This is a genomic window from Sorangium sp. So ce204 (assembly GCF_051526795.1).
GTDB classification, from domain to species: Bacteria; Myxococcota_A; Polyangia; order Polyangiales; family Polyangiaceae; genus Sorangium; species Sorangium cellulosum_B.
Genome location: NZ_CP150317.1, coordinates 7681702 through 7738976, shown reverse-complemented (window position 1 = coordinate 7738976; position 57275 = coordinate 7681702). Strand labels below are relative to the sequence as shown.

Annotated in this window: 47 protein-coding genes (2 of these 47 only partly in view); 19 read left to right on the top strand and 28 right to left on the bottom strand. The window is 71.4% G+C overall.

From position 1 onward, the window contains the following. Positions 1–1595, top strand: the final stretch of a protein-coding gene (locus WMF22_RS28775) for a hypothetical protein (RefSeq protein ID WP_438031852.1). The gene continues 2266 nt to the left of window position 1, outside the view; only the last 1595 of its 3861 coding nucleotides appear in the window; its start codon lies beyond the left edge, outside the window; it ends in the stop codon at positions 1593–1595. Further along, positions 1595–3097 (top strand): OmpP1/FadL family transporter, encoded by a 1503-nt coding sequence (locus WMF22_RS28770; protein WP_438031851.1) that lies wholly within the window; start codon positions 1595–1597, stop codon positions 3095–3097. The genes WMF22_RS28775 and WMF22_RS28770 overlap by 1 nt, the downstream gene beginning before the upstream one ends. Here WMF22_RS28770 and WMF22_RS28765 read toward each other — a convergent pair. From WMF22_RS28765 to WMF22_RS28755, 3 genes are all read right to left on the bottom strand, one after another. After that, entirely contained in the window at positions 3063–3563 is a 501-nt protein-coding gene (locus tag WMF22_RS28765; protein ID WP_437293209.1) for a host attachment protein, read from the bottom strand. The two genes, WMF22_RS28770 and WMF22_RS28765, sit on opposite strands and share 35 nt — an antisense overlap. A 270-nt stretch (positions 3564–3833) precedes the next feature. Next, positions 3834–4796: a prolyl aminopeptidase gene (gene pip, locus WMF22_RS28760; RefSeq protein ID WP_437293208.1), complete on the bottom strand. Its 963-nt coding sequence runs from the start codon at positions 4794–4796 to the stop codon at positions 3834–3836. A 158-nt stretch (positions 4797–4954) separates the two neighbouring features. Then, positions 4955–6799 (bottom strand): AMP-dependent synthetase/ligase, encoded by a 1845-nt coding sequence (locus WMF22_RS28755; protein ID WP_438031850.1) that lies wholly within the window; start codon positions 6797–6799, stop codon positions 4955–4957. A gap of 300 nt (positions 6800–7099) precedes the next feature. Between WMF22_RS28755 and miaB the strand changes: the two genes are divergently transcribed. From miaB to WMF22_RS28735, 4 genes are all read left to right on the top strand, one after another. After that, positions 7100–8596, top strand: a complete 1497-nt coding sequence (gene miaB / locus WMF22_RS28750) for a tRNA (N6-isopentenyl adenosine(37)-C2)-methylthiotransferase MiaB (protein WP_438031849.1) — start codon at positions 7100–7102, stop codon at positions 8594–8596. A 1-nt stretch (position 8597) separates the two neighbouring features. Continuing rightward, entirely contained in the window at positions 8598–9182 is a 585-nt protein-coding gene (locus tag WMF22_RS28745; RefSeq protein ID WP_437293205.1) for a gamma carbonic anhydrase family protein, read from the top strand. Then, positions 9179–9379 (top strand): sulfur carrier protein ThiS, encoded by a 201-nt coding sequence (thiS, locus tag WMF22_RS28740; RefSeq protein ID WP_438031848.1) that lies wholly within the window; start codon positions 9179–9181, stop codon positions 9377–9379. The genes WMF22_RS28745 and thiS overlap by 4 nt, the downstream gene beginning before the upstream one ends. A gap of 100 nt (positions 9380–9479) precedes the next feature. After that, positions 9480–10919 (top strand): VanW family protein, encoded by a 1440-nt coding sequence (locus WMF22_RS28735; RefSeq protein ID WP_437293203.1) that lies wholly within the window; start codon positions 9480–9482, stop codon positions 10917–10919. 97 nt (positions 10920–11016) lie between these two features. On the opposite strand, the gene phhA is transcribed toward WMF22_RS28735, so the two are convergent. The 3 genes from phhA to WMF22_RS28720 form a co-directional block, all read right to left on the bottom strand. Then, entirely contained in the window at positions 11017–11883 is an 867-nt protein-coding gene (phhA, locus tag WMF22_RS28730; protein WP_438031847.1) for a phenylalanine 4-monooxygenase, read from the bottom strand. Positions 11884–12377: 494 nt separating this feature from the next. Next, positions 12378–13340, bottom strand: coding sequence for an MBL fold metallo-hydrolase (locus WMF22_RS28725; RefSeq protein ID WP_437293201.1), 963 nt, complete (start codon positions 13338–13340; stop codon positions 12378–12380). 163 nt (positions 13341–13503) lie between these two features. Then, on the bottom strand, positions 13504–14475 hold the full coding sequence (locus WMF22_RS28720) for an aldo/keto reductase (RefSeq protein ID WP_437293200.1): 972 nt from the start codon (positions 14473–14475) through the stop codon (positions 13504–13506). A gap of 267 nt (positions 14476–14742) precedes the next feature. On the opposite strand from WMF22_RS28720, the gene WMF22_RS28715 reads away from it, so the two are divergent. Then, on the top strand, positions 14743–15312 hold the full coding sequence (locus tag WMF22_RS28715) for a hypothetical protein (RefSeq protein ID WP_437293199.1): 570 nt from the start codon (positions 14743–14745) through the stop codon (positions 15310–15312). A 64-nt stretch (positions 15313–15376) separates the two neighbouring features. Here the strand turns inward: WMF22_RS28715 and WMF22_RS28710 are convergent, their stop codons facing one another. Then, positions 15377–16357, bottom strand: a complete 981-nt coding sequence (locus WMF22_RS28710; RefSeq protein WP_437293198.1) for a LysR family transcriptional regulator — start codon at positions 16355–16357, stop codon at positions 15377–15379. 252 nt (positions 16358–16609) lie between these two features. Here WMF22_RS28710 and WMF22_RS28705 point away from each other — a divergent pair, with 252 nt between their 5' ends. Then, a complete protein-coding gene (locus WMF22_RS28705) occupies positions 16610–17158 on the top strand; it encodes an ester cyclase (RefSeq protein WP_437293197.1) in 549 nt (182 codons plus the stop codon). A gap of 24 nt (positions 17159–17182) precedes the next feature. Here the strand turns inward: WMF22_RS28705 and WMF22_RS28700 are convergent, their stop codons facing one another. Further along, the gene (locus WMF22_RS28700) at positions 17183–18217 is read right to left on the bottom strand and encodes a methyltransferase (RefSeq protein ID WP_438031846.1); all 1035 of its coding nucleotides are present in this window, start codon (positions 18215–18217) and stop codon (positions 17183–17185) included. Positions 18218–18461: 244 nt separating this feature from the next. After that, positions 18462–19757 carry a hypothetical protein gene (locus WMF22_RS28695; RefSeq protein WP_438031845.1) on the bottom strand — a complete coding sequence of 432 codons (1296 nt, stop codon included), beginning with the start codon at positions 19755–19757 and terminating at the stop codon, positions 18462–18464. Positions 19758–20040: 283 nt separating this feature from the next. Between WMF22_RS28695 and WMF22_RS28690 the strand changes: the two genes are divergently transcribed. Next, on the top strand, positions 20041–20679 hold the full coding sequence (locus WMF22_RS28690) for a hypothetical protein (RefSeq protein WP_437293194.1): 639 nt from the start codon (positions 20041–20043) through the stop codon (positions 20677–20679). Positions 20680–20731: 52 nt separating this feature from the next. Here the strand turns inward: WMF22_RS28690 and WMF22_RS28685 are convergent, their stop codons facing one another. Further along, positions 20732–22033 carry an expansin EXLX1 family cellulose-binding protein gene (locus tag WMF22_RS28685; RefSeq protein ID WP_438031844.1) on the bottom strand — a complete coding sequence of 434 codons (1302 nt, stop codon included), beginning with the start codon at positions 22031–22033 and terminating at the stop codon, positions 20732–20734. Positions 22034–22418: 385 nt separating this feature from the next. After that, positions 22419–23162: a formylglycine-generating enzyme family protein gene (locus WMF22_RS28680; RefSeq protein WP_437293192.1), complete on the bottom strand. Its 744-nt coding sequence runs from the start codon at positions 23160–23162 to the stop codon at positions 22419–22421. Positions 23163–23342: 180 nt separating this feature from the next. On the opposite strand from WMF22_RS28680, the gene WMF22_RS28675 reads away from it, so the two are divergent. The 3 genes from WMF22_RS28675 (at position 23343) to WMF22_RS28665 (ending at position 26833) form a co-directional block, all read left to right on the top strand. Then, on the top strand, positions 23343–24116 hold the full coding sequence (locus WMF22_RS28675; RefSeq protein ID WP_438031843.1) for a hypothetical protein: 774 nt from the start codon (positions 23343–23345) through the stop codon (positions 24114–24116). A 161-nt stretch (positions 24117–24277) separates the two neighbouring features. Continuing rightward, entirely contained in the window at positions 24278–25174 is an 897-nt protein-coding gene (locus WMF22_RS28670; protein ID WP_438031842.1) for a hypothetical protein, read from the top strand. Between the two features lie 12 nt (positions 25175–25186). Beyond that, positions 25187–26833 (top strand): NFACT RNA binding domain-containing protein, encoded by a 1647-nt coding sequence (locus WMF22_RS28665; RefSeq protein ID WP_438031841.1) that lies wholly within the window; start codon positions 25187–25189, stop codon positions 26831–26833. Positions 26834–26918: 85 nt separating this feature from the next. Here WMF22_RS28665 and WMF22_RS28660 read toward each other — a convergent pair whose 3' ends face one another. From WMF22_RS28660 to WMF22_RS28630, 7 genes are all read right to left on the bottom strand, one after another. Beyond that, a complete protein-coding gene (locus WMF22_RS28660) occupies positions 26919–27377 on the bottom strand; it encodes a tellurite resistance TerB family protein (protein ID WP_437293188.1) in 459 nt (152 codons plus the stop codon). 25 nt (positions 27378–27402) lie between these two features. After that, a complete protein-coding gene (locus WMF22_RS28655) occupies positions 27403–28182 on the bottom strand; it encodes a sensor histidine kinase (RefSeq protein WP_437293187.1) in 780 nt (259 codons plus the stop codon). A 263-nt stretch (positions 28183–28445) separates the two neighbouring features. Continuing rightward, a complete protein-coding gene (locus WMF22_RS28650) occupies positions 28446–28577 on the bottom strand; it encodes a hypothetical protein (RefSeq protein ID WP_438031840.1) in 132 nt (43 codons plus the stop codon). An 81-nt stretch (positions 28578–28658) separates the two neighbouring features. After that, complete coding sequence (locus WMF22_RS28645; protein ID WP_438031839.1) at positions 28659–29927, bottom strand: lamin tail domain-containing protein; 1269 nt, start codon at positions 29925–29927, stop codon at positions 28659–28661. Between the two features lie 454 nt (positions 29928–30381). Beyond that, the gene (locus WMF22_RS28640; protein ID WP_438031838.1) at positions 30382–31068 is read right to left on the bottom strand and encodes a translation initiation factor IF-2; all 687 of its coding nucleotides are present in this window, start codon (positions 31066–31068) and stop codon (positions 30382–30384) included. Positions 31069–31778: 710 nt separating this feature from the next. Then, on the bottom strand, positions 31779–32273 hold the full coding sequence (locus WMF22_RS28635; protein ID WP_438031837.1) for a DUF1801 domain-containing protein: 495 nt from the start codon (positions 32271–32273) through the stop codon (positions 31779–31781). A 237-nt stretch (positions 32274–32510) separates the two neighbouring features. Beyond that, complete coding sequence (locus tag WMF22_RS28630) at positions 32511–33266, bottom strand: SDR family oxidoreductase (protein ID WP_438031836.1); 756 nt, start codon at positions 33264–33266, stop codon at positions 32511–32513. A gap of 234 nt (positions 33267–33500) precedes the next feature. Here WMF22_RS28630 and WMF22_RS28625 point away from each other — a divergent pair, with 234 nt between their 5' ends. Both WMF22_RS28625 and WMF22_RS28620 read left to right on the top strand, forming a co-directional pair. Continuing rightward, positions 33501–34346, top strand: a complete 846-nt coding sequence (locus WMF22_RS28625) for a helix-turn-helix domain-containing protein (RefSeq protein ID WP_438031835.1) — start codon at positions 33501–33503, stop codon at positions 34344–34346. Positions 34347–34507: 161 nt separating this feature from the next. Then, on the top strand, positions 34508–34882 hold the full coding sequence (locus WMF22_RS28620) for a hypothetical protein (RefSeq protein WP_012237881.1): 375 nt from the start codon (positions 34508–34510) through the stop codon (positions 34880–34882). Positions 34883–35125: 243 nt separating this feature from the next. Here the strand turns inward: WMF22_RS28620 and WMF22_RS28615 are convergent, their stop codons facing one another. Next, positions 35126–36163, bottom strand: a complete 1038-nt coding sequence (locus WMF22_RS28615) for a PA0069 family radical SAM protein (protein WP_437293181.1) — start codon at positions 36161–36163, stop codon at positions 35126–35128. Between the two features lie 222 nt (positions 36164–36385). Between WMF22_RS28615 and WMF22_RS28610 the strand changes: the two genes are divergently transcribed. After that, the gene (locus WMF22_RS28610) at positions 36386–36808 is read left to right on the top strand and encodes a cupin domain-containing protein (RefSeq protein WP_437293180.1); all 423 of its coding nucleotides are present in this window, start codon (positions 36386–36388) and stop codon (positions 36806–36808) included. A 117-nt stretch (positions 36809–36925) separates the two neighbouring features. On the opposite strand, the gene WMF22_RS28605 is transcribed toward WMF22_RS28610, so the two are convergent. Beyond that, entirely contained in the window at positions 36926–37372 is a 447-nt protein-coding gene (locus tag WMF22_RS28605) for a CoA-binding protein (RefSeq protein WP_437293179.1), read from the bottom strand. A gap of 83 nt (positions 37373–37455) precedes the next feature. Here WMF22_RS28605 and WMF22_RS28600 point away from each other — a divergent pair, with 83 nt between their 5' ends. Together WMF22_RS28600 and WMF22_RS28595 are read left to right on the top strand one after the other, a co-directional pair. Continuing rightward, positions 37456–38646, top strand: coding sequence for a mechanosensitive ion channel family protein (locus tag WMF22_RS28600; RefSeq protein ID WP_437293178.1), 1191 nt, complete (start codon positions 37456–37458; stop codon positions 38644–38646). 123 nt (positions 38647–38769) lie between these two features. Continuing rightward, on the top strand, positions 38770–39732 hold the full coding sequence (locus WMF22_RS28595; RefSeq protein ID WP_438031834.1) for an L-lactate dehydrogenase: 963 nt from the start codon (positions 38770–38772) through the stop codon (positions 39730–39732). A 74-nt stretch (positions 39733–39806) separates the two neighbouring features. Here WMF22_RS28595 and WMF22_RS28590 read toward each other — a convergent pair whose 3' ends face one another. From WMF22_RS28590 to WMF22_RS28580, 3 genes are all read right to left on the bottom strand, one after another. Beyond that, positions 39807–41333 (bottom strand): hypothetical protein, encoded by a 1527-nt coding sequence (locus WMF22_RS28590; protein ID WP_438031833.1) that lies wholly within the window; start codon positions 41331–41333, stop codon positions 39807–39809. 455 nt (positions 41334–41788) lie between these two features. Beyond that, on the bottom strand, positions 41789–42991 hold the full coding sequence (locus tag WMF22_RS28585) for an FIST signal transduction protein (protein ID WP_437850219.1): 1203 nt from the start codon (positions 42989–42991) through the stop codon (positions 41789–41791). Between the two features lie 308 nt (positions 42992–43299). Continuing rightward, positions 43300–48915: a DNA repair ATPase gene (locus tag WMF22_RS28580; protein WP_438031832.1), complete on the bottom strand. Its 5616-nt coding sequence runs from the start codon at positions 48913–48915 to the stop codon at positions 43300–43302. Between the two features lie 458 nt (positions 48916–49373). Between WMF22_RS28580 and WMF22_RS28575 the strand changes: the two genes are divergently transcribed. Both WMF22_RS28575 and WMF22_RS28570 read left to right on the top strand, forming a co-directional pair. Further along, positions 49374–52319, top strand: a complete 2946-nt coding sequence (locus WMF22_RS28575) for a DUF4215 domain-containing protein (protein ID WP_438031831.1) — start codon at positions 49374–49376, stop codon at positions 52317–52319. Between the two features lie 112 nt (positions 52320–52431). Then, entirely contained in the window at positions 52432–53823 is a 1392-nt protein-coding gene (locus WMF22_RS28570) for a hypothetical protein (protein WP_438031830.1), read from the top strand. Here the strand turns inward: WMF22_RS28570 and WMF22_RS28565 are convergent. The 5 genes from WMF22_RS28565 to WMF22_RS28545 form a co-directional block, all read right to left on the bottom strand. Further along, positions 53720–54322, bottom strand: a complete 603-nt coding sequence (locus tag WMF22_RS28565) for a hypothetical protein (protein WP_438031829.1) — start codon at positions 54320–54322, stop codon at positions 53720–53722. The genes WMF22_RS28570 and WMF22_RS28565 overlap by 104 nt on opposite strands. Before the next feature lie 112 nt (positions 54323–54434). Further along, entirely contained in the window at positions 54435–54644 is a 210-nt protein-coding gene (locus WMF22_RS28560) for a hypothetical protein (RefSeq protein ID WP_438031828.1), read from the bottom strand. Between the two features lie 4 nt (positions 54645–54648). Then, complete coding sequence (locus WMF22_RS28555; RefSeq protein ID WP_438031827.1) at positions 54649–54906, bottom strand: hypothetical protein; 258 nt, start codon at positions 54904–54906, stop codon at positions 54649–54651. Positions 54907–54917: 11 nt separating this feature from the next. Further along, entirely contained in the window at positions 54918–56453 is a 1536-nt protein-coding gene (locus WMF22_RS28550) for an RHS repeat domain-containing protein (RefSeq protein ID WP_438031826.1), read from the bottom strand. Next, positions 56450–57275: the 3' end of a hypothetical protein gene (locus WMF22_RS28545; RefSeq protein ID WP_438031825.1), read on the bottom strand. 3857 nt of this gene lie beyond the right edge of the window; only the last 826 of its 4683 coding nucleotides appear in the window; the start codon falls outside the window, past its right edge — the gene reads right to left on this strand; it ends in the stop codon at positions 56450–56452. Before WMF22_RS28545 ends, WMF22_RS28550 begins: the two co-directional genes overlap by 4 nt.

The following is a 57275-nucleotide window of genomic DNA, read 5'->3' as shown; positions in this document are numbered from 1 at the left end:
TGGACTCCAGCGGCATCGGCGGCCTGACGAGCCGCCCCACGCCGGCCGCGCTCAGCCGGCTCATCTACTTCGGGGCGGACTCGGACAGGTTCCCGGGGCTGCCGGACCTGGATCCCTTCCGGGCCGGCGCGAACCTGGCGACGAACCTGTTCATCTCGGGGACGCTCGAGCCGGCCGGCACGATCCATTGCCCCAGGAACGCGCTCGGCGTGAACGAGTGCAGCTCCCCGGAGAACCTGATCCGGGTGCGCCACCCGGGGACGACCTACCTCCTGGAGCAGCTCGGGCTCGCCGCGTACCTGGGCCCCATCGTGAAGGCGTTCGCCGACGTCGACCCCGGCACCACCGGCGAGGCGATCCTGACCGATCTCTTCAGCACGGCGTACCGTCACTGGCCGGGCAAGGAGCACGGGCCGGAGTGCATCAAGGCCGGCTCGCCCGAGACCAACACCGCGTACTGCTCGGAGGCAGGGGTCAACAGCTACGAGCCGCTCCTGGCCGACGCGCTCCGGGCCGAGGACGTCCTGGCGTCGTCGGTGGCGTTCGCCCGGATGGCGCGCGACACGTCCGTGACCGCGCGGCGCGGCCCCGCGGCCGATCGGCCGCTGACGAAGGCCCAGGTCATCGAGAAGCTCGCGCGCATCCTCTTCAGCACCCGCTACGCGGCCGGCGTGGGCATGGTCGACCGCTGGGGGAAGAAAAAGGCCACGTGGGTGAACGGTCGGGTCCAGGACCAGCTCACCGTGTTCACCCTCCTCGCCGGCGCTCTGAGCGGCATCGACGCGCGCTTCGCGCAGCGCAACGCGCCCGACGCCGCCGAGCGAGAGGGCCAGTGGAAGCGCGGCGTGGACGAGCTCGTCGATGCGCTGCTCGCGGTCGAGGGGTCGGGGCCCGAGGCCCGGTTCAAGAACCGCGCGCTCCCGAGGATGGGCGCCCTCGTCCTGCGCGTCCTCCGCGAGCAGCTGAACGCCCGCTGCCCCGATCGCGAGGCGACGGGGCGGTGCGCCTGGGCGCAGAAGGAGCTCGGCGCCACGGTGAGCGACCTCCTGAGCCACCCGCTGTTCGCCGCCGCCGTCGACGTGATGGAGGCCGTCCGCGCCCACGAGCCGGCGCGGCGGGAGATCGAGCGGTTCCTCACCTACCTGCTCGACGCGGACGCAGCCGGCGCCCCGTTCCAGGCGCTGCCGACGACGCTCGCCGACGGCCTCCAGCTCCTCGCCGACGACGACGCCTTGCGCCGGATCCTGAAGGCCGCGTCGACCGCGCTGACCCCGGCGGGGGGCGCCGGCGGGCCGGGCGCGGCCGACGCGGGGCTCAAGGCCCTGAAGGCGCTCAACGACGATCGCTACGACAGGTACCGCGCGATGGAGCGCGTGCTCCCGGCGCTCGTGACGCCGATGGCGGACGGCCGAGCGCCGCTCGACGTGTTCCTCGACGCGTTCGCGGACGTGAACCGCATCGAGGCCGGGAGCGGCGCGCCGCTGACGGCGGAGGACTACCGGCAGCTCCTTGTCTCGGCCAGGGACTTCCTGACGGACGAGACCCGCGGGCTCGAGCAGATCTACGCCATCGTCAAGAACCGGCCGCACGAGTGATGCACGTGCAAACGCCCACGATCCGCGCCGTGCTCTCCGTGGCGTCCGCCGCGGGGGCGCTCCTCCTGCCCGCGGGCGACGCCGGCGCCGCCGGGCTGTACTTCACCGACCGCGGCGTCCGCCCGTCGTCCCGCGGCGGGGCGTACATCGCCGGCGGCGACGATCTCGGGGCGATCGCCTACAACCCCGCGGGCGTCTACGAGGCCGGCACCCAGGTCCTGTTCGACGTCGGGCTCTTCGAGTGGCGCAGCCGGCACACGCGCCAGGCGATCGTACGGCAGGTCGACCCGAACACCGGCGAGCCGACGGGCGCGAGCTTCGTGCAGACGATGGATCCGGTGACCGGCAGCGCGCCGGTGCTGCCGATCCCCACGCTGGCGGCGTCGTTCAAGGTCGATCCGCGGTGGGTCGTCTGGGGCGGGGTGTGGGCGCCGTACGCGGCCCTCTCCAGCTACCCGGAGCAGGTGGACGGCATGCCGGCGCCCCAGCGCTACGCGCTGCTCACGCTCGAGGGCTCCGCGCTCGCCCTCGTGGGGGTCGGGGCGGCGTACGCGCCGTCGCCCGAATGGCGCTTCGGCGCAGGGCTCGGCGCGCTGGTCGGCGCGTTCAACAGCCGGATGGTTGTCTCCGGGTGCCTCCCGGAGCGGATGTTCTGCGCGCCCGAAGATCCGGAGTGGGACATCCATTCCGAGCTCAGCGTCGCGCCCATCGTGGCGCCCACGGGCCAGCTCGGGGCGCTCTTCGTCCCGACGCCGCGCTGGCGCGTCGGCCTGGCCTTTCAGCTGCCCATCTGGGTGCGCGCGCCCGCCAAATTCAGGGCGCGGCTCCCGGCGGCGCCCGTCTTCGAGCGCGCCGTCCAGGAGGGCGAGGACGCCGACGTCGCGTTCGACCTGCCGTGGGTCCTCCGCGCCGGCGTGGAGGCGCGGGTCGTGGACGACCTGCGCGTGGAGCTCGGGCTCGGCGTCGAGGGCTGGGGCATGCACGACGACATCCTCGTCGAGCCCGACGGCGTGGTGCTCCGGAACGTCGCCGGCTTCCCGGAAGAGTTCCGCGTGCCAGCCGTCTCGTTCCCGCGGCGCTTCGAGAGCTCGCTCTCGGCGAGGCTCGGGGGCGAGTATTCGTTCGATCTCGCGGGCGCGCGGTGGGATCTGCGCGCCGGCGTGAGCCTCGAGCAGAGCGCCGTCCCGCCCGAGTACCTGTCGGTCCTCACGATCGACGCGACGAAGCTGACGACGGCGGCCGGCCTCGGCGTCCACCTCGGCCGGTGGCGCCTCGACGCGAGCTACGCGCACGCCTTCGCCGCGGACGTGAGGGTCGATCCGAGGGAAGCGCGGCTCCCGCAGGTGAGCCCGGTGCGGGCCAATCCGCCGGAGAGCCCGAACACCATCAATGGCGGCGCCTACAGCGCCCGGGCGAACGTCGTCGGGCTCGGCGTCGCCTACACGTTCGAGGCAGCCGGGAGCGACCCTATCCGGCCCGCAGCTCGCGCAGCCGCTCCGTGAGCCGGGGGCCGTCCAGCCAGCTCAGGTCCTTGTCCACGCTCGTCTCGATGTGGTTACTGACCTGCTTGCTCACCGTGCCGCGGAGCAGGCCGAGGAAGTGCGGCGGCGCGACGAGCACCAGCGTCTCGTAGGCGTGCTCGTTCAGCCCCTTCTCCAGCACCTCCGCGAGCTCCTGGGCGAACTTCTGCTTCTCGACCTCCTTGGGATCGGTGTCGGGGGCGGCGCCGGGACGGCCGAGGTACTGACCCCCCGGGCCGCCGCCAGGGCTGCCGTTACCGCCGGAGGTGCCGTTCGGCTTGCGGCCGTGCGCGTCGGCCATCAGATCCCGCACGCGCGCCCGGCTCTCGTCATGGTTGTAGGACTCGAGCAGGGTAAAGCCCTTGCCAGCAGGCTCTTCACGATAGAGCTGGGCACGGCTTGCGTCGGAGACCAGGATCCATGTCTTCCGTGCTGCCTTCTTTGCCATAAGCCTCCACGGGGGAATCAACCCTTCCCTCGGTTTACGTTAAAGACCGACCCCACGCGGCGCAAGCGGCCGGAGGGCCGAGTCCGGCGTAATTCACCCGGATCGCACCCCGAGCGGCGGGCTCCAGCAGACTCGACAACCTGCGCGCGGCCTGAATTCGTGGAGAGCGAGAGGGGGCGATCGGCGCTCGGGAGGTGGTTGACCGCGAAATACGGTGTTTGGTGTACCGGGCGTATCCACCGAGCTCGGCCGCGCCGCCGCGGCCGCGCGTCAACGGAACCGGTCGGTCGCCTCGACCAGCTCGTGCAGGATGCCCGGCTCCATCGCCGAGTGCCCCGCGTCGGCCACGATGCGCAGATCGGACTCGGGGAACGCGCGGTGGAGCGCCCACGCGCTCTCCGGCGGACAGACGACATCGTAGCGGCCCTGCACGATGACGGTCGGGATATGGCGGATCCGCTGCACGTCGTCGAGCAGCTGCGTCTCCGTCGTGAAGAACCCCTTGTTCATGAAATAGTGGCACTCGATCCGGGCGAACGCGAGGGCGAACTCATCACCTGACGTCTTCGCGACGAGCTCATGGTTCGTGAACAGGCAGCTCGTCCGCCCCTCCCAGACGCTCCACGCGCGCGCCGCCCGCTGCTGCAACCCGGGGTCCGGGCTCGTGAGGCGCCGGTGGTACGCCGTGAGCAGGTCGCCCCGCTCGGGCTCGGGGATGAACGCGAGGTACTCCTCCCACGCGTCGGGGAAGATGGCGCTCGCGCCCCGCTGATAGAACCAGTCGAGCTCCTGCTTCCGCAGGAGGAAGATGCCGCGCAGCACGAGCTCCGTCACCCGCTCCGGGTGCCGCTCGGCGTAGGCCAGCGACAGCGTGCTCCCCCACGAGCCGCCGAACACCTGCCAGCGCTCGATCCCGAGGTGCTCGCGGAGCTTCTCCATGTCCTCGACGAGGTGCCAGGTGGTGTTCTCCGAAAGGCACGCGTGCGGCGTGCTCCTGCCGCAGCCCCGCTGGTCGAAGAGCACGATCCGGTAGGCGGCCGGGTCGAAGAAGCGCCGCTGCTTCGGCTCCGTGCCGCCCCCGGGGCCGCCGTGCACGAAGACCACCGGCTTGCCGCGCGGATTGCCCGACTCCTCGAAATAGATCTCGTGAAGATCGGAGACGCGCAGCCTCCCGGCGCGGTACGGCTCGATCTCGGGATACAGCGTTCGCCTCTGGGTGCCTGTTGTCGTCATGCCGCTCCCGTTCGTCGGTCGACGCCGCGCGCCGGCGCGCCGGCGCGCCCAGCGTACGCGAAGGCGCGCCGGGAGGGGAGAGGGAGGACGTGGACGGGGGGACGGCTGGTGGCGGCGGGGGAGCGGCGAGGGATCGCCGGCAGGGAGGCGCGGGAGGCTCAGCCGGGCTGCGCGGCGTCGCGCGCCGTGGTCTTCTCCGCGCCGCCCGCGCCGCCGTAGAGCGCCTCGAGCGCGGGCCCGTATTTCTGGAGCGCCACGCGCCGCTTCAGCTTCAGGGTCGGCGTGAGCATCCCGTTCTCCGCCGTGAAATCCTCGGCCGCGAGGGTGATCTGCTTGATCTTCTCGAAGGACTTGAAATCGGACGCGTAACTGTCGACCTCCGCCTTCACGTGCGCGACCACCCGCGGGTGCTTCAGCATCGCCTCCGTCGACTCGAACGAGAGCCCCTCGGCCCGCGCCCATTCCGTGAGCGCCGTCATCTCGGGCGCGATCACCGCCACGTTGAAGGGGCGGTTGTCGCCGTAGATCATCGCGCCGTTGATCAGCGGAGACAGCTTGATCTTCTCCTCGAGCGGGGCCGGCGCGACGTACTTGCCGTTCTCCAGCTTGTACTGCTCCTTGATGCGGCCCGTGACGAAGAGGTAGCCGTCGTCGTCGAGGTAGCCCAGATCGCCTGTGCGGAAGCCGCCATCCTCCGTGAAGACGGCCTTGTTCTCCTCGTCGCGCTTGTAATAGCCCACCATGACGTTCGGGCCGTAGACGACGATCTCTCCCTGCTTCGGGTCGTGGGTCTCCGACCTGTCGATGACGATCTTCACGCCCGGGATCGGCTTGCCCACGCTGCCGAGGCGGCGGGCCCCCGGGTAGTTCACGGTGGCGACGGGCGATGTCTCCGTGAGGCCGTAGCCCTCGTAGACGGTGATGCCGAGCGCGTCGACGAACTCGGCCACCTGATAGGCGAGCGCCGCCCCGCCGCTGACGGCGTACTTCAGCTTGCCGCCGACACTGGCGCGTATCGTCGAGAAGATGACGCGGTCCGCCGCGGCGAGCGTGAGCCGCTCGACGAGGCCGAGGGGCTCGCCCTTCTGCTTCTTCGTCGCGGCGCGCATCCCGGCGCGGAACAGGGCCTGGATGACGGCGGGCTTCCCCGCCATCTTCTTCTGCACGCCCTCGTAGATGCGGTTGAAGATCCGCGGGACGCTCATCAGCACGGTGGGGCGCACCTCGCCGAGGTTCGCGAGGATCTTGTCGACCGACTCGCTCAGCGCCATCGACGCGCCCACCGTGATCATCACGTGGAGCTCGCCGGTGTGGCCGAACGAGTGGGCCCACGGGAGGAACGACAGGCTCCGATCGCCGCCGCCGAAGGGGATGAGATCCAGCACCGCGCAGACGTTGGAGGCGATGTTGCCGTGCGACAGGATCACCCCCTTGGGGTTGCCGGTCGTGCCCGACGTGTAGATGAGGCACGCCGTGTCCTTCGATGTCGGCTGGATGGACGGGGCCGGGCTCGCCTCGCCCGCGGCGAGGAGCTCCTTGTACGAGCTGGTCTTCGCCCCGGGGACGCCGTCCCTCGCCCCGTCGGGGTCGAACAGACAGACAACGTGCTTCAGCGAGGGCGCCTTCTCGGCGAGATCCTTGCATTTGCCGTAGATCTGCGGCGTGGCGACGATCGCGGCCACGGCCTCGCAATCGTTGATGATGAACGCCCACTCGCTCGGGAGCTGCGCCTCGTACATCGGCACGACGGCGACTCCCATGCTGAAGCAGGCGTACGCCGAGACCGCCCACTCGACGCGGTTGTTGGAGATGAGGGCCACCCGATCCCCCCGCTGGACGCCGAGCGACGCCAGGCCACCGCGGAACCGGGCGACGAGCTGCCCGAACTCGGCATACGTGATCCAGTCCCAGCGGCCATCGGTTTTTGTCCCGAACAGCGGCCGGTGGCCATGAAGCTTCAGCGCGCGATCGAGCAGGTCTACCAGGTTCTCCAGTTTCGCCATCGGTCTCCTCCCGAGCCGATTGTTAACATGGTACTGCGCCGCGTCAGTGTCCTTTTGGTGGTGCGTGGCGCCGGCTGTTGTCGCGCCGACGCTGGGGCTGCTGTCGGGCCGAGCCTGGGGCTGCCCAGCGCGCGGCGCTCGGCGCGGGGTCGGGGTGCCCTCGCGGGGGTTGACGATGGGGGGAGCGGGAGCGCTCGCGCGGCGTGCCGGCGTCGATGGCGTCGATGGCGTCGACGGCGGGGCCCCTGGCGCGCGAGGTGGCGGCCTCGGGCCCCTTCTGTTAGAGCGTTCATCGCTTCGATGCCCCGGTATTCCATCACGACGTTCGGCTGCCAGATGAACGTGCACGACTCCGAGCGGATGCACGACGTGCTCCGCTGCGCCGGCTACACGGAGGCCGGCAGCGCCGACGAGGCGGACGTGCTCGTGGTCAACACGTGCAGCGTGCGCGAGAAGGCCGAGCAGAAGCTGCGGAGCGAGGTGGGCCGGCTCGCGCGCTGGAAGCGGGAGCGCGCGGACCGGGTGCTCGTCGTGGCGGGCTGCGTGGCGCAGCAGGAGGGGGAGCGCCTCCTCAAGCAGATGCGCGCGATCGACGTCGTGGTGGGGCCCGACAACATCCCGGAGCTGCCCGGCCTGCTCGGCGACCTCGCGATCGGCGGGCTGCCGATCGCGCGCACGGTGTTCGACCTCGACGCGCCCCGGTTCCTCGTCGCGTCGCCGCCGCCGCCCTCGTCCTCCTCCTCGCCGCGCGCCGCTCCGACGGCGTTCGTGACCGTCATGAAGGGCTGCGACGAGCGCTGCTCGTTCTGCATCGTCCCCCACACCCGCGGGCCGGAGCGGTACCGGCCGAGCGACGAGATCGTCGCCGAGATCGCGGCGCTCGTGGCGGCGGGGACGCGCGAGGTCACGCTGCTCGGCCAGACGGTGAACAGCTACCGCGACCCGCTCGGCGCGCTGCCGCGGGCCCCGGGCGCGAGCGCGGACGACCCGGACGAGAGCGAGTTCGCGGCGCTGCTCCGGCGCGTCGCGGCCGACGTCCCCGGCCTCGCGCGCCTGCGCTACACGAGCCCGCACCCGCGGCACCTCACGCCCTCGCTCGTCCTCGCCCACGCCGAGCTCCCGGTGCTGCCGCGCCACGTGCACATGCCGGTGCAGTCGGGCAGCGATCGGGTCCTCCGGCGGATGATCCGCCGCTACACGCGCGCCGAGTACGTCGCGCGGACGCGGGCGCTCGTGGAGGCGGTCCCGGGCCTGACGCTCTCGACCGACGTCATCGTCGGCTTCCCGGGCGAGACGGAGGACGACTTCGCGGCGACGCTGTCGCTCGTGCGCGAGGTCGGGTTCAAGGGGCTGTTCGGCTTCAAGTACTCGCGCCGGCCGCACACGCCCGCGCTGAAGCTGCCGGACGACGTGCCCGAGGGCGTGAAGGGCGAGCGGCTCGCGCGCCTGTTCGAGGAGAGCGAGGCGCTGCTCGCGGCCCACCTGTCGGCCCTCGTGGGGACGACGCAGGAGGTGCTCGTCGAGGGGCGCGACAAGGAGCGCGGTCACGGCGGAGCCGGCGGCGCGCTCTGGTCCGGCCGGACGGGGCGCCACGAGATCGCGCACATCGACGGCGCCGGGGAGCTCGATCTGCTCGGCGAGGTCGTCGAGGTCTCGATCGCGCGGGCGAACAAGCACTCGCTGCAGGCCGAGCTCACCGAGGCGGCGCGCGCCGCGGCCCGGCCGCGGCAGCGGGGCGGCCTTGAGGCGCGGCCCGCCCGGCGCTCGCTGCCGGTGGTCGCCGCCGAGGGCGGCTGAGGTGGCGCTCGTCCTCGACCTCGGCGGGGTGTCCCCGCGGCTCGGGCGCGACGTGTTCCTCGCGCCGAACGCGACGGTGATCGGCGACGTCGAGCTCGGCGACGAGGCGAGCGTGTGGTTCGGCGCGGTGCTGCGCGGGGACATCGGCGCGATCCGCGTCGGCCCGCGGACCAACGTGCAGGATCTCGCGTGCCTGCACCTGACGGGCGGCGTCTCGCAGACGATCGTCGGCGCCGACGTGACGATCGGGCACAGCGCGATCCTGCACGGCTGCCGCGTCGGGGACGGGTGTCTGATCGGGATGGGCAGCATCGTGCTCGACAACGTCGAGATCGGCGAGTGCTCGGTGATCGCGGCGGGCGCGGTGGTGCCGCCGGGGCGGGTGATCCCGCCGCGCTCGATGGTGCGCGGCAACCCGGCCCGGGTGGTGGGCGAGGTGCGGCCGGACCAGGCCGAGCTCGGGAAGCTGGGCGCCGCGGGCTACGTGGAGAACGCGCGGCGCTTCCGGGCGGCGCTCGCCGGGGAGGCCGTCGAGCCGCCGGAGGTCGCGGCGCGCTTGGTGATGCGAGAGGTGAGGAAGCCATGAACATCACGGTGAACGGGGAAGCGCGCGACGTGCCGTCGGCGCTCACGGTGCGGAGGCTCGTCGAGCTGCTCGGGCTGACCGAGGGGCCGGTGGCGGTGGAGCGCAACGGCGAGGTGGTGCCGCGCGCCGAGCACACGGCCGCCGAGCTCGCCGAGGGGGACGTTGTCGAGATCGTCCATTTCGTCGGCGGCGGCTGAGGCCGTTCGGCGCCCTTGGCGCCATGGCGGTTCTTTTCTCTTCTCGACGGTTTAGCGATCTTCCAGGCCGTCCGCGATCCGGCTATCATGGCGAGCTGCCGTGGATACGAGGGCCCTCGTTCTGGTCTTGGCGCTCGGCGGGTCGGCCGGCGTGGGCGCCGCCCTCGCGGTTCGCCACGCGTTGCCGGCCTCTCCGGTGGTCCGCGGCCTCTCGGTCGGCGAGCGCTTCCTGCCGGACGGCGCCGCGCCGGCGGCCTGGCTCGCGGCGCGGCGCGACGTGCTCCGCGAGCGCGTGGTCCGGCTGCGCCACGACGACGTGGAGCTCACCGCCACGCTCGGTGAAACGGGCGTCGAGGTCGACGTCGACGAGACGCTCGCGGCAGCGCAGCGCGTCGGCCACGAGGGGCCCTGGGCGCGGCGGCTCCGCGAGGCCCGGGGGGCGCGGCGCGGCGAGATCGACGTGCCGCTCGCCTGGGCCGTCGACGAGCCGCGGGCGCGGGCGTTCCTAGAGCGGCTCGCTCCGCAGATCTACCGGGCGCCCGTGGACGCGCGGCTCGACCTCGCGAACCGGCGCAAGATCCCGGAGCAGGCCGGCCGGGCGCTCGACGTCGACGCCTCCCTCGCGGCGCTGCGGGCCGGGGAGCACGGCGACGAGGAGCTCATCGAGCTCGCCGTCCGGCAGATCTTGCCGCAGGTCGTCGTCGCCGACCTGGTGAGCGTCGACGTCACCCGGGTCGTCGCGGCCTACGAGACGAAGTTCAAGCACCACGGCAAGGAGGCGGGGCGCGCCCGCAACATCAGGAACGCCGCCTCCAAGATCGACGGCACCATCCTGGCCCCGGGCGATACCTTCTCGTTCAACACCCATGTCGGCCCCCGGACGGCCAAGAACGGGTTCACCATCGCCCCGGAGATCCTAGGGGACGAGACCGTCCCCGGCTACGGCGGGGGGACGTGTCAGGTCTCGAGCACGCTCTACGCCGCGTCGCTCTTCGGCGCGCTCGACACGCCGGATCGCCAGAGCCACTCCCGCCCGAGCGCTTACATCCCCATGGGCCTCGACGCGATGGTGACCTACCCGGAGTCGGACCTGAAGATCAGGAACACGCTCCCGTTCCCGATCATGATCCACGCGTATCTCCCCGAGCCGACGGTGCTCCGCGTCGAGATCCTGGGCGGAGACCCCGTGGCGGAGGTCGAGCACCACGTCTCGGCCGAGCACACCGACGATTTCATCCGGCGCATCTACGTGAAGTCGGAGCTCTCCGAGGGCAAGGTGAAGCGCCACCAGAAGGGCTCGTGCGGATACGACGTGAGGTCCTTCGTCACCGTCCGTTACAAGGACGGCAGGGCCTCGGAGCGCAGCTATTCGAGCGAGTACAGGCCCGCGCCAGAGGTCTTCTGGGTCGCGCCCGACTACGACCCGCAGGCGCTGCCGGCGCTCTCCGAGCACGCGAAGGCCGTGGAAGAGCTCCGCGAGGGGGAGTCCCCCGCCGAGGCCCCCGCTGCGGCGGGGCAGGGCGGCGCCTACTCGATGTGAGCCCGGTCGAGCGCGCCGGCCCCCAAGGGAGGCCGTGACCGCTTCCGCGCCCATCTGCCGTGGGAGCTTGCTCTTCGAGGTCGAATCAGGGGATGCCTTATCCCGCCACCCCCTTCGCGAGCGCATAGGCCTGCGTGCCGCGTGTGTAGATGCGATCCTCCGGCAGCACGTCGGCCGGCGCGATGTCCGTCAGCTGGGCGGCCTGTTCGTAGAGGGGCGCGAAGTCGGTCTCGAGCGTCTGGCGGAGAAGATCCTCGAAGCTGTCGATCAAGAAATAGCTCTGCTGGTAATCGTCGATTCGATAGCAGGTGCGCATCAGCCGCAGCAGATCGAAGCCGAGCCGATTGGGCGAGGGATCGTCGAGCGCAAAGATCGATTCGCCGTGCGAGGAGACGATCCCTGCGCCATAGATGCGCAGGCCCTCTGCGCTCTTCATCAGCCCGAACTCGACCGTGTACCAGTAAAGGCGCGCCAGCCGCTGGATCGCGCCGAGCCCGTTCGCCCGCTGGCCGCCCTGGCCATAGGCCTGCATGTAATCGGCGAAGACGGGGTTCGCCAGCAGGGGGACGTGGCCGAACACGTCGTGGAAGACGTCCGGCTCCTGCAGATAGTCGACCTGCTCGGGCGTGCGGATGAAGTTGCCGGCGACGAAGCGGCGGTTCGCCAGATGTTCGAAGAACACATTGTCGGGAATCAGGCCCGGCACCGCCACCACCTGCCAGCCGGTCGCTTTCATCAGGCGATCGGAGAGCGCGTCGAAGTTCGGGATTCCGCTGTCGCCTAGACGCAACACATCGAGCCCGGCCAGGAACTCGGGCGTGGCGCGGGCCGGGAGCAGCTTGGCCTGCCGATCGAACAGCCGGTCCCACAGCGCGTGCTCGGCCGCGCTGTAGCGCTCCCAACGCTGGGGAATCGTCCAATCCGCTGCCGCGCCTTCGGGCGGGGTGCCGTCTGCATAGCTCATGGTGGGGGAGAATGAAGTCCAGACGCTTCGGGAGACAAGGCATCATAAGAACATGGCGTCCGCAAGGGCAATCCTGCTGGTTCCCGCGCCTGCTGACGGTGGCCGCGCAACCGGACACGTCGGAGGAGCTCCGCCGTCGCCTGGTGAGGGTCGCCACCGTGCTCGCGCGCCTCCAGGCGCTTCGCCCCGCCGCGCGGGCGCCTGCGGCGGCCTGGATCCGCGCTGCGCACGGCGCCTGCACGGTAGGCGGCGCGCCGAACGCCGGCGCGATGGCAAGGACATTGGCTGTCCGCGCGCCCCCGGCGTCGCTTGACCAGGAATCGTCCTCAGGGGAAACTCTGTGTCCATGGCGGCGGGCGGCGCCCCTCTGTGCGCGGCCGAGGCGCCGAGGATCGCCTGCTGCCAGGGACGACGACGGGCGTGATCTTCGCTTAGCTTAACTTCGCTGCTCGCGACGACAGACTCATGATGAGCGTCATCTTCTTCTGGCTCGCTCAACGTGGCCGGCGCGCGAGCTCGGCCATGAGGCCGAAGAGCTCGATCGGGCCCGGCGAGGGGAGCTTCCCGCCGCTGAACTCGCGGTAGAGCGTGTGCACATTGACCACGATGCGCTCGGCGTCGCTCCAGCTCGCGTAGTCGGCGAGCGCGATGTCGCGCGCGGCGTCCGCCGGGGGCATGCCGGCGTCGTAGCGGCGCCGGGCCTCGTCGCGGATGTACACGAGGTAGTCGCGGACCGCGCGCACACCCGCGCGATCCGTGATGGGGCCATGCCCCGGCACGATGACGTCGACGTCGGCCGCGAGGAGGATGTCGCAGGCCTTGAGCCAGTTGCCGACGGGCCCTGCCCACATGATCGGCGTCGCGTCGACGAAGAGGACGTCTCCCGTGTAGATCACCCGGTCCGCCGGCACGTGCACGAGCAGATCGCCCTTCGTGTGCGAGGGGCCCACCTCGATGAGGTGGACCTCCTTGCCCCCGACCGCGACGGTCAGCTCCCCGTCGAACACCCGGGTCGGCGGCGTGGGGGCGATCCCGTCGAAGTCGAAGGCGCCGAAGCAGTGGACGAGGTACTCGCCCAGCGCGCCCGCGGCGCCGCTGCGCGCCTGTCGCATCAGCATGGCCAGCATCGGCGCGGGGACCTCGTCCATCTCGGCGGCGCCGGCGCGCGTGGCGATGAAGGTCGCGCCCTCGACGAGCGCGTTGCCGTAGCAATGGTCGCCGTTCGCGTGGGTGTTCACGACGGTGCCTATCCGCGCCGCGGCGGGGGCCGCCGCGCGCATGGCGTCGAGCATCTCGCGCGTGCGCTTCAGGTCGAAGAGCGTGTCGACGAGCAGGGCCTCGCCGTCCGAGGTGACGAGCCCCGCGTTGCTGAGCCCCCAGGTTCCGGCCGGCTGGAGATAGGCAAAGCAGCCATTGCCGATGTCCTCCAGCCCTCGTTCATACCGCCATCGGCTCATGGCCACTCCCTCGTTCCCGGGCGCCGCCTGGCGCTTCTCCGAGCCTCGAAGGTAGGCCATTCGCTGGCCGCCATGGAATCGAAATCAACCCCCGCGCGCCGCCGTGAGCGCGGGGGCCGGGGGATTGGTCAGGAGGCGGTCGCGGTCGCGGTCGTGGTCGTGGTCACCACGCGTACGCTTCCGGCGCCTCGCCGCCGGGGCCGGGGAACATCGCGTCGAGCCGCCCGAGGTGCTCGGGCGTCAGCGTGATCTCGAGGGCGCGCAGGCTCCCGTCGAGCTGCTCGGCGGTGCGCGGGCCGAGGATGGGCGACGTCACGACCGGGTTCCTGAGCAGCCAGGCCACGGCCACGTCGGCGGGCCGCTCTCCGATCTCGGCGCAGAACGCCTCGTACGCCTCCAGCTTGGCGCGGTTCTTCTCGATGCGCGCCAGCGCGTCGGCCGAGGAGCGCCGGCCCTCGCGCGCCTTCTGGAGGGCGCCGCCGAGCAGCCCGCCGGCGAGCGGGCTCCAGGGCAGGACGCCGAGGCCGAGCGCGCGGCACGCGGGCAGGACCTCCAGCTCGACGGTGCGCGCGTTGAGGTTGTACAGGCTCTGCTCCGAGACGAGGCCGAGGAAGTGCCGCTGCGCGGCGAGGCCGTTCGCCTGCGCGATCTGCCATCCAGCGAAGTTGCTGCTGCCGACATAGAGGACCTTCCCCTCGCGGACGAGCTGCTCCATCGCCTGCCAGATCTCGTCCCAGGGCGTCTCGCGGTCGATGTGGTGCATCTGGTAGAGGTCGATGTGGTCTGTCTGCAGGCGGCGCAGGCTCCCCTCGCAGGCGCGCCGGATGTGATAGGCCGAGAGCCTCTTGTCGTTCGGCCCTTCGCCCATGAGGCCGTAGACCTTCGTGGCGAGCACGATGCGGTCCCGGCGCCCGTCGCCCTGGGCGAGCCAGCGCCCGACGATCTGCTCGGTGATCCCCTCTCCGCGCTTCCGCCCGTAGACGTTGGCCGTGTCGAAGAAGTTGATCCCGTGTCCGAGCGCTCGGTCCATGATGGCGAAGCTGTCGGGCTCGCTGGTCTCCGGGCCGAAGTTCATCGTGCCGAGGCAGAGGGGGCTGACCTTCAGGCCGGTGCGTCCGAGATTGCGGTAGTCCATGGCGCCGGAGGGTAGCAACGCGCTCCGCGGGCCGTCCACACCGCAGGGCTGAACGCGTCGTAGGGTTTCGCCGGAGTCGCGGCGTCATGAGCCGGCCCGGCGGGCGGCGGCGCGCGGCGTGTGGCGCGCGATAGGCGCCGCGCGCCGCGCGCCGCGCTGGAGGCGTTGCCGCGATGTGGCGGCGGCGCGGATCCAGCGCGGAGGGCCGCTTCCTTGATGCGCAACGGTGCTTCACTTATGCTCGCTCGCCGGGGCGAGGAGACGACCATGTGGCAGCAGGAAGACACGGAGATCGCGTACGCCGAGAGCGTCCACGACGAGGCGCGGGGCATGCGCGGCGTCCGGTTCGTCATCGATATCGGGAACATCGACCCGCTCGACGCCGCCGCCATGTGGTGGGATCAGCAGGGCTGCGCGCGGGAGCTCTTCCCCGGGACCGGGTGCGAGATGCAGTCGGGATCGTACCGTGAGCCGCGCTTCGTCGTCCGGATGAGCGTGCCTCTCCCGGGCGTCGGGCATTTCACGCAGACGTTGCGCTTCTCCGCGGAGCGCGTCTCGCCCGAGATCTTCGTCATCGTCGTCGATGCGTTCGAGGAGAACGTGCTGTGGACGCGGGGGCTCGGGACTTACCGCTTCTCGCCGGGCTCGGGCGGCACGACGCTGATCGAGGTGACGAGCCTGCATGCGCCCAAGGTGCCGATCATCGTCCTGAATCAGGCGTCGCTGGCGGCGGCCCGCGCGCACCAGCGGCGCTACCTCTCGGGCCGGCGCCCGACGGACGAGGAGAGAGCGCAGTTCCTGTCGGCGATCGGCGCTGGCCCGCAGGCCGACGCCTGAAGCGCGCCGCTCGTGTCGGCAGCGGCCGGCAGCGGCCCCGCCTTGCCCGCCGCGGGGGTGCTCCTCAGGCGCGTCGCTCGCCACGAGGCGATGGCGGCGGTGAAGGCGAGGACGGCGGCTCCGCGCGCGGCGTCGACGCGGCCAGCACCGCGGCCTCGTGCGCGGCGAAGCGCTGCTGGAGGAAGTCGACGAACAGCCGCGCCCTCGCGGGCAGGAAGCGCCGGCTCGGGTAGATGACGTTCACGGCCGAGCCCGGCGCGGGCAGGTCGGTGAGCAGCGGGACGAGGCGCCCGGCGTCGATGTCGGCGGCGACGTCCCAGATCGACTTGAAGGCGAGCCCATGGCCGGCCACGGCCCAGTCGCGCACCAGGTCGCCGCTGTCGGCCACGAGCCGTCCCGAGGGCCGGACGGTGTGGAGCCCCTGCTCGGTGCGGAAGGTCCACGAGAGGGCGCGCATGCCCGGGCGCTGCAGCACGATGCACTCGTGGTCGGCCAGGTCCGCGATCGTGCGCGGCCGCCCGCGCCGCGAGAGGTAGGCCGGCGCGCCGCAGACCACGCGGCGGCTCCGGGCCAGCCGGCGCGAGACGAGGCGGGAGTCGGCCAGCGCGCCGATGCGCACGGCCACGTCGACGCCGGCCTCGAACAGGTCCACCACGCGGTCCGACAGGCTGACGCGCACGCTGAGCCGCGGGTGCGCCGCCGCGAAGTCGGCCGCGGCCGGCCCCACCCACTGGCGGCCGAGATCCACCGGCGCCGACACGCGCAGGACGCCGCGCGCCTCGGCCTTTCCGGCGGTCACCGCGAGCTCGGCCTCGCTCACGTCGGCGAGGATGGCCATGCAGCGCTCGTGGTAGGTCGCGCCCTCGCCGGTGAGCGTGAGCCGCCGCGAGCTGCGCTGGAGGAGGCGCACGCCGAGCGCCGCCTCCAGCCGCGTCATGCGCTTGCTCGCCACCGCCGGCGAGAACCCGAGCTCGCGCCCCGCCGCCGACAGGCTGCCGCTCGCGACAGCGCACACGAACAGCTGCATGTCCTCGAGCTCGACCATCGCGCGCGCCCTCGGCGAACCCCGGAAGGGTAGGCGCGCCGGCGAACATCTTCAACTTTTTCGAAAAGCTGGTTCGGCCAGTGCGCTCGTTCTCCTTCGTGGAGGAAAGGATCAAGGTGTCCGTGTCGCCGCGCCAGGGCGGGCCCAGGACCCGCCGCGCTCGGCGCCGCGCCCCGCCGTGCCGGCGGCGCCTCCGGTCGGCGCGCGCGCGCTGACCGGCTGCCCGAGATCGCCGTTCGAAGGAGACACGTCATGAGAAAGCCCTTGTTGATCAGCGCCCTCTCCCTCTCGCTCTTCGCCGCCGCGGGCGCCTGCTATGTGCAGGGCGCCGGCGCGGAGGACCTGCCCTCGCCGCGGTCGATGGTCGTCGACGCGAGCCTGCCCAGGGCGCAGGCGGACGCGGAGATCCTCGCCGCGCGCCGCTTTTACGCGTTCTGGGGCACCGGCGACACGCGCTACCTCGACGCGGCGATCGCGCCGACGTTCACCGACCGCACCTTGCCCAAGGGGCGCCCGCAGGGCCCCGAGGGCCCGGCGTTCGCGTCGAAGAGCTTCCGCGCCGCGGTGCCGGACCTGAGCTGCGAGGTGGAGCAGCTGATCGTCGCCGGCGATCGCGTGGTGGCGCACCTGCGCTTTCGAGGCCGCTTCACCGGCGCCTTCGGCGACAGGAAGGGCGCCGGGCAGGCCGTGGACTTCCTCGCCACGGACATCCTGCGCGTGCAGGACGGTCGCATCACCGACAACTGGCACATCGAGGACAACCTGACGCTGCTCCAGCAGCTCGGCGTCGTGGCGCAGTGACCGCCGACGGGGGCGGAGCGGGCCTCAGCGATCGAGGGGCTTCCTCGCGCTGATGAGCGAGTACCCGGCGCACGACGGCGTGACCGATACGTCGTCGAATCCGCAGCCGCGGAGGAGCTCGTCGAGCTCGCCGGCCGTGAACTGCTTGCCGGGGGTCAGGATCACCATGTTCATGGAGCTCAGCGCCGCCGTGAGCGGGCCGTCCTGCCCGTCCGAGAGCAAGAGCTCGAAGACGAGGACCCGTCCGCCCGGCGGCAGCGCCTCGAAGCTGTGCCGGATCAGCTGCTGGCGGCGCGCGCTGTCCCAGTCATGGAGGACGTTGGCGAAGAAGATCGCGTCGTGACCCGGAGGCCACATGTCGCGGAACATGTCGAGCTCCAGCACGTCGATGCGATCCTCGAGGCCGTGCTCCGCGACGTACTGCCGCGTCGCCTTGCACACGGGCGGCAGCTCGGCGACCGTGAACCGGACCTCGGGGTTGTGCCGCGCCAGGGCGATGCTGAAGCAGCCGGAGCCGCCGGCGACGTCGAGCAGGCGGCGGGCGCCCGTGATGTCCGCCCTCTGCGCGAGCCCGACCGCGGTCGCGAAGGAGTGGCTGTGCATCGCGCGGGTGAAGGCGAACGCCTGCTCCTCCGGCAGGTCCGCCTGCGCCCACTCCTCCGTGATGACCTTGCCCTGGTCCCACGCGAGCGCCCCGTCCCGCCGCAGGAGCTCCAGCAAGGTGCCGTGCGAGATCGGAGCCTGGCGGAGCAGGCGCAGCATGTGGCCCCAGTAGAACGGCTTCGTCGGGAGCAAGAAGTTGCGGGACACCTCGGTGAGGTGGAACTTGCCACGAGACTGCACAAGGAGCCCCATCCCCGCCAGGGAGGCCAGGAGCGCCTCGGTCGCGCGGAGGCTGAGAGACAGCTTTCCGGCCAGCGCCGCGATGCTCGCAGGCTCTGGTTCGAGGAGCGGAAACACACCGAGCTCGTCGGCGACGCTGAGGATGGGCAGCTGATAGGCGGACATACAGAGCTGCCGCATCAGCGAGTCGTCACAGGTGGGTTTCTCGAGATCCATGGGCATCGATGGTTCCTCCTCTCTGCTCGAAAAGGGATGCGCACGCCTGAGCGGCCTGCGATCGAGCGATCACCTATAGCGGAGCTCGGTCGCTCCTGCCCAGGTGTCGCGTCTCTCTGAACCCTGGATCCCGCCTTTCTGACCGGTCAACAAGACGAGCGCGCGCCCTCCGGGCGTCACCGGGCCGAGCTGCTCTGTGGCTGCTCGGCGGCTCGCTTCGCCGGGAGCGCGACCGGCGCGCGGCTCACTTGGCCAGCTTGATCACCGACGCTGGCCGCTCGTCGGTGGCCCAGGTCGTCCAGTAGAGCGCGCCGCAGTCCTGGGCGAGATCTCGGATGTCCGCGCTGTCGGCGAGCGGCTCCGGCGCGCCGCCCGAGGCGCGCACCCGCTGGAGCTGCTCCTCGCGGCTGTACCAGTAAACAAAGGTGGAGTCTGCCAGCAGGCGCGTGGGGAAGTCCGTGGCCACGAGTGTGCCCGCTTCGGTACCGTCCTTGTTCGCGGCGTAGATGGCGTAGCCGCTGATCCAGAAGATCCGCTCGCCGACCGCGATGTCTCCGGGGAGATCGCCGTCGTGGATGGGGATCGACGCGACGATCTCGGTCTGGCCGGGCTCCCCGAGCGCCATCCGTCGAACGGTGCTGTGCGTCCCTCCGGGCTCGAGCTCGGTCCAGTAGAGATGGGTGGCGTCGAGCGCGAGGCCTCCGACGTACGTGTCCCGGTCGAAGACGGGGAAGCCTGTGTGATCGGTCGCGTCGGCCCGCGCCGCCCAGATGCGCTTCGGGACATCGCGCGCGTCGGGATCCTGCTCCGGGTCCTCGATCACGCCGGTGCTCCAGTAGACCCAGCCGCCGCCGGCCACGGGCCGCCGGTAGCCCGCCGCTCCCTGGGCGCTGGCGACCGTCGAGACGGTGACATTCCCCGTGAGCGGCATCCGGTACACGCCCGGCTCGGTCTCGTCGGTGATGAGCAGCGAGCCCTCCGAGCGCGCGAGCATGGTCGCGAGCGAGTCGAGCACCACCAGCGGCTCGGTCGAGCCGGAAGCCGCCTTTTCGGTCGCGAAAATCGTGTTCCCGTAGCCGCTCGCCCAGAGCACGCGTCCCTCGTCCCCGTCCCCATCCACGACGAGGCCGATCGCTTCGTGCTCCTCGTCGTTGGCCGTGGCGAGGACGACAGGCAGACACCTGCCCTCCTCGCAGGCGCCGCCCAGGCAGCTCCTGCCGGGCACACAGCAGTTCTCCGGATCGGAGAGGTAATCGTTGTCCCCGTCGGCGGCCTGGCACGCGCCCGGCGCGCGCCCTGTGAACGGCTCAAACGGGCACTCCGCGGAGGGCCCGCCGGCCGCGCCGCCCCCGCCCCCGCCGGCCCCCGAGCCTGCGCTCGCGGTGGCCCCTGCGCCCCCGGAGCTGCCCGAGCTGCCCGCGCCGCCTGCCGCGGGATCTCCGCTGGCTTCTCCGTCGGGGATCCCCCAGATCGCGTTGCAGCCGAGCGCCGTGCTCAGGGCGGCGCTCGCCGCCAGGCCGGTCCAACAGGTTGGTCGCATCGCGGTACTCTAGCGCCGCGTGCTTCCAGCGGAGAAGCCGGACGCGCGCGCGATGTCGGTTTCTGATCGACACGCGCCGACTCCCGCCGGCAGGCAGACGCTCGAGGCGCCAGGGCCGCTGCCACGGTTGGAATTTGGCGACCACCTCGTCCACCATCACGCGATTGCGTCGCGTGCGGTCACATGCTTTCTAGTCTCTTCGTCAATCGCTCGCGCGGCGAGCGCCGCGTGACCAGCACCATCATGAAGAGGTACCTTGCTTTATCACAACGATTCGCTTCGATTGGTCCTTTGCCTGGCGCTCGGGCTCTCGGCGGCGGCTTGCTCCGATGACGGGTCCACGGGCACTGGCGGCGGTGCCGCCTCCAGCACGACCGGCAGCGGCGGCGGCTCCAGCCAGGCCAGCAGCGGCGGCGGCTCAAGCCAGGGCGGCGGCGGCGCTGGCGAGGGGGGCGGCGGCGCGGCCGGCACAGGGGGTGAGGGCGGCGGCGGCGCGCCGGCCGGCACAGGGGGTGAGGGCGGCGGCGGTGCGGCCGGCGCGGGGGGAGAGGGCGGCGGCGCGCCCCCGGGCGATCCCGCCTGCGGCGCGGACACCGCGGCGTTCGCCGACGTGGAGCCCATCCTGACGAGGAGCTGCGCGAACCAGTACTGCCACGGCAACGCCGGCGCGCCGTCCGGCGGGCTCGACCTCCGCGCGAGCGCGGCCGTCGGCAGGCTCGTCGAGCAGGACAGCGCGTCCTGCTCCCGCGAGCAGGCGCTCGTCGTGCCGTTCAAGCCGAGCAGCAGCTATGTCATGAACAAGCTGAAGGATGTCGGCCTGTGCGACCCTGACGAGAGCAGGATGCCGCCGAGCGCGCCGCTGCCCGAGGCCGATATCAAGACGATCAACGACTGGATCTGCGCAGGCGCTCCCTCCCGCTGAGCTCTGCCGCGTCACGATCGTCGATGCGACAGCGCCTGCCGGCGCACGCCGATCACTGGCAAACCGGGAACTGCGACGAGGTGAGTTGCTCGGCGGTGGTGGTGTTGATCGTGGTCTCGATCGTCTTGCCGAGGACGTCGGTCACACGGACACGCCAGGGCCCTTGCCCCATGTTGCCGCTGCCGACGCGCCAGTAGTTGTACGGCTGCCGCGTGGCCTCCGTCCAGCGCCCGCCGACGTACACCTCGAGCTTGCGCACCGGGGTGCGATGGCCCTGCACGCGGAGCTCGTTCCACCAGGCGTTGCCCGGCTCCTTCAACACGATGGATACGTTCTCCTCGACGGGGCACGGGACGTATTTCCACGAGATCTCGCCCCTGACTCCGCCGTTGCCGGTCCCCAGATACCCCTCGTCGAGCGCGCCGATCTGCGCAAAGGCCTCCTTGCTCAGATCGATGTGCCCGGCCTTGCATTTGGGGTTGCTCGCCGTCGGGCATTGATCGACGACCGTCGCCACGACCTTGCGCCCATCGTCGCGGCTCACCTCGACGCAGGCGCCGCACGCGGCCGCGGTGTTGTAGTCCGCGGTGTTCAGCGCGGCGAAATACCGCCCTCCGCCGGTCGCGACGTGGCCGATGGTGTCCGGATTGCGCTGCTGGATGGGCAAGCTGCAGTTCACCTGGGCGGTGCCCTGGTCGAGGGAGTACCAGGTCGCAGAGCCGTTGCCGCTCGTGTAGCTCGGCAGCGGTATCGAGCAGGTATCGCTGCTTCCGCCGGCGCCCGTGGATCCTCCGCTGCCGCCGCTTCCTCCTGCCCCGCCGGCGCCGCCAGCGCCGCCGGCGCTGCCGGTGCTGCTCGAGCTGCTCGAACTGGAGCTGCTCGAGCTGCTCGAACTGGAGCTGCTCGAGCTGCTCGAACCCCCTCCCGTCTTGGTCACCGACACCAGCGTCGGCCGGTAGTTGCTTCCGGTCGCGTTCGCGCAGAACCCGAAGCTGACAGAGCTTCCGACCGGGATGGCGGGGCTGCCGGAGCGCGGACTCACCGTCAGGGTCGAGCCGCTCTGGCTCGACACCGCGTTCCACAAACTGCTCACGGCGGCCTGATTGAGGTTGATCACGACGGTCCACGACGTCACCGGGGCGGTTCCATCGTTCGCGACGATCACGCTGGCGCAGTAGCCGCTCCCCCAGTCCGACGGCATCGTCAGCGCTGCGGGCGTGAGCCCGTCGGTCGTCACCACAGCCCCGTACAGCGCGTCCGCCTCCTCCTCGCCCCCTGTCGCGACGGTGCACGCGGCGGCGACCAGACCAAAGAAAGATATCGCAACAGCGGAACGACAAGCTCCCAATCGCATCCTGATTCTCCAAGTCATCGGGGCGCCGAGAGGGCGCGCCGGACGATGTAATAGACACGGATTGGCCATCTGACCATCGCCTGATGGTCAGTTAGATCGTTTTGACAGACAATAACTCTGAAATGTTCGTCCGCGGCCGGAGAGCACCCGCGGATCCGTCGAACATTTCACCTCGATCACAACAGCCTGCGCTGGCGTCGATTGTCCACATCAGGCGCCATGGGCTCCCACGGTGCCACCAAGACGGCAAGTGTGCATGCGTCGAAGGGGCCGCGTTCGCTCCGCGACGCGGGGCTTCGCTCGGCGTGACTTCCATCCGGTCTCCTCCGCTCCGTGCGCTCGGGCAACCGACTCTCTCGCCGGTTCGCCCTCGGGGGACGCGGTGCTACGGCCCTGGCTGCGGATCCTTGCAGCAGCGAAACCCGATCTCGTAGAACCGGAACATCGGTCCATGCGAGTCGTTGGTCCCCCGGCACCCCGCCCACGGCTTGGACCAGTAGCCGCCCTTCAGCGACGAGCGGTGTGGCCACTCGGGTCGCGAGGTCGACACCCACTCTTCGACGTTGCCGACCAGGTCGACCACGCCGTACGGGCTCACGCACGCTGGATACGAGCCCGACGGCTCCCCCTGCCAGAGCCGCTGCGTCTCGGCGGCCCGCACCGCCGGGTCGGCGGACGCGAGCCGCCGCTCGCTGATCCCTCGGTACGGCTTGCTGACGTTGCAGGCGGCCGGATCGTGCGCGTAGCCGTAGGGGAAGGGGAGCGCGGACGGCCCCTCGCAGGCGAGCTCCCACTCGAACTCGGTGCAGAGGCGCTTGCCGACGGCGGCGCACTCCCGCTCGGCCTCGATGAAGCGGAGCATCACGACCGGCAGCGCGCCGGCCCGGTTCGGCCACTCGTGGCGGTCCATGCACGTGCGCACCGGCGTGAAGCGCGGCTCGGCGGCGAACAGGCCGGGGAAGAAGCCGAAGCAGTGGCCGCCGCGGTAGCTCGTGCAGATCCGCTGCACGTTCTCGGCGTGGGTGCCCTCGACGAGCACCATGTCGGACGGGCAGGACGCCGCGGGTCCGGGCCGGGGCGGCGCGTCGGCCTGGGCGAGCAGCGGGGCGAGCAGGAGGTCGAGGAGCACGCGGCGGGTCTCTATCGCAAAGCCGCGCGGCGGACGAGGGGCCGCGCGGCGCCTCGCCTCGATCCGCGGCCGTCGCGCCCCGCGGCCGTCGCGCCCCGCGGCCGTCGCGCCCGTGCCGCGCTCGCGCTCGGGCGCCCACCTGGGGTACTCTCGCGGTCTATGCGAATGGCGCTGCTCAGGATGCGCGCCGCTGCGCTCGCCGCCCTGGCGTGGGGAAGCGCCTGCGGTGGCAACGTGGTGGTCGACGGGATGCCGGACGGGTCAGGAGGCGCCGGGGCGACGGGCTCCAGCGCGATCAGCACGGGCGCGTTCGGCTCCAGCGCGATCAGCACGGGCGCGGTCAGCGCTGTCAGCGTCGGCGTGGGCGGTTCCACCTCGGTGACCGTCGGCGTGGGCGGTTCCACCTCGGTGACCGTCGGCGTGGGCGGCTCCAGCGCGACCTGGATGGCCACGTCGGGGACAGGGAGCGCCTCGACCGGGGCCGGCGGCGGCGATGCCTGGTCGGCGTGCATGAAGTTCTGCGATACCTATACAAGGGCCTGCGAGCAGGCGGAGCCGGGGCAGCAGTGCGAGGGCTTCTGTAAGGGGTATGTGAACGAGGTGCCCCAGTGCAACGAGCCGCTCGCGCTGTTCTTCGACTGCGCGACGAACGGCAGCATCGACTGCGACTTCGTCCTGGAACGGTGCCGGCCGTTCCTGGCCGAGTACGACGCGTGCCGGGCCGGCGGCGGCTGCGCGCCGCTCGAGTGCTTCGCCGATCGCAACCGGGCCTGCTCCTGCAAGGGCTCGTGCCCGAACGCCGAGTTCGCGGTCGAGTGCCGCCCCGACATGCGCAACGGGATCGTCTGCTCCTGTTTCGTCAACGGCGACGAGCTGGCCAGGTGCGAGGATCTCGGCCCGGCGTGCGACCTCGCCCATGGCTGTTGCGAGCCGTTCTTCGACGAGTTTCGCTGAGGGGAGCCCGCGGCGTTCGCCGTGGAGGGCCAGCCGGGGAGCGCGGCGCAGCGCTCGCCGTGACGATCGCGCGCTGCGTGGGGGCGCGGGTCGACGCTGCGCTCGCGCCCGGGCGCGCTCCTGGGGTACTCTTGCGGCTCATGGGAATGACGATGCTCGGGATGCGTACCGCTGCGCTCGCCGCCCTGGCGTGGGGGAGCGCGTGTGGTGGCAACGTCGTCGTCGATGGGATGCCCGACGGATCAGGAGGCGCCGGGGTGACGAGCTCCAGCGCGAGCAGCACGGGCGCGCTCGGCTCCAGCGCGATCAGCACGGGTACGGTCGCCGCAAGCGCGGTCAGCGTCGGCGTGGGCGGCACCAGCGTGGGCGGCTCCAGCGTGGGCGGCTCCGGCGTGGGCGGCACCAGCGTGGGCGGCTCCGGCGTGGGCGGCTCCGGCGTGGGCGGCTCCACCGGGGTGACCGTCGGCGGGGGCGGCACCAGCGCGGTCGGCACCGGCGCGGGTGGCACCGGCGGGAACGGCTCCAGCGCGGTCAGCTCCAGCGCGACCTGGATGGCCACGTCGGGGACAGCGAGCGCCTCCACCGGGGCGGGCGGCGGCGAGGCCTGGTCGGCGTGCGTCCGCTTCTGCGAGCGCTACGAGGAGGCGTGCGGGGCGTTGGAGCCGGGCGGCTGCGGGACGATGTGTGAGACGGAGCTGGACCAGGCGCCCCGGTGCAACGATCTGCTCATCCCGTACTTCGACTGTCTGATGAACGGCAGGCTCGACTGCAACCTCATCGGGCCCCGGTGCCAGAGGTTCCTGGACGAGTACAACGTGTGCGCGAACGGCGGCGGTTGCGCGGAGATCACGTGCGCCGGCGATCCCGGCGGGGCCTGCAGTTGCAAGGGAGCGTGCCGGGGCGTCGTCGTCGCGGCCGAGTGCCGCCCCCAGCGCGTCGGCAGGACCCTCTGCTCCTGCTTCGTCAACGGTGAAGAGGTGGCCTCGTGCGAGGACCGCGGCGAGACCTGCGAGCTCGGGCTTCGCTGCTGCGGGCCGTACTTCGAAGCGTTGCGCTGAGGGGCACGAGCGGTGAACGACCACACGGAGGGCGCGGCGCAGGGTGGGGCGCTCGCCGAGGCGCTCGCGCGCTGCGTGGGGGCGCGGATCGACGCGGCGCACGCGAACCCGGCGACGGGGCTCGTCGCGCTCGCCGTCTACGGCGGGACGCGGCGCGTGCTCGGCGCCGGCATCGGGCCGCGCGTTTCAGGGGTAGGGATCCTGCCGAGGTTGCCCCGGCTCCGCGCCGGCGCGTCGCACCCGCTCGTCGCCGCCATGAGGGCGCACCTGGTCGGCCGCCGCGTGCTGGCGATCGAGGTGCGGGGCGACGGCATCGTGATCGTCGCGGGGGATGATGATGCGGTCACGGTGGAAAATGACCGAAAGAGTGAAGGTGGCGCACCCAGGTTGGGGTTGGCCGAACCCGAACCCGGGTTGGGGCCGGCGGTCATGGTGGAAAATGACCGAGGAGGTGCAGAGGGCGCACCCAGGTTGGGGTTGGCCGCGCCCGAACCCGGGTTGGGGTCGGCGGCGGTTCCCGAACCCGGGTTGGGGCCGGCGGGGCCGGCGGCGCCCCCACCCAGGTTGGGGTCGTCCCCGGGAGCGCGGCTGGAGCTCATGCCGGGACGCCGCGGCGAGGCGCGGCTGCTCGACGCCGCCGGCCACCTGATCCTCCGCTGGCCGCCTCAGGGGGGCGCCCCGCAGGCGGCGGTCGCTTACCCGGCGGATCCGCTGGCCGCCGGCGCGGCGCTCGTCGAGGCGAGCGACGACGCCGCCGCCGGGCAGGAGAAGGCGGCGCTCGCGCGCGCCGTGAAGGCGCGGCGCGCGGCGCTCGAGCGCAGGGCCGAGGCGGTGCGCGGCGATCTCGGGCGGCTGGGCAGCGTCGCGCGCCTGCAGAAGACGGGGCAGCTCCTGCTCGCGCAGGGCGCCCGTGTGCCGCGGGGCGCCGCGAAGGCGCTCCTCGACGACTGGGAGACCGGCGGCAAGATCGAGGTCGCGCTCGACCCGTCGCGCCCCGCCAAGGCGCAGGCCGAGGCCTTCTTCGCCAAGGCGCGGCGCTACCAGCGCGGCGAGGCGGTGATGCGCGCGCGCCTCGCCGAGACCGAGCGCGCCCTCTCGGCGATCGCCGCGCTCGAGGCGGACGTCGCCGCGGCGGAGGCGCGGCCCGAGTCGCTCGAGCCGCTCGCGCAGCGCGCCCGCTCCCTCGGCGTGTCGCGCGCGGAGCTCGCCGGTGAGCCCGGGAAGTCCGGCGCCCGCGCCCTCGGGGCCGGGCGGCCCGCGCCGCGGCGGCCGTTCCACGCCTACCGCAGCGCGTCCGGCGCGGCGATCCTCGTCGGCCGGGGCGCCGAGGACAACGACGCGCTGACGACGAAGCACGCGCGGCCGCACGACCTCTGGCTTCACGCGAAGGGCGTCACGGGCTCGCACGTCGTCGTGCCGCTCGCGAAGGGGGCGAGCTGCCCCGCGGACGTGCTGGTGGACGCCGCGACCCTGGCGGCGCATTTCAGCGACGCGCGCGGCGAGGCGGTGTGCGAGGTGAGCTACGTCCAGCGCCGCTACGTGCGCAAGCCGCGCGGCGCGGCCCCGGGCGCGGTGGTCTTCGACCGGGAGAAGGTCATCGCCGTCCGCATCGAGGAAGGCCGCCTCTCGCGGCTGCTCGCGACCAAGCAAGAGGGCTGACGCCGCGCGCGGCCGGCGGGGGCCACGTCCGGCGGCGCAGCGCTTCGCCCCCCGGCGGAGCCCGCGCCGCTGGCGGGGGCCGCCGTCAGGTCGCGAACGCCGCCCGGACCTGCTCGTTCAGCTGATCGAGCCGGCGCGCGGGGAGCTCGGCCGCGCGGGCGAGCGACTCGATGACCGCGCGCTCCGCGTCGGAGATCCCCTCGCTCGCGTGGGCGACCGCCAGCGCGATGATGATGCCCTCCTCCACCGCGTCGCAGTCCATGAGGATCTCCGCGAGCAGGCGCACCCGCGGCTCGACGCCCGCCGCGGCGATCACCTTCAGGCTCGCCTCGATGAGGTAGCGGACGAGCTCGACGTCGAGCTGGGCGCCGAGCATCGGCTCGATGAGCTGGCGCAGGGCGTCGATCTCCTCGGCGTCGACGGTGCCGTCGGCGTTCGCCACGAGCGCGCCGAGGTCGACGATCGGGGTCGGGTTGTACTCGTTGAGATCGAAGCGGGCGCGGAGCAACCCGGCCGCCTGCTGGACCAACTCGGGAGGCTTCATGTCCCCACCGCCCCGGCGATTCGCCTCATGACTGACCACCTTTCGGGCCGCGGCGCCGCACCGCCTCGGATTCGCTGAGGCCGAGGCAGAGCTGCGCCCGGAGCGCGCGCAGCCGCGCGAGCACCTCGGCCGATGCCGACTCCGCCTCGGCCCGCTCGATGGTCGCGTCGAGCGTCGCGAGCCTGCCTGTCTGGAGCGCCTTGAGCGAGTACGTCATCTGCACGAACGTGTCGAACAGGTCGCCGAGCTCATCGCCCTTTCGCAGCCCCTCTCCGATGGTGAGCCGCGTCGTGCCGACCTGGCGGCAGAGGCGCTTCAGCTGGTGGACCGGCCCCACGATGCGCTGGGTGATGAAGATCCCGAGCACGCCGAGGACGGCGAGGAGGAACGCGCCGCCGCCGACGAGGATGCCGAGGAGGCGACCTTGCAGCGCCTCGACGTCGGCGCGGCGCCTGGCGACCTCCGCCAGGTTGCGCTCGTACTCGCGGTTCGTCTTCTCGAGCTCCTCGTCGAGGGTGCTGCCGAGGTCAGCGCCGTCGCCGCCCAGGGCGGCGGTGCTCATCTTGAGGATCTTGGCGCTGTTCGCCGCCTCTTTGAGCGCGAGCTCCGCCTGGGTCGCCGCGTAGCGCGCCTGTTCGTTCGCGACGCTCGCGGTCTGCCAGATGACGAGTCCGAGCGCCACCATGACGGCGAGCACCACCGAGACCAGGAGCCCGGTGTATTTGAGCTGGAATCGCGGGTTCAGGAGCAGCTTGCGGCGGGATGCCGGGCGGGCCGTGGCGCGATCCTGGGCAGGTGAGGTCATGAGGGCTCGTCAGCGGGCGCGCGACATCGCCGCGTGTCCAAGATAGACCAGGAGCGGGTCGCGCCAGTGCGACCCCCCACGAAAACGCACTGCGGTCTCCGTGGTACAGCATTCCGTGCGCCGGTCGCAAGGCCCAATCCGCGGGCGGGGCTCCGACGCGGTTCGCGGCCTGTGAGGGCCATGAGGCCGCGGCGCTGGTTGTCCGGGGCCGGCGCGGCGCCGCCGCAGCGACGCGCGTGATGTCGGCGCACCCTGCAAGGGTATCATGTGTGCTTCTGTCGGGCCCAGTCGGGGCACAGGCGGTCGTCGGCGTCGCGCGAGGCGTCGTTCGGCCCCGCCCAGCTCAGGGAGAGCAGCGGCACGGGAGCCCCGGTGATTCCCGATCTCGACGTCATGAGTGATGAGCTCGACAGGGGCTCAGGGGTGGTGTTCGTTCCGGCGCCCGAGGCGCTGCCGCTCCACCACGCGGCCTTCCGTCACTGGAGGCAACCGCAAGCGAGCGAGCCTTCGCGCAGGGAAAAGCCGTCGTCGTCGGCGTCGTCGGTCCAGAAGAACGGCTTGACGCCGCCGCTGCACTCCGCGTCCGGCGCGAGCGCGATGCCTTCGTTGTTGGAGTCCGGCAGCCCGCTGGGGGGCCTGAAACGCCGCTCCAGCACGAAGCGCCCGAGCGCGCCGTCGATACCGAACACGGCGGATTGGTTGTCGCACGTGTCGTCGCAGTGAGCCCACAAGCTCCCGGTGTCACGGTCGAGCTCGAGCCCCATCACGCCCTCGAGCGGCGTCGAGATGCTGGCCACCAAGGTGGCCGCGCCGCTGTCGTGATTCAGCGCGAGAGCGTACACCTTGCCGGTCTCTTCCACGCCCACCAGAAACAGGCCGCCGCCGTGCTCGCCGTAGTCGCTCGGGACGTAAGCTCGGGCCTTGCTCTCGTCGAAGAAGTGGCGCGCCGTGAGCAAGCTGTCAGCTGCCCAGGTGACCGCTTCCAAACCTGCGTTCGCGTTGACCTCGGGCAAGAGCGCGGTGAGGTTCCACTCGTGCGTCGCGGTCAGCGTCGCTCCGGCGGCCGTCACATCGTAGCGCAATACGGACAGCCGGCTCACGGACGGATCGTCCGTGTCGCGCTCGGCGCACACGTAGACGCCCGCGGCGCTCGTGGCGGCGAGCGTCACTCCCTCCGCGTCGGGGGTGCCCCTGCTGTTCGGGTAACGTAGCCGTTTGCCGGAGGCCCAGCCATTGGACGTGTCCGGCGCGTAGCTCGCTCCGCTCTTCAACAACCGAAACAGCCTGGCGGCGAGGTTGTCGGTCGCCCACAGCACGCCGGGCGCCTCGTAGGTCAGCCCGCTCAGATCGCTCTCGAACGCGTCCTCGCTGTCGAGCGTGTGTACCTCGGCCTTGCCAGGCCACGGCGACAGCTGCGTCGAGCCCGCCGGGCACGCGCCGGCGCCGCCCGCCCCCGCGCTCGCACCGCCGGCGCCGGCGCTGTCGGCAGCCCCGGCGGCGCCGCCGGCGTTCGGGCTGCCCGCCACGCCGGTCGAGCCCGCGACAGCCGCAGCGCCGCCGCCCATTCCCGCGCCGCCTGCTTGTGCTGCGCTCCCGCTCGATCCTCCTGCCGCGGGCGAGGCGCCGGAAGCCGACGTACCGCCTGCTCCGCCCGACGGCGCTGGCAGAGGCGGCTCGCTCGACCCGCTGCCGCACGCGGCCAGCCATGCCATCGCGACGACGGTCGCGTGAGCCCGGAGGTTCATCGTCCTCTTCCCCTCGGCATTGAGCTCTCGCCAACCGGTCGCCGGCACCGAGCAACGATAACACTCGAGCTCGCCGCGTCACAACGGCCGACAGTCGAGATCCTCCGCGCGAGCGCCAGCGTGGTGGAATATTGCACGGCCGAGTGGACTCGTTCGATCTGTTGGGTTTTCTAGCCGGCTCAGGGGCTCGTCCCCTGTGGGTGATGTCAAGAACCAGCAGATCGAACGAGTTTACTCGGCTGTGTAACGCCAGGGCGACGAGGGGCTAGAGCGACAAACGGGTTGAAGCCGCACGCAAACAGCGAGAAGTTGAGACGCCAGGAGACGCCAGGAGACGCCAAGAGACGCCAAGATTTATTGTTTTCTTGGCGTCTTCTGGCGTCTTCTGGCGTCTTCTGGCGTCTTCTGGCGCCTTAGCGTCTCATTTCTCGGGTTTCTAAGCTGAATCGGTGTTCTAGCGCAGCGGGGCCATGTCCCGCATCAGATAGTCGATGCAGGACTCCCAGGTGGAGGGCTCGAGGAGCTGCGCGAGCTCGTCGGATGAGCCGCCGAGCGCCGCTTCTTCACCCGTGCCCATCGCATCCATGAGCCGCCGCAACCTGGCGCCGTCGCCGCGAACGAAGCAGCGGACCATGCTGGCCGCTTGCACATAGAACATCAGGGCATCGTCCGTGCGGAGCGTGTAGGGGACCGCCTGCTCCATCACCTGCAGGGGCATCGGAGCGTCCCTCACCTGCTCGAGCCTGGCCGGGTCGAGCCACCATGTCTCTCGCGCGATAACCATGGCAATGCCCTCCTGCGCCCAGGCCGGCCCCAGCATGCCATGGCTCATCAGCACGTGATGCGTGTACTCGTGCACGACGCTGGTCCGAGTGTCCGCGCGCGTCGTGACCACGTGCAGCGCGCCGTCGTAAAAGGCGACCACGCCGCGGTTGGTGCAGGCAGCCGCCGTGAGCAGGTCCGTATCAAGGTACGCGAAGACGTCAGGGCGCTCGGCTTTGAGCTCCAGCCCGTAGAACACCTCCCGTTCCGCATGCTCGAGGTGATCGAGGAGGGGCAGGTGTGCGTCGTCCGGCAGCCTGGGGTCGACGTACAGGCGCCCTGCATCTCCCCACGTCTCGTGGCGGAAGTGGGAGACCAACGTCTCTTGCGCGCCGGCTGCCTCGCTCGGGTCCGTGCACAGCCCGGGCTGTAACCTCCGCCGGAACGCGGACTGCTCCCGCCGGCGCGCGTGGCGCGGCGCGGCGGCTGGCGTCGTGGGGGCATCGTGGATCGGACGCTCGATCGGCTCCTCATCGATGGGGGCAGACGGGGGCTCCTGGGGGGCTCGATCTTCCGGACTGCGCGCCGACGCCCGCGGCGGTATCGGCTCGGCGGGAGGCTTGCCAGGCGCCGGCCGGCTCGGGACGGAGATGGCGGTGGGCTGCAGCGCGGGAGGGGAGGGTGGCTCGGGTGCGGAGGCGCCAGCTCGGACCACCGGCGGTCGCGGCCGCTGCGGGGTGGGGGTGCTCACGATACCTGAGGCCCACGCGATCACCGCGATGACCATGATGAATCCGAGGCCGAGCGCGAGGCGGCGAGCACGTGTCACGGTGTGGTGATGGCAATCATTGCGCCGTGTTGATTCATGGGATTCGAGGTGCGGCACGCGGCTCGTGCTGCGTTATGGTAGACAAATCGTCGAACGCAAGCAGCATTGTCGCCGATCTGTCGCGAGCCAACCTGGTTTGCGCACCGCCGCAGGGTCAATAGCGGCGTCCGAGGCCGCTCGCCGGTCATCCAGGATGCTCTCGCGTTGCACCGTCGCGGACGGATACGCTTGGCCCCGTTCGCCCGCTACCAGCGCAGGGGTCAGATCCATCGGAGCCACGCGCGTAGCACGGACTCCAGCGCCGCCTGCTTTGCCTGGACGTCCTCTCCGTCGCTGAACGTCACGAGGCAGCGATCCTTGGCGAGCCACTCCAGCAAGCCAGCCGGGTCCGCGATCTCGAGCCCCTTCGCCGCTGTGTCCTTCACCTTGGCTCCGAGGTGAAGGACGAGCCGGACGCGGTCCTTTGCGCGCAAGTTGAACGTGGCGAAATGCTCGGTTGTCCGGAAGCTCGGCGCGTTCCACTTGATCTCCTCGCGGATCGCCGGGCTGACGCCCAGGATGACCTGCCGGAGGGCCACGATCGCCTCTTTCCGCGGATGATCCAGCTCGCGCAGGAACGCAACGACGGCCGGGCTCTCCTGCACGCCAGCGGGCGCGGCGGGCGCTCCGGGGGCCTCCCGAGGCTCGCGCCTCTCGGGCGACCCCTTCTGCGCCTTCGCGCGCGGCTTGCTCGGCTTCTCGGTTATGCGCTTCATGATGTGTTGTGCGCCTGACTCGACGGCCCGAGCTCCAGCGCCCTTTCAGGGGATCTCGCGTGACCCGACGCGCTCAGGGTGAGAAAAGCCGAACCGACGCGGGGATGTCAAGGCGGTGAGGTCCAGGTGCGGCGCCGCCGACCTTTGCACGCCCGGCTTTCACGTATGCGCAGGGGCCGAGGACGTCGCCCGCCGCTCGCCCACGGGCGGCCTCCTGCCGTCCACACAGCGGCCGTGTCAGGCCGCGACGAGCCCGCCGTCGATGGGCAGGGCGACCCCGGTCACGAACGACGCTTCGTCGCTCGCCAGGAAGAGGGCCACCCGAGCCGGCTCGATCGGGTCCGCGAACCGGCCGATCGGGTGGCTCGCGAGGACGTGTTGCTCCACGGCCCCGTCCTTTATCCACCTGTCGAACATCGCGGTGCGCGTGCCCCCGGGGCAAATGGCGTTCACCCGCACGTTGCGAGCAGCGAAATCGATGGCCGCGACCTTGGTCAGCCCGATGACGCCGTGCTTCGACGTCACGTACGCGGACAGACCAGGCGTCGCCACGAGGCCTCCGACGGAGGACGTGTTGACGATCGCGCCCCCGCCGGCCTTGAGCATCGCCGGGATCTGGAACTTCATCGACAGGAAGACGCCCTTCAGGTTGATGTCGATCACGCGATCCCACTCGTCCTCCTCGAGCTCGGGCAGGCTCTTGACGACCTGCTCCACGCCTGCGTTGTTGAACGCGACGTCGAGCCGCCCGTACCTCTTCACGGCGGCTGCGACCATGGCGGCGCAGTCGGCCGCGCGCGACACGTCCGTCGGAACGAAGATGGCGTCTCCCCCTCGGGCGACGATCTCCGCGGCCGTCCTCTCGCCCTCGGCCACCCGGCGAGCGGCGATGACCACCTTGGCGCCTTCCTGGGCGAACAGCAGCGCTGCGGCCTTGCCGATCCCCATGTTTCCACCCGTGATGAGCGCGACTTTGTCTTGCAACCGTCCCATAGGATTCGCTCCGGATCTGTGGGCCTGATGAGCGACAGGCCATGTCATGCCAGCGCGCGGCGCCGAGGCGCTCCGCCGCGCGTCGAGGAGGGCAGCGGAGCGCCTGCGACCTCGGGACGGAGGATGTCCACCCTCCGCCGGCGCGGCTTGGGCAAAATTGACGGGACCCGCGCAGCGCGCGATCCGCGGAAATGGGCCTGGCGCAGCGCGCGTCGGCCCACTACGATCCCGAGCATGCCGAGCGCTCTGCCAGTCGGCGATCCGGACGATCGGCTGCGTATCGAGATCGTGCGACCGAAGGCGCTCTCCGGCGTGACCGTGGCCCGCTGCCGCAGCGATGCTCGGCGCCACCGCTCCGTGAAGGACCGCTTCGCCTCGGTCTCGTTCACGGCCGGCCAGTGCGCGTGGTGGGCGCGCGGGCGCGCCTGGACGGCGAAGCCGGGCGCGCTCGCCCTCATGCTCCCGGGTGAGGTGCATCGCGAGGAGAGCCGCGATGGGCCGGCGCGCTTCCAGGTGGTGCTCTTCGACGACGCGCTGCTCGACGAAGCGCGCCTCTCGCTCGGAGGCCGGCCCTTCGCGCCCCCGCCAGGCCTGTTTCTCGAACGCGGAGAGCCCGAGGGCGCGCCGCTCCTCACCCTGCACGCGCTCGTCCGCGAGGGCGACGCCGAGCCCCTCGCGCTCCAGACCGCGCTCGCCGAGTCGCTGCGCTCCGTCGTCGCGCTCACCAGTCCGGGCCACGCCGGGCGCGGACGCCCGTACGCCTGGGGCGCCCCCCTGCGCCGCGCCTTCGAGCTCATCCGCGAGCGCTTCGTCACCGCGCTCTCCCTCGACGAGATCGCTCTGCACGTGGGGCTCGACAAGTTCCAGCTCATCCGCGCGTTTCGCGACCAGCTCGGCGTGACGCCGTATGCCTATGTGACGCAGCTGCGCATCGGTCGCGCCCGAGCGCTCCTCACGCGGGGCGTGCCGCCGTCCGAGATCGCCGCGCGCGTCGGCCTCTACGACCAGAGCCAGCTCAACCGGCATTTCAAGCGCATCGTCGGCATCACGCCGGGACAGTTCGCGCGCGCCGTGGTGTGAGCGAACGACGCGGATCACGCTCACGCCGCGCGACGCGCAGCACAGCCGCGACGCACAAAATGGAGGGCCGCCCCAGGCGAAGCTTCCACGAGCCACGATCGGCTGTATGCTCTCGGGCATGAAGGACCCGAAGCACCTGCCCCGACCCGAGGGCCAGGCTCATGGCTGGTGAATCCTGCGGCATCTGCGGCGGCGACGGCCGCATCGCCAACTCGTTCTCCGGCACCACCGCCACCTGTCCGGGCTGCCACGGCACCGGCCGGCGCTCGGACGACACCGGCTTCCGCGACGTCACCAAGACGAAGCCTTCCCACTTCCGGCAGCCGAACAAGCAGGCGGCCGTCCAGAAGCCGGAGGGACCTGCGTCGCTGGAGGGCATCCAGCTCGCCAGGGAGGTGAACGCGGCTGCTCATCTCTCCAGCGGGACGAAGGCCAAGCTCACGCTCGAGATCATGGAGCATGAGGCCACCCACGGAAAGTGCACCCAGACCTTCATCAAGAAGGTTCGCAAGCAGCTCCGTCCGCCCGGATCGTGATCGGGCATGTCGATGGGGCGCTGCCGCCGCGACGACGGTCGCGTGAGACCGGAGGTTCATCGCGCTCGCGGTGCTTTCTTCTGAGGCGCCTGGAACAGCTCCTGCTGGGGGGTTAACCCTGCTTCGGCCTCGTGTCGGCCTGCGGCTCCAACCACCCTTGGTAGAGCTCCGGCGGCATCACCAGCGGCATGCGGTCATTCACCTCGGCGGCTTGGGCGTTCGGCGCGGTCATCCTCTCCACCTTCACAGGTCGAACAGCGTTCCCTGCCGGCTCGGCCGCCTGAACGTCGACTCGCCCTCTCGCTCGATGTACTCGCCGCTGCCGCGCGCCACGTTGAGCCCGAGTCGCTGGCAGTGGACCTCGAAGAGCCGCTGGATCGCCGCCCAGCGCGGGCCCGCGCCCTGGAAGCGCGCGCCGAAGGCGGCCTCGTTCATCTTGCCGCCGCGCATCTCCTGGATGCCGCGGCGGACCTTGGCGGCGCGGTCCGGGAAGGCCTCCTCGAGGCGCTCGTCGAAGACCGGGAGCACCTCGCGCGGCAGGCGCAGCGGCATCATGAACGCGCTCTCCGCGCCAGCGGCCCGGGCGCGCTCCAGGAGCTCCGGGACATCGCTGTCGTTCAGGCCGGGGATCATCGGCGACAGCGAGATCCCCGTCGGCACCCCCGCGTCGGAGAGCGCCCGCATCGCCTCGAAGCGCAGCGACGAGCGGCTCGCATACGGCTCCATCTTGCGCGCCACCGCGTCGTCGGCGAACGGGATGCTGAAATGGACCCGGGCGCGCGCCCGGCGCGAAAGCTCGCCGAGCAGCGCGGCGTCGCGCCGCACGAGCGCGCCCTTCGTGATGAGCCCGACCGGGTTCCTGAACGCGAGGCACACCTCGAGGCAGCGGCGGGTGAGCTCGTAGCTCGCCTCGAGCGGCTGGTAGCAATCGACGTTGCCCGAGAACACGATCGTGTCTCCCTGCCAGCTCGGCTTGTTGAGCTCCTTCTCGAGCAGCTCGGGCGCATTCGACTTGACCACGATCTTGCGGTCGAAATCCGTCCCGGCGCCCCACCCGAGGTACTGGTGCGACGGCCGGGCATAGCAGTACGCGCACGCGTGGAGGCAGCCCCGGTACGGGTTGACGCTGTACCGGAATGGAAGATCGGGGCTGTCGTTCGCGGTCACGATGGAGCGGGCCTGCTCCTCGAAGATCTGCAGCGTCGCCGGGGGCGCCTCTTCGAGGTACTCGACCTGCGTCGACGACCATGGGTTCGGAGGGTTGTTCACGGGGCGCGGCATGGTGCGGAGTACTCCGGGGCGAAGAGGCGAGCGCGGCGAGCGCAGTCTAGCGCGTCCCGGTCGGGATGGGAGCGTTTGTTCAGTAGAGCCCGGCGGGCTCCGTCGGGGCGCCTGGGACGCACCGGTCGCGCCGGCGGGGAGGCCACGGCGGGAAGAGCGGATTGACGCGGTGGGGGAGCCCTGCTGGCATGGACGCCCTCAGTCGAGACGGGGGAGGGAAAGATGGCCGAGCCGAGACAGCCTGGGTTCGATCTCCGCAGCACGTACCTGCACCTCGCGGACGCGGGGGATGCGCTGCAGATCGAGGTGAAGCCGACGTTCTGGCAAGAGCTCATGTCCGACGAGCCGGCGGGCGCCGACATCCGGCGGGTCAAGCGCGTGGATGGCTGGCTCGTGACGCGGTTTCACATGGCCGAGGACACGGCCCGGTGGGAGATGCACCCCGCCGGGGACGAGATCCTGTACCTCCTCTCGGGCGCGATCGACGTGGTGCTGCAGGACCAGGGCGGCGAGCGGGTCGTCGCGCTGCGCGCGGGGACGGCGTGCACGGTGCCGCAAGGGGTGTGGCACCGGATGATCGTCCACGAGCCGGGGGATTTCTTGGCGATCACGTTCGGCAAGGGGACGCAGCACCGCGCGGTGTAGTCGCCCCACGCCGAGCCCGCCGTCCGACAACCCGGGGCCGAGCCGCGCCGGGCCGCCGCAGCGCGCGGTGGATGGGAGTCGCCGAGGAAGTCGATGTCCTCGACGACGTTCGACGCCTCAGCCCTGCCCTGCGTGGCGGCGGTGCTCCACCATCAGGCAGCGGTCCTGCACGACCAGGATGCCCGCCTCGACCAGCCGCTCGGCGACCTGGTCGTTCCGGATGCCGCTCTGCAGCCAGACGGCGCGCGGCCGGGCGGCGAGCAGGTCGTCGAGGTGCCCGGCGACGTCCTGGCCCCGCCGGAAGACATCGACGATGTCGATGGGGCCCGGGATGTCGGCCACCCGGCGATAGACCTGCTGGCCGAGGATGGTCTTCACGTCAGGGTAGTAGACAGGGACCGGGAGCACCTCCACTCCCGCGCCCTGCAGATAGCTGGCCACGTAGAACGCTGGCTGATCCGACTGCGCCTCGGTCTTGATGCCGAGCACGGCGACCCGCCGCGCCGAGCGCACCAGCTCCGCCACCCGGGCGTCGTCGTCGCTTATATCGCGAATGTCGTCCATGGAGGGAGTCTACGCCCCCGGGCGCGGCTCGGCGACGGATCCCCGCGCGCGGGTCGTGGCAGAGTTGTGGCAGACTCGGCCGCGTGAACCTCGACCGGCTCCCCGCGCTCTGGGCCGACCTCATCCGCTCTCCCGCCTCGATGCCCGTCGCGCTGGCGATCTCGGCCTCCGTCCTCGCGCTCGGCTTCGTCGTCTACCGCCTGGTCTTCGCCTCGCTCTCGCGCCTCGCGGGCGCCACGCAGACGTCGCTGGACGACCTCCTGGTCCGCCGCATGCGGCTGCCGGCGCGCATGCTCGTCGCGCTGCTCGCGCTGCACGCGTTCATCTCCCTCCGCGGGGGAGAGCTGCCCACGCTCCACAAGGGCGTGCTCCTCCTGGAGCTCACCCTCGCCGCGTACCTCGCCATCGAGATCGCCGAGACCCTGATCATCGACTACTGGCTCGCCGAGCGCCGGAAGGTGCTGCTCCCGGCGCTGGTGCGGCACCTCCTGCTCACGATCCTCTACCTGGTCGCCGGCCTCTCGATCGTCGGCGCGGTCACCGGGGTCGACCTCGTGCCGCTGCTCGCGACCTCGACCGTCATCACGGTGGTCCTCGGCCTGGCGCTGCAGGACACCCTGGGCAACCTGTTCGCCGGGCTCGCCTTGCACTCCGAGCGCTCGTTCGGCGTCGGGGACTGGATCCTCGTCGACGGGGTCGAGGGGCAGGTGATCTACGTGGGGTGGCGCTCCACGCGCCTCCGGACGTTCTCCGGAGACGTGGTGATCCTGCCGAACTCGATCATCGCCAAGGCGCGCGTCCAGAACTTCTGCGCGCCGGACCGGAACTGCGCGCGCAACATCGAGATGCTCGTCGCGCTCGCCGCCCCGCCCGAGGCCGTGGAGCGCGCCGCGCAGCGCGCCTGCAGCGAGGTGCCCGAGGTGCTGCGCCAGCCCGCGCCCAGGCTCTGGCTCGCCGCCGTCACGCCGCTCTTCCAGCGCTACGTCATCAAGTTCTGGATCGCCGACTTCGAGCGCCACGATCTCTTGGAGTCCGAGGTCATGAAGGCGTTCTTCCGCGCGTGCCGCGACGAGGGCGTGGCGCTCAGCCCCGCCGCGGCGCAGCCGGCCCTCGCCATCGAGATACGGCCCCCGGCTGGCGCCCCGGGGCTCGCAGAGGGCGCCGGATGGCCCGCCGGCGCCGCGGTGCCCGCCGCCGACCCGAGGGCGGCGCCGGCGGTCCTGCCGGCGATCGTCGTGGCGCCGGCCGCCCCGGCGCCGGACGGTCACCGCTGAGCCCGCGCGGGCTCAGGTCGTGGCGCCGGCCGCCCCGGCGCCGGACGGTCACCGCTGAGCCCGCGCGGGCTCAGCGGCCCGATTTGCCTTGGTGCACCCGCCCCGCCGCGGTACCCCGGCGGTATGCCTGACGAGCAATCCGTCTCTCCCAGCAAGGTCGCGATCGTGGGGGCTGGCAGCGTCGGCGCGACGATCGCCTATGCGTGCCTGCTCCGCGGCGTGGCGAAGCAGATCGCCCTGTTCGACGTGAACCGGGCCAAGGTCGGCGCCGAGGTGCTCGACCTCAACCATGGGCTGCAGTTCGTCCCGGCGGCCACGCTCGATGGCAGCGATGACGTCGAGGTCTGCCGCGGGGCGGACGTCGTCGTGATCACCGCCGGCGCGAAGCAGAAGCCCGGGCAGAGCCGGATGGACCTCGCCACCGCGAACGTCGCGATATGCCGCGAGCTGCTGCCGAGGCTCCTGGCCGTCGCGCCGGACGCGCTCTACCTGCTCGTCACCAACCCGGTCGACGTGATCACGTATGTCACGCTCAAGCTGACAGGCCTCCCGCCCGCCCGGGTGATCGGCAGCGGCACGGTGCTCGACAGCAGCCGGTTCAGGTTCCTCATCGCGAGGCAGCTCGACGTGGCCGTGCAGAACGTCCACGCGTACATCGCGGGAGAGCACGGGGACAGCGAGGTGCCGCTGTGGAGCAGCGCGAGCGTGGCGAACATTCCGCTCGACGCGTGGTCGGTGCCCGGCCACGGCCACCTCGGCGCGACCGAGCGGGCGGAGATCTTCTCCAACGTGAAGAACGCCGCCGCCCAGGTGATCTCCGGCAAGGGCGCGACGAACTACGCTATCGGCCTCGCGACCGCCAAGATCCTGGAGGCCCTGCTCCGCGACGAGAACCGCGTGCTGCCCGTCAGCAGCCTGCTGAGCGGCTATCGCGGGATCGACGATGTCTGCCTGAGCGTGCCGTGCATCGTGAACCGGTCCGGCGTCGAGTCACAGCTGCCCATCCCGATGAGCTCCGAGGAGGAGGCCGGCGTCCGGGCCAGCGCGGACACGATCCGCAACGCGATCCGAGCGCTCGGATTCTGACGCGACCCCGTGCGGCCGTTGCCCATCTTCAAATAGGCCTTCCTCGAGCTGTGCTGCGTGGCGGCGGCCGCGGCTCACGGCGCGCAGCGCGTCCCTGTCTTGAAGCTCCAGCATGCGGCGCTGACGCCGGCGTGGCCTGCGCTGGATGAAGACTCGAGTCCTCCCAGACCGCCTTCACCCGGCTCTCCAGGGATGAACTCCTTCAACGACGGCATGGCAGCAGGGGCGGCGTCGTAGGCGATGCCGATCGCATGTCCGCCGCGCCCGCCGCCTCCGGGGCCGCCATCGCCGCCGCGACCGCCCATCCCCCCAGCCCCGTTGTCGGGCGCATTCGCATCGTTCCGGGTCGTGCCGCCCGGTGCGCCTCGCCCCCCTTCTCCGCCGCTTTGCCCTGCGGCGCCGGTTCCTCCATGGCCGCCATGACCCACCGTGACGGTCACATCGGCCAGGCCCAGCTTCGTCCCGACGCTCACGATGCCGATGCTGGACCCGCCGGCCCTCCCGCCGGCGCCGCCCTTGCCGCCGCATCCCCCTGCGCCTCCACCCCCACCGCCCGGGGCAGCGCCGTCTGCCGGACGCCCGTCGATGAAGGTGCAAACGACGCCCAGCACGCGTGCGCCGGCGCCCCCTCCGCCTCCCTGGCCCGGCTTGCCGGGCTGGCCGGGGGCGCCGTTGCCGTCCGTGATGCCGGCGAGGGTCAGCCTCCCGTCATGGCCGCCTTCGCCAGGCGTCCCGCTGGCGCCAGTGGCACCGGCGATGCCTGCCTGGCGGGTTCCCGAGGCGTCGACCGTGCCTCCAAACCCGTCCGGGGGTGTGCTCGCGAGCGGCTTGCCGCCCTCACCGGGTTGCGCGGGTGTGGAGGGCAGACTCACGGCAAGGGGCGACGTCTCCCCGGTCCCGCCCGCGCCACCATCGGTGACCACGTCACCGCACGTCATCCGTCCGGGCTCACCACCGCGCGCGGGAACCACGCAGGCATTCGTCGGCGCGTGCGCGCCCTCTGCCGGCGCGTCCCCCCCGGCGTCCGCCGCGGTCGCCTCCGGCTCACCGTCGGCGCCGGGCATGCCGTCGCCGGCCCGCACCTCGAGGTGGCTCAGCTCGGCCGCGATGTCCGCCACGGCAACCGCGATGGACGACCCGCCGGGCTCCGTCGCGCTCGCCGCGGAGATCACGAATCCATGCACCTTCGCCCCGTTCGCGGCGTCCGTCAGGGTCAGCGCGATCTGTCCCGCCGGCCCCGCGATCGTGCTCTTCGCATCCGAGCTCTGCTTCCATTCTCCATTGCACGTGAAGTCCCCGCGCACCTCGATCCCCGCGGGCAGCGTCACGGCCTCGGCGAAAGGATGGCCGGCGCATGCGCAAACCGTCCCGCCCTTCGCGTCGTCGATCGCCTCTTGCAGCCGCGCGTAGGGAGCGTCGCGCGTCCCGGCGCCTCCAGGCGCGGCGCTCGCGCTCGCGAACACGTCGCACCCGACGACGGGCGTCGGTCCTTCAGGCTCCTCGTACATTCGCGCCCGCTGGCACGCTGTCGCGCACAATGCCGCAGCGAGCACGGCGGCGCACCGGAATCGATGCGTCTTCTTCAACGGATTGCATCGCATGAAGTCGCTCCTCCGTGTCGCTGGTCGAGCACCTTGACGACCCACCCGTCCTCTTCAGCCGCGACATGCGCCCCTCTCGCGGCGGAGCCAGCGCGCCGTGAACGGACCGCATCGGGTAGGCCGCGCCGGACGCAGCTCGACGTCCAGCGGTGTTGCTCCCCCGCAGGTGCCTCGCGATCGATGGTGGTCCGGTGCCACGCTCGCGGCGGTGCAAACATGGCGCGTGCCACGAACGCCGTGCATCGACATCCCACCTTCGTGAACGTCGAGGGCGTCTACCGTCCGTCGGCTGCCCAGACCCAGCTCGTCCGGCGAAGCCGGATGAAAGATGGCTCAGGCGAGTTCGGCGGGGCCCCCACACCGCGCGACGAACTGCCTCTCCTCGGGCCGGTCAGTTCAGCAAAGCCCCCACACGCGCAACGATCCGCCCCGCCTCTTCATCAGCCCAGCAAAGCTCACCCGCCAGCCGTCCCCTGGTCCGACTCCCCCCACGCCACCATGACGGCGCTCGTGTTGTAGAACCCCTCGACGCTCCCCCCGAACTTCGCGATCTGCCCGTAACACGCCATCCCGAACATCGGGTTCGACGCCGCGTTCGGCGAGAGGAACGCCCGCACTTCCTCGCGGTACCGCTCGCCCAGCATCCGGAACCGCGCCGCGCAGTCGAACACAAGCGAACCGGCCACCCCGGGCAGCGGCCCCAGCACCTTGGTCGACAGGCTCTTCGCCGCCTGGAGCACCGCGTCGGTCGCCGCGTTCACGACGCGCACCACCTGCCCGCGCGCCAGCCCCCCGGTCAGCACCACCGCGCCGTCCCCGCGGATCGCGATCGGCGACCTGATCTTCAGCGACTCGCCGAACGGCGTCTTCGCCCCGAGCGCGTGCTTCGCCATCGTCTGGAGGAGCCCCTCGCCGCTCGACCGGAAGCCGAGCCGCGAGAGCTCCTCCTCGTACACACGCGCCGCAGGCTGCCCGTCCAGCGTCCTGAGCACGTTCCGCTCGATGTCCGTGATCGTGAAATCCCGCCCGCCCTCGGCCGCGCGGAACCCGTGCACCACGTCGATGTTCACCCGCTGCCGGTGCGTGAGCCGCACGAGGACCGCCGCGTCCGTCAGCACCTTGCGGCCGAGGAACACCCGCGCCCCCTCGAACGTCCACCCGTCGCCCGCCGTCCCGCCGAAGACGCGCGTGTGCGGCGGCACGCCCTGGCGGAGCGCGGCCACCAGATCGTCGCCGTCGCACGCGAACGCGTCCGCCAGCACCAGGATCGAGCTCGTCGCCCCGCTCCGCCCGCTGCCGCTCGAGACGGCCTCGTCCATGTCGCTCAGCGCCGCCCTGATGCTCTTGCCGTGATCCGAGCGCAGCTCGCGCGCCGCCGTGCACGCCACCTCGACGTTCGCTCCCCCGAGGAAGGCGCACGTCACCCCGCTCCTGCTGAAGCCGCGCTCCGTGAACGACACCCCGCCGGTGGTGGCTCCGACCACCGGAACGCCCGTCGCATCCTCGACCGCGGCGAGGTACTCCTCGTGCTTCGTCCCGCTCGGCATGGCCACGATCGCGAGCCGCGCGGGCTCCTTCCACTCCGCGACCGTTCGCTCGATCTTCCGGCCGAGCAGCCACGCGTTCCCGTCAAAGGGTCCGAGGGTCATCATCTTCATGCGCTGAAGCTCCTGCGTGCCCGGCGCCGGAGCGCGGGCTTCGGATCCAGGCCATCGCCGACGAACCGCGTCATGACGGTGATATCACGCACGAGGGAGGCCGCTCTACTCCTCATGGAGGAGGGCCGCCGCCGCGCGCGGCCGCTCGCTCGGGTGACGAGCACGGGCAGCATCGGCTCAGCTCGGATGCTGTGCTCGGGCCGCATACCTCCGCGCCGGAGCACCGCGCGATGCTGCGCCTCGCGCGCGAGCGCGGCGTCACGCGGCGTCGACAGCAGAGCGTGCGAGCGCCGCCTCTGCGAGCGCGCTCACATGCCGAGCAGCATCGGCTCCCGCTGCCGCACGAACCCCTCCACGAGCTCCCGCTGCTCGCCCGAGAGCCGCACGAAGCGCGCCCCGAACCCAGGCGGGCCCTCCTCCTCTGCCTCGCGCGTCCATTCGACCACCCCCACCGCGTCGATCTCGCCGCCCTCCGCGAACGGGATCTTGAGCGCCACCGTCGTCCCGCGCGCCGGCGGCGGCCGGAAGGTCGGCACGAAGATGCCGCCGTGGTCGACGACGTCGGCCGCGGGCGCCGTCCGGTAGAAGTTCGCCGGCGACGCCGCCCCGACCCGCGCCTCGAAGCGCGGCGGCGGCGGCTGGCTCTGCGGGCGCGCCGCCGCGCGGACCTTCTCCTCGAGCGACCGGAGCCCCTGCGCGAGCTCCGAGATCTGCGCCTCGATCGCCCGGATGCCGAACGCGCTCTGCGTCGTCGCCTTCGCGAGCGGCGCCACGAGCCGCTCCACCAGCGACAGGTGGTGCCCCACGAACTCCGACACCGAGCGATCCGTCTCGACCTTCACGTCGACCCGCGGCTGCGCCGCCCCCTTGAGCGCCGCGGAGAGCCGCTCCATCTCGGGCGCGAGCCACTGCTTCATCTCCCGCGCCCGCGCGTCCCCCGCCTGCGCCACCGCGGCCGCCTTCCCGATCGCCCCGCGGATGCCCTCCAGCTGCTCACCCAGCATCGACAGCGTGCCGGTCACGCGCACGACCGGGTCGTCCTCCTTGCCGCCCATGCGCTTGATCCGCAAAAAGCCCTTCTTGATGTCGTCCCACCGCGCCGCCTGCTCCGGCGTCATCCGGCCGCGCAGCTCGGCGAGCTTGAGGAGGTTCTGCTCGGCGCCCGTCGTCAGCGTCTGCGACTCGCTCACGTAGTGATCGTCGATGAGCCGGTCGACCTCCTCGGGCGTGTGCGCCGCCACGACCTTCTCGGCCAGCTTGTTCATGTTCCGGTAGCTGCCCTGCAGCTTGAACGGCGGCTCCGTCCGGAAGGCGTCGTCCTGCGACGCGCTCCGGATGTACTCGAGGTTCACGGACAGGAGCACCTTCTGCACCCGGAAGAGCCGCTCGAACACGGCGACCATCTCCGAGACCTCCGCGGCGGAGTAGGCGTGATCGAGCTCCGTCGCGGCGATGGCCTCGCCCTGCGCCATCCGGATGAGCTTGTGCGTGTCGCCCGGCGCGCGCCCGGAGAGCGGCGCGAGCGTCGGGTTCGACGTGAGCGCGTTCTCCAGGTAGCTCAGCGCGAACAGCGCCTCCTTGCCGTCGAGGATGTCGCCGAGGTTGTACGTGTCGGCCCGGTTCGACAGCATGTCGGGGATCTGGAACCGCGCGCCCGACTCCGTGTACGGGTTGCCCGCCATCACCACGCAGAACTTCTTGCCGCGCAGGTCGTACGTCCTCGTCCGGCCCCGCCACACGCCCTCGATCCGGCGCTGCCCGTCGCAGAGCGAGATGAACTTCTGGAGCAGCTCCGTGTTCGTGTGCTGGATGTCGTCCAGGTACAGCATCACGTTGTTGCCCATCTCGAACGCCAGGTTGATCTTCTCGACCTCCTGGCGCGCCGTCGCGTTCGGGGCCTCGGCCGGGTCGAGCGACGTCACCTCGTGGCCGAGCGACGGCCCGTTCACCTTCATGAACACGAGGCCGAGCTTGCTCGCGACGTACTCCATCAGCGTCGTCTTGCCGTAGCCCGGCGGCGAGATGAGCAGCAGCATGCCCATCAGGTCGGTGCGCTTCACGTCGCCCGCGGCGCCGAGCTGCTTCGCCAGGTTCGCGCCGACGAGGGGCAGGTAGACCTCGTCGATGAGCCGGTTGCGCACGAACGACGTGAGCACCCGCGGCGCGAACTCCTCGAGGCGCAGCCGCTTCCGCTCCCGCTCCGCGATCTCGCTCCGCACCTTCCTGTAAGCGCGGTAGCGCGGCGCCCGCTCGTGCAGGAAGTCCTCGATCCTGCTCAGGAATTCGTCGAGCCTGAGCGCGATCGCGCGCTCCTTGATGCGCGGGTGCTGCCCGAGCAGCCCCTCGACGCGGGCCTCGGTGACGGCCCCGCTCGGCTCCCGCTCGATGTGCCGCTCCGTCACGACGATCACCGCCGCTTCCAGCGCGAGGTGGGCTTGCGCCGCGTGTTTCGAAGCGAACCCGCGCAGCCACGCCAGCGCGAGCTCCAGCCGCTCGGCCGGGTGCTTCTCGAGCTGCCGCAGGTCCTCCTCGAACGCCGCGCGGCCCCCCTCGAGGTCGAGGCGCGCGAGCAGCGCGTCGCGCAGATCGAGCGCCGCGTCGCTCGTCACGAACCGGGGGCGCTCCGCCGCCAGCTCCTCCACGAGGTACCGCGCCGCCACGCGCACGTCCGCCGCGCTCGCCTCGAGCCTGTGCGCCGCCGCCGCCGCCGCCACGCCCTGCGCGAGCTCTGCCGCGAGCGCCGCCCGCGCCTCGCCCTCGCCGAGCTGCGCCGCGAGCCGGCCGAGGCTCCGCGACCGCCGGTGCGCGAGGTCCCGGGCGCGCGCGTCGAGCCCCGCCCAGGTCAGGCAGGCGAGGGCCCGCGGCGCGCTCCCGAAGCGCAGCAGCCCCGCCGTGGACCGCAGCGCGAGCAGCTTCTCCAGGATCAGCGCGGCGTCCGCGTCGTGGACGCCGCGCTCGTAGCCCTCGTCGTGCCGGCCCTCCGCGTACGCGCGCACCGCGCCGAGCAGCCCGCCCGGGCCGAGCGACGCCTCGCGCAGCCGCTCGATCGACAGTCCGCACAGCCCGCCCCGCCCCGCCTCCGCGTCCGCGAGCATCGAGCCCGCCAGGAGCTCGCCCCGGTAGACCTCGGGGGTCTCGCTCGCGAGCTCCTGGCCCCAGAGATCGCGCGCGCTCTCGAGCGCCGGGTCCTCGATCGGCTCGAAGAAGTCGGTCCCGGTGAGGTGCAGCGCGAGCCCGTCGCCGCGCGGGACCAGCGTGAGCTCCAGGGCCTGCGTGCTCACGTTGAAGCGGTGGCGGCCGAGCTTGATGACGTCGCCGCCGCCCTCGAACAGGTCCTCGCGGTCGCGCAGCGCCCGGAGCGCGTCCTGCCGCGCCGACTTGAGCCGCGCCTCGACCTCGTCCCCCTTCACGCTGTCGCCGAGCGCGTGGAGATCGGCCGCGAGATCGCGGAGCTTCGCGACCATCGCGTCGGACGCGAAGTACGTGTTGAGCTCGTCCACGCCCGCGAAGGTGCGCGCCCGCCGCGCCACCCCCTGGACGATCCGGTCCGCCGCGGCGACGAGGTTCGAGACGCGCCGCTGCCGCTCGTCGAGCAGCGCCTGCCTGCGCGCCGCGATCGCGTCGTTCACCTCCTCGCGCTTGGCCGCGAGCTCGCCCAGAAACTCGTCGAACTCGCCGAACTTCCCCTCGAGCTCCTCGAGCTGGACGAGCAGCTTCGACAGCTCGGCGTCGCAGCGCTCGGGCGTGTCGCACACCGCGATCGCGCTCGACACGCTCTGGCCGAACACCTTGAACTGCGCGCCGAACTCGGCGCGCCCCTCCGCGCCCCGCAGGTCCTTGCCGCGGGCGCTCAGCGTCGCGCGCGCGCGGTTCAGCTGCGCGTAGACCTCGCTGATCCCCTCCAGGATCCGGGTCCGCGCCGTCGGGTCGTCGACCTTGAGGCTCGCCACGATCTCGGCGAGGACCGAGAGCCCCTCGTTCACGGCGTCGAGATCCGCGGCGAACGGCGCGAGCTCGGGCGACTTCGCGACGGCCTCGATCTTCGCGATGAGGCCCGCGAGCCGGTCGGCCAGCGGGCGGAACGCCTGCTCGCCGAGGAGGAACGTCACGCACGCCTGGCTCACCTCGTCGGCGCGCGCGACGATCTCGGCCTCGAGCGCGTCGACGCGGCCGAGGTCCATGTACTTGAGCTCGCGGAGCGTGATGAGGTGCCCCCGCTGCCGCCGCAGCGCGGTCAGGGCCTTCAGGAACGCGTCGACGCTCGCCGCGTCCTCGGGCCGCACCCCGGAGAGCAGCTGCCGCTGCGCCGCCTCGGCCTCGGCGAGCGCGGCCGCGGCGCGCGCCTTGATGCCCTCGACCTTCTCGAACTCGTCGACGATGCTCTCGGAGACGCCCCGGAGCTCGTTCACGACGGACAGGAGATCGCCCGCCTCGGCGTGGCCGAGCCAGTAGTAGGCGTCGGCCATCCGCCCGGCGGTCCTGATGAGATCCTCGTACGTCTGCCGGGTCGGCGACCCGTCCAGCGCCGCGCGCCGCATGCTGAGCGCGTCGGAGATCCCCCGGACGAGGTCGGCGTTGCCCACCTTCGCGAGGTACGAGCCGTCGGTCGGCGCCGACGCCGCGAACTCCGCGGTCATGAACGGCGTCTGCCAGATCTGCATCGGGTGCACGCGGGTCGCCTCGTCGCTCGATGCCCGGAAGATCACCATCTTGCCGTCGTCGAACAGGCTGTACCCGTGGCACTGGATCGGCGTCGCGATCTCCTTGCGGATCAGGTTGTAGGGGAAGAGCACGTACCGCCCGTCCACGACCTGGTGGAACACGTAGAGCACGTCTTCCCCGTTCGGAGAGCGGATGACCCGCTCGAAGACGAGGCTCTCGGTGCTGCCCTCGAAGCGCTTCGTCTCCCCGGTGATGAGGTAGTAGCCGTTCGGGAAGACGATGCCCTGGTCCTCGGGGAGGCTCAGGCAGGCGAGGCCGATCGCGTCGATGCGCGTGACCTTCCGGGTGCGGCCGTTGTAGACGAGGTAGCGGTACGAGGGCTCCCGGAACGGCTTGATCTTGAGCAGGATGAGCGGCCCGAGCCGGGCGTACTGGATGTCGGCGTCGTCGAGCGCCTGGCCCGCGTCGTCGACCGGCTCGCGGTAGATGCCGAGCCCCGTGGTCGTGTTGTTCTCGACCTTGACCGTGAGATCGCCGCCGACCGTCTCGACGAAGATCTCGCCGAGGATCGCGACGTGCGGGTGCTTGCCCTGCACGTGGTCGTCGCGGGTGGCCTGGGTCCAGGCGAAGTCGTGGGCGCGCGGCCGGACGTTGTCCTCGTCGCCGCGCGCGTCGAGGTACCGGATGCGCCCGGTCGCGTCGATGCTCCACCGGAACACCTTGGTGTCGCGCTCGGTCGCGCCGACCTGGAAGATGGCGAGCAGCCGCGTGTCGCCGCTGCGCCGCAGCTGGAGCAGCCGGGGCTCCTTGACGTAGCGGTGGAGGTCCTTGAACTCCTTGACGAAGCTGGGGTCGCCGAGGAACGCCTCGCCCTCGTCGAGCGGCACGTGGGTCAGGTCGAACGCGCCGCCGTCCTTCGCGAAGCGGTGGAGGCTGAAGACGTCGCCGACGTTGACCTCCTTCAGCCCCATGAACACGAGGTAGCCGACGAGCAGCTTGCCCCGGATGCTCACGATGTCGCGCGGCACGCAGTTGTTCTCGGTCCTGACGCGGGCGTTCTCGAGGAGCGCGAGGTCCGTGCCGCCGAACACCTCTTTTCGCCGCGCGTTGAGCGCCTCGGCGCGGCGGGCGAGCTCCTCGGCGCGCTCGACGAGCCGCCGCCGGATGACCTCGTAATTGCCCCCATCCAGCGGCTCCGCCGCCTGCGGCGGGGACGCCCCCGCCGCTCGGGCCGCGCCGTCCAAGGCCCCTGTCGACACCATGCATGCTCCGTGTGGTCAGCCGAAAGGCCCGCCCCCGCGTCGAATCCGCGCGGGCCTCGGCCTGCCCGCGGCCAGGTTACAGCCGTTCGCCGCGTCCGGGGGGGCGAGATGGCGACCGCGCGGCGGGCGGGGCGCAAGGCGGCGCCGGGACGTCTTCCAGGGATGTCAAGCCCGAGCGTCGCCGCCGTCGTGCCGTCACGCCGCCGCGCCGCCGCACTGCCCGCAGATTCCGTCGCGTCCCGGCGGGCGGCGCGTCGGGAACCCGCTATACCTTGAAATCCGCTTGCTCCACGCGGGTGGCTGCGTTGCGATGGGCGGGAACGAGGGCGACCCACATGTCGATGTGAGCGCGCGCCTGTGCGACGCGCGCTCACTCCGCCTCCAGCGACGCACCTCGTCGCTCGAGGCGCCTCGCGGCGTGGCTTGGACAGCGTGACGACCTTCTGAAGCAAGTTGGGATGGTGGCGTCGATGGGCTTGGGAAAGAGACTTACTTCCGTGCTCCTCGTCATGCTCGCCGGTCCGCTCGTCGCCTGCGGTGGCGGCGGCGAGGGTGGCGGCGGCGAGGGCGGCACGGGCAGCGGCGTGGGCGGCGAGGGCGGTGCGGGCGGCGCCGGGGCTTCAGGCACCGGCGGCGAGGACAGCAGCGGAAGTTTCGGCGGGTTCATGACGGTCGGATCGGGCGGGAACGGGGGCGCCGGGGGCGATCCCTGCGAATCGCCGGATCCTCCGCCGGAGTGCGACGCGGTGGAGCCGGCGTGCGGCGACGGCGAGATCAACCAGGCGAGCGAGGCGTGCGACGACGGGAACAGCCTCCCCGGGGACTGCTGCTCTGGCGCCTGCAAGGTGGAGCCGTACTGCGTCTGCGAGCCCGGGGAGCTCTGTCACACGACGATCGCGTGCGGCAACGGGGCGGTGGAGCCCGGCGAGAGCTGCGAGGACGGCAACACCGCCTCGGGCGACGGCTGCGACGATCGCTGCCAGCGGGAGCCGGGCGACTGGGTCTGCCTGACGCCGGGGGAGCCGTGCGCCCGGCTCCACGCGTGCGGCGACGGGCGCGTCTCGGGCGCGGAGAACTGCGACGACGGGAACGCGGTGTCCGGAGACGGGTGCTCCGAGGTCTGCGCGCTGGAGGACCCCGGCAGCATCACGTGCCCTGTCCCCGGGCAACCTTGCAAGCCGGTCGAGCGCTGCGGCGACGGCCGCCTGCGGCCGACCGAGCGGTGCGACGACGGCAACACCGAGCCGGGCGACGGCTGCTCGCCGAGCTGCCTGGTGGAGGCCGGCTGGACATGCCCGGACGGCGTGCACTGCACGTTCACGGTCGTGTGCGGCGACGGCCAGATCGGCGTGGGCGAGGCGTGCGACGACCGCAACACGGTCTCGGGCGACGGTTGCTCGTCGACCTGCGGCCTCGAGGCCGGGTTCGACTGCGCGCGCGCGGGGAGCCGCTGCACGGCGGTCTGCGGTGACGGGCGCGTCGTCGTGGGCGAGGACTGCGACGACGGCGACACGAAGAATGGCGACGGGTGCGACGCCACCTGCAAGTGGGAGCCTGGCCTCGTGTGCCAGCCGGCGCCCGGCGGCTACACCTGCCGCGATACCGTCTGCAACGACGGGAAGAGGGAGGGCTCGGAGCCCTGTGACGACGGCAATGCCAACCTCGGCGACGGCTGCACGCCGTTCTGCCAGGTCGAGCCGGACTGCGGCGACAGCGGGTGCACGTCGGCCTGCGGCGACGGCCTGCGCCTCGGCGACGAGGCGTGCGACGACGGCAACACGAGGAGCGGCGACGGCTGCTCGAGCGCGTGCACGATCGAGCCGGGATACAGCTGCAGGAACGATTCGACCCTGGGCGACGAGCTCCGCGTGCCGATCGTGTACCGCGACTTCAAGCACGACGCGCCGAACTTCGAGCCTGACTCCAACCCGCCGGACGCCATCGTCACGGGCATCGTGCAGCCCCTGCTGGGCGCCGACAACAAGCCCCAGTTCGCCGCGGCGCGGCCGAACGCCTTCCTCACGAACGCCACGGATTTCAACCGCTGGTACAACAACTCGTCCCTCTCGAAGACGGTCGTGGACTGGCTCCCGCTCGAGCGGGTCGGGACGTCGGACGTGTTCCTCTTCGAGGATCACCTGTTCTTCCCGCTCGACAACAAGGGCTGGCAGGCCGCGTCGGTGCCGGCGGCGGAGCGCGAGGCGAGCCGCGAGGCCCGGGATCCGTTCAACGACTGGGCCGTGGCGGGCAACCACAACTTCTACTTCACGAGCGAGGTCCGCACCTGGTTCGAGTACCACGGCGGGGAGCGGCTCGATTTCTACGGCGACGACGACGTCTGGGTGTTCATCAACAACCGGCTCCGCATCGACCTCGGAGGCATCCACACTCCGATGGGGACCGGCGAGGTCGCAGGCGTCGAGGACGATCGCGGGACGGTGCTCATGGATGACCTCGGCCTCACGGTGGGGCGCGTCTACGAGGTCGTCGTGTTCCAGGCGGAGCGCCACACCACGGCGTCGAGCTACAAGCTGACGCTCGGCGGCTTCAACGCGGCCTCGTCCGTCTGCGAGCCCGTGTGCGGCGACGGCATCGTCACGCCCGACGAGCAGTGCGACGACGCGGACGAGAACGGCCCGGGGTACGGGAAATGCTCGACGAGCTGCACGCTGGGGCTCTACTGCGGCGACGGGGCGACGACCTCGCCGTACGAGATCTGCGACGACGGCACCAACCTGGGCGGCTACGGCTCCGAGGCCTGCGCGCCGGGCTGCGTGGCGGCTCCCCGCTGCGGGGACGAGGAGATCGACAGCCAGTTCGGCGAGGAGTGCGACGACGGCGTGAACGACGGCCGCTACGGCGGGTGCACGGCGGAGTGCCTGATCGGGCCGCGGTGCGGCGACGCGGTCGTCCAGGAGCCCGACGAGACGTGCGACGACGGCGTGAACGACGGCCGCTACGGCGGGTGCACGGCGGAGTGCGGCGACGCGGCGAAGTGCGGCGACGGGGTCACCCAGGACGCGTGGGGCGAGGAGTGCGACGACGGCGTGAACGACGGCAGCATGGGCTGCCTCGGTTGCCGGATCGGCGCCGTCTGCGGCGACGGGAGCGTGCAGCGGGAGCTCGGCGAGGAGTGCGACGACGGCGAGAACGACGGCGGCTACGGCGAGTGCGCTCCTGGCTGCGTGTACGGCCCGCGCTGCGGCGACGGCGTGACCCAGGCGCCGCCCGAGCAGTGCGACGACGGAGAGAACGACGGCGGCTACGGCGAGTGCGCGCCGGGCTGCGTGTTCGGCCCGCACTGCGGCGACGGCGTGCGGCAGGCGGCGTTCGAGGAGTGCGACGACGGAAACACCGCGAGCGGCGACGACTGCAGCGCCACGTGTCACAACGAGGTCCACTGATCCCGCGCGAGCCCTGACGGCGACGGGAGCGCGGCGGCTCGCCTGGGGCCGCCGCGCTGCCCTCTCGACGGCTCAGGACACGCGAACACGCGGGCCATCGAAGAGGGAGACCATGCGAAAGTCGACATCTGGCGCGCTCACATTGCTCGCGCTCGTTCCGGGGTTCCTCCTCGGGTGCTCCGGCGAGGGAGCGCCGGGCTCCACGGCGGCGTCTCCGACGTTCCATCGAGACGTCGAGCCGCTGCTGCAGAAGCGCTGCATGAGCTGCCATTCTCCCGGCAACATCGCCCCGTTCAGCCTGACGGCGTACGACTCCGCGCGCGGCGTGGCCAGCCTGCTCGCGCGCTCGGCGCGGGAGCGCACGATGCCGCCGTGGGGTGCCATGGAGACGGACGAGTGCCAGCCTCCTCACGGCTGGAAGGACGATCTCCGGTTGAAGGAGGAGGAGATAGCGGTCCTCGAGGCGTGGGCCGCCTCCGGCGCTCCCGAGGGGGATCCGGCGGACGCGCCGCCCCCGTTCGTGGCCGGGGCGCCGGGGCTGCCCGGCGTCGAGCTGGAGGTCGCGCCGAAGGAGCCGTTCGTCGCGAGCGGCGACGCCGACCAGTTCCGGTGTTTCGTGATGGATCCTGGGCTCACGGAGACGCGGTACATCAACGGCGTGCACCTCATACCGGGCAACAGCAAGGTCGTGCACCACGCGCTCGTGTTCCTCGACAAGGAGGGCGCGACCGACGCGCTCGTGGACGAGCACGGCGGATACGACTGCTTTGGCGGCCCCGGGTTCTCGGGCGAGCTCGTCGCCGCGTGGGCGCCGGGGGGCGTCCCCATCGAGCTCGAGCCGAACATCGGCGCCGAGCTCCCGGCGGGCGCGCGGCTGGTGATGCAGGTCCACTATCACCCGGCCGGGACGACCGCCGAGCCCGACGCGACGCGCCTCCAGCTGCGCTTCACCGAGGGCGTGCCGGAGTGGCTCATGGGCATCGCGCTGATCGGCAACTTCGAGTCTCCCTTCGCGCAGGGGCGCGGCCTCCTCCCCGGGCCGAACGACGCGGATGGCGTGGAGTTCCTGATCCCCGCCGGCGCGACGGATCATGTCGAGACCATGCAGTTCAGGCTGCCCGCCGCGGTGTCTCTCTCGGAGACGTACCTCTACGGCGCCGGCACGCACATGCACTATGTCGGCACGGACATGAAGGTCACCCTCGCGCGCGAGGAGGGGGCCGCCGGCGCGCCTGCGGAGCAGTGCCTGGTGCAGACGCCGAGGTGGGACTTCTCGTGGCAGCGCGGGTTCTACTACGACGCTCCCATCGAGCAGCTCCCGCGCCTCCGCGGCGGCGATCTGCTGACGATGCGCTGCACGTACGACAACTCGAACAGCAATCCATTCCTCGCGAAGGCGCTCAAGGAGCAGCACCTCCCCGCCCCGGTGGACGTGCACCTCGGCGAGAGCACCCTCGACGAGATGTGCCTCGCCGCCGTGATCCACGTGACGAGGAAGCCGTAGCCACCGACGAGACACGGAGGCCGCCGAGCGCACCGCGCCAGACCTTCCACAGCGTCACGTCCTCTCGGGTCATGGTGCCGACGATCGGCGTGCTGGAGAAGGCCGCGAACGCCCTGCGGCGCTCCGCCGGCTCCATGTAGATCCCCGGGTAGACGTAGCCCACGCGCACGGTCACTGGCTGCGCCCCCTCGACCGTGCGTCCGAACGCGTCCCTGCCGTCCCACGTGAAGGTCGTCTCGCTGTCCGGCTCGCACGGGCAGGCAAACCGCTCTTCGAAGCGCCGGCCGGCGACCTCCACGACCAGATCGATGCGCTCGAGCGAGGCGGGCACGCCGCGCCGGCTGAGCGGGATCGTCAGCGCATAGGCCGCCTTGCGGCCGGGCACGCGGTCGCTCCGGTAGTGCAGCTCGAACGGCGTGCCCGCGAGCGGCACGCTCTCGCCCAGGATCTGGTTCTCGCACTCGACGACCGAGCCGGACTCCTCGCAGGCATCGGGCATCGGCGCCGGCGGCACCGGATCGGCGCCCCCGCCGCCGTCTCCTGTCCCGCCACCTCCGCCGGGGCTCGCAGAGCACCCGCCGGCTCCGTCGGCAATACCATCCTCAGCCGATCTAATCGCGTTCGACGTCGTCCGTCTTGGTACCGCTTATTAGGTACTCCTTGAGCTCCGTGACGCGCTGCAGCACACTATCAACTCGCTTTCGATACTTCGCAGACTCGTCCACTGAGAACGACTCGGTCGCTAATGCAACAATGCCGTCAAGCCCATTCGCTACCTCGTTCACGGTGGACAGCAACAAATGTCTTGCGTCGCCGTTCATGTTACTACTCCTTCGTTCTTCTTGTTGGCCTTTTCTCGTTCATCTGCCTGTACCAGTCCGGCGCCAGATCTGGGTGCTCTTCGTAGATGGGCGCCGTAATATTTTGAAATATACCTGACATGACTTTGCCTGCGTATTTCCCGTACGTAGCCAGCTCTTCGTTGTTATGCCCCATCTTCCTGAGGAGCCCCACCGACTCGTCGATCTTTCTCGAGCATTCGTTTGCCGCACTTAGGATCTTCTCTGCGATAGCCCTGTCCATCCTGACCTCGATCAAAATTTCACTCCCCAGCAATCCGCTTCTTCCATGCACTCTCTGAAACAGATGTGATAGGGGGCACCATCCGCCGTATTGGTCGGAAGCGTCTCCTGCCAGCACTTCTCGACGCACTGATCTTCGACTTTCTTACATCGTTCCTTTTCGCTTTCGCCATCGTCCGCTGCATCATCTTCAAGGGTCACCGCAAGCAGAATGCAGAGCCCCACGAGGCCAGCGCCCGCCACCGCCGGCGCGCTTGCGACCGCTCCCGCTCCGATGAGCAGCTCTCTCCATGGGATCGCGGTGGCCGACCGCCCCGTCGGATCGGTCCGGTTCACCGGGTCGCCGAGCGCGTAGGCATACAGGTTCGTGTCGCCGCCGTCGAACAGGAGCGGGTCCTTCGACGTCCAGCGTCCGACCTCCGGGTCATAGTCCCGCGCGCCGAACCGCACGAGCCCGGTATCCGGGTCGTAGAGCCCTCCCGCGAACCCGAACGGCGTGAACCCCGGGCTCGTGTCGAGCACAACGCGGCCAAACTCGTCGTAGTCCATCCGCTGCGCGACCGTACCCGTCGCCGCGTCGATGACGAGCCGCACGCTCCCGAGCGCATCGGTCAGCAGCCGGTACGTCACGCCGCCGCGGATCATCACGTCGGGCACGTTGACGCGCTCGCCGTAGATGAACCGCGCCACGACGGCGCCCGTGCCATCGAGCTCCGCGACTGGCCGGAGTGTCCCCTCATAGAGCAGCCCCTTCACGAGCGTGCCGTCGACCTTCTTGCCTACGCGTCGCCCGAGCCCATCCAGCACGTACTCGATCGCCGTGCCGCTCGACAGGGTCACCCCGCGCAGATGGCCCAATGCGCTGTAGTCGAACAGCGCCGTCTCCCCCGTCGCCGTGTCGCTCCGGCTCAGCAGCTCGCCGCTGTCCTTGTACGCGTACGTCTTGGTGCCGTACGTCAAGAGCCGGTCCTGGTCGTCGTACGTGCCGGCCTCGCTCTCAGCCGCGGTGGTCCTGCTCAACCTGTTGCCGTTGGCGTCGAGATCGTAGTGCGCCATCAAGGCGCCATCACGGAACACATCCACCAGCCGGCCTGCGGGGTCGTACTCAAACCCCTCGACGCGCGTTTCGCCCTGAATGGTCTCGGTCCGCTCGCGGATCCGGCCCAGCGCGTCCCGCTCGTACTCGACGACCAGCACCGAGACGCCGCCGATCATTGCCTCGCGCCGCTCGACCTCGCCGAAGTCGTTGTAGCTCACGGTCTCGGTCACATTTCCGAGCGTCGTGCCGGTGAGCCGCCCGTTCTGCGGATCGCGGCTCAGCACCAGCTCTCCCGCGGCCGTCAGCAGCCCATCGTCATCGTGGTCGAAGCTCACAGCGAAGGCGCCGTTCACGCTCTCGGCGCTCATGCGGAAGTCGTCGTCGTGCGTCCATTGGACCGCGCCCGCGATCGCGCCGGACCAGGTCACGTCCGTGAGCAGGTGGCCGTCGTACCCGTAGGCGACGGTGACGTCCGCCGGACCGCTCACGTTCGCGAGCTTGCCCGTCACCGGATCATATCTCCAGGAGATCGCGCCCCCGGGAACGTCGCGCTGGTGCGCCTGCCAGCGTCGTCGTGCCCGAAGCTGACGGCGGCGCCGCCCGGCTTGGTGATGAGCCCGAGCTTCCGGTCGACGTCGTAGATCCACGTCGTGGGCGCCGGGCCGCCCGGCAGGTCGGGCGGCGTGTACGAGCCGAGCAAATCGACCGGCGTGAAGCCAAACTCGTGGATCGGCCGGCCGGGCGGCGTCACCGACTCCTGGTTTCCCGCCGCGTCCCAGCCGAAGCTCACGTGCTCCAGGTCGGGCCTGGTCTCCGCCAGCACGCGCCCCACCGCGTCGGTCGTGAACGTCGTCTCCTGGAGCAGCGGGTCCACCACCCGCTCGAGGTGGCCTCGCAGCCCGTAGCCGCGCGTCGACGTGCGCGCGCCCTGCGTGGTCGTCTCGAGCCGTCCGTGCGCGTCGTACCTCAGGTCCACCGGCAGGATCCCCGGGACCTCGATCTTGACGAGCCGCCCCCGGTTGTCGAGCGTGGTCGTGACGTGCCGGCCGGCCGGCGTCTTGCGGGTGACCGTGCGTGTCGCCTTGCTGAACAGCTCGACGAAACTCCGCCCGTTGATCGTGGTCGTGTCGGTGAGCGACGAGAAGCTCAATGCGTCTGCCGGGTCCGCCAGATCCGCCGCGCGGCTGCGCTCGATGGACATCGTCTTTCCGCCCGGCGTCGTGATCGCTTCGACCTTGGCGAACGGCGACAGCATCCCGAAGCGCGGATCCGCGCCTGGGATCCGGCGCAGCATGCGGCCATCCGGCAGCGTCATGTCGACGGCGCTGCCC

Bases quoted from the DNA above. Each gene is read 5' to 3' on its own strand.
- WMF22_RS28720 (WP_437293200.1), bottom strand. From the start codon at position 14,475: ATGGACTACCGCAATCTCGGACGCACCGGCCTGAAGGTCAGCCCCCTC.
- WMF22_RS28580 (WP_438031832.1), bottom strand. From the start codon at position 48,915: ATGGTGTCGACAGGGGCCTTGGACGGCGCGGCCCGAGCGGCGGGGGCG.
- WMF22_RS28755 (WP_438031850.1), bottom strand. From the start codon at position 6,799: ATGGCGAAACTGGAGAACCTGGTAGACCTGCTCGATCGCGCGCTGAAG.
- WMF22_RS28685 (WP_438031844.1), bottom strand. From the start codon at position 22,033: ATGCGATTGGGAGCTTGTCGTTCCGCTGTTGCGATATCTTTCTTTGGT.
- thiS (WP_438031848.1), top strand. From the start codon at position 9,179: ATGAACATCACGGTGAACGGGGAAGCGCGCGACGTGCCGTCGGCGCTC.
- WMF22_RS28595 (WP_438031834.1), top strand. From the start codon at position 38,770: ATGCCTGACGAGCAATCCGTCTCTCCCAGCAAGGTCGCGATCGTGGGG.
- phhA (WP_438031847.1), bottom strand. From the start codon at position 11,883: ATGAGCTATGCAGACGGCACCCCGCCCGAAGGCGCGGCAGCGGATTGG.
- pip (WP_437293208.1), bottom strand. From the start codon at position 4,796: ATGACGACAACAGGCACCCAGAGGCGAACGCTGTATCCCGAGATCGAG.
- WMF22_RS28670 (WP_438031842.1), top strand. From the start codon at position 24,278: ATGCGTACCGCTGCGCTCGCCGCCCTGGCGTGGGGGAGCGCGTGTGGT.
- WMF22_RS28695 (WP_438031845.1), bottom strand. From the start codon at position 19,757: ATGCGACCAACCTGTTGGACCGGCCTGGCGGCGAGCGCCGCCCTGAGC.
- WMF22_RS28625 (WP_438031835.1), top strand. From the start codon at position 33,501: ATGCCGAGCGCTCTGCCAGTCGGCGATCCGGACGATCGGCTGCGTATC.
- WMF22_RS28575 (WP_438031831.1), top strand. From the start codon at position 49,374: ATGGTGGCGTCGATGGGCTTGGGAAAGAGACTTACTTCCGTGCTCCTC.
- WMF22_RS28555 (WP_438031827.1), bottom strand. From the start codon at position 54,906: ATGGACAGGGCTATCGCAGAGAAGATCCTAAGTGCGGCAAACGAATGC.
- WMF22_RS28605 (WP_437293179.1), bottom strand. From the start codon at position 37,372: ATGGACGACATTCGCGATATAAGCGACGACGACGCCCGGGTGGCGGAG.
- WMF22_RS28620 (WP_012237881.1), top strand. From the start codon at position 34,508: ATGGCTGGTGAATCCTGCGGCATCTGCGGCGGCGACGGCCGCATCGCC.
- WMF22_RS28700 (WP_438031846.1), bottom strand. From the start codon at position 18,217: ATGGATCTCGAGAAACCCACCTGTGACGACTCGCTGATGCGGCAGCTC.
- WMF22_RS28675 (WP_438031843.1), top strand. From the start codon at position 23,343: ATGCGCGCCGCTGCGCTCGCCGCCCTGGCGTGGGGAAGCGCCTGCGGT.
- WMF22_RS28560 (WP_438031828.1), bottom strand. From the start codon at position 54,644: ATGAACGGCGACGCAAGACATTTGTTGCTGTCCACCGTGAACGAGGTA.
- WMF22_RS28655 (WP_437293187.1), bottom strand. From the start codon at position 28,182: ATGACCTCACCTGCCCAGGATCGCGCCACGGCCCGCCCGGCATCCCGC.
- WMF22_RS28610 (WP_437293180.1), top strand. From the start codon at position 36,386: ATGGCCGAGCCGAGACAGCCTGGGTTCGATCTCCGCAGCACGTACCTG.
- WMF22_RS28710 (WP_437293198.1), bottom strand. From the start codon at position 16,357: ATGGTCGAGCTCGAGGACATGCAGCTGTTCGTGTGCGCTGTCGCGAGC.
- WMF22_RS28570 (WP_438031830.1), top strand. From the start codon at position 52,432: ATGCGAAAGTCGACATCTGGCGCGCTCACATTGCTCGCGCTCGTTCCG.
- WMF22_RS28615 (WP_437293181.1), bottom strand. From the start codon at position 36,163: ATGCCGCGCCCCGTGAACAACCCTCCGAACCCATGGTCGTCGACGCAG.
- WMF22_RS28635 (WP_438031837.1), bottom strand. From the start codon at position 32,273: ATGAAGCGCATAACCGAGAAGCCGAGCAAGCCGCGCGCGAAGGCGCAG.
- WMF22_RS28585 (WP_437850219.1), bottom strand. From the start codon at position 42,991: ATGAAGATGATGACCCTCGGACCCTTTGACGGGAACGCGTGGCTGCTC.
- WMF22_RS28765 (WP_437293209.1), bottom strand. From the start codon at position 3,563: ATGGCAAAGAAGGCAGCACGGAAGACATGGATCCTGGTCTCCGACGCA.
- WMF22_RS28645 (WP_438031839.1), bottom strand. From the start codon at position 29,927: ATGAACCTCCGGGCTCACGCGACCGTCGTCGCGATGGCATGGCTGGCC.
- WMF22_RS28590 (WP_438031833.1), bottom strand. From the start codon at position 41,333: ATGCGATGCAATCCGTTGAAGAAGACGCATCGATTCCGGTGCGCCGCC.
- WMF22_RS28725 (WP_437293201.1), bottom strand. From the start codon at position 13,340: ATGAGCCGATGGCGGTATGAACGAGGGCTGGAGGACATCGGCAATGGC.
- WMF22_RS28630 (WP_438031836.1), bottom strand. From the start codon at position 33,266: ATGGGACGGTTGCAAGACAAAGTCGCGCTCATCACGGGTGGAAACATG.
- WMF22_RS28660 (WP_437293188.1), bottom strand. From the start codon at position 27,377: ATGAAGCCTCCCGAGTTGGTCCAGCAGGCGGCCGGGTTGCTCCGCGCC.
- WMF22_RS28715 (WP_437293199.1), top strand. From the start codon at position 14,743: ATGTGGCAGCAGGAAGACACGGAGATCGCGTACGCCGAGAGCGTCCAC.
- WMF22_RS28770 (WP_438031851.1), top strand. From the start codon at position 1,595: ATGCACGTGCAAACGCCCACGATCCGCGCCGTGCTCTCCGTGGCGTCC.
- WMF22_RS28650 (WP_438031840.1), bottom strand. From the start codon at position 28,577: ATGACGTCGAGATCGGGAATCACCGGGGCTCCCGTGCCGCTGCTCTCC.
- WMF22_RS28565 (WP_438031829.1), bottom strand. From the start codon at position 54,322: ATGCCCGATGCCTGCGAGGAGTCCGGCTCGGTCGTCGAGTGCGAGAAC.
- WMF22_RS28705 (WP_437293197.1), top strand. From the start codon at position 16,610: ATGAGAAAGCCCTTGTTGATCAGCGCCCTCTCCCTCTCGCTCTTCGCC.
- miaB (WP_438031849.1), top strand. From the start codon at position 7,100: ATGCCCCGGTATTCCATCACGACGTTCGGCTGCCAGATGAACGTGCAC.